The 56284-nt window shown below is 72.2% G+C and carries 56 protein-coding genes (2 of these 56 running past the window's edge); 28 read left to right on the top strand and 28 right to left on the bottom strand.

The features are described 5' to 3' along the window. On the top strand, positions 1-94 hold the 3' end of the coding sequence (locus PJ985_RS20615; protein ID WP_271685356.1) for an RDD family protein. 371 nt of this gene lie to the left of the window's left edge; only the last 94 of its 465 coding nucleotides appear in the window; the start codon falls outside the window, past its left edge; its stop codon occupies positions 92-94. Positions 95-268: 174 nt separating this feature from the next. Here the strand turns inward: PJ985_RS20615 and PJ985_RS20610 are convergent, their stop codons facing one another. The 3 genes from PJ985_RS20610 to lipB form a co-directional block, all read right to left on the bottom strand. Beyond that, positions 269-979 (bottom strand): DUF4191 domain-containing protein, encoded by a 711-nt coding sequence (locus PJ985_RS20610; protein ID WP_271685355.1) that lies wholly within the window; start codon positions 977-979, stop codon positions 269-271. Positions 980-1281: 302 nt separating this feature from the next. After that, positions 1282-2223: a lipoyl synthase gene (lipA, locus tag PJ985_RS20605; RefSeq protein ID WP_271685354.1), complete on the bottom strand. Its 942-nt coding sequence runs from the start codon at positions 2221-2223 to the stop codon at positions 1282-1284. A gap of 62 nt (positions 2224-2285) precedes the next feature. Then, positions 2286-3077: a lipoyl(octanoyl) transferase LipB gene (gene lipB / locus PJ985_RS20600; protein ID WP_271685353.1), complete on the bottom strand. Its 792-nt coding sequence runs from the start codon at positions 3075-3077 to the stop codon at positions 2286-2288. Between the two features lie 246 nt (positions 3078-3323). On the opposite strand from lipB, the gene PJ985_RS20595 reads away from it, so the two are divergent. Beyond that, positions 3324-4871, top strand: coding sequence for a regulator (locus tag PJ985_RS20595; RefSeq protein ID WP_271685352.1), 1548 nt, complete (start codon positions 3324-3326; stop codon positions 4869-4871). Positions 4872-4913: 42 nt separating this feature from the next. Here the strand turns inward: PJ985_RS20595 and PJ985_RS20590 are convergent, their stop codons facing one another. The 3 genes from PJ985_RS20590 to PJ985_RS20580 all read right to left on the bottom strand — a co-directional run bounded on the left by PJ985_RS20590 (position 4914) and on the right by PJ985_RS20580 (position 8030). Next, positions 4914-6227 (bottom strand): FAD-dependent oxidoreductase, encoded by a 1314-nt coding sequence (locus PJ985_RS20590; RefSeq protein ID WP_271685351.1) that lies wholly within the window; start codon positions 6225-6227, stop codon positions 4914-4916. Between the two features lie 285 nt (positions 6228-6512). Beyond that, positions 6513-7439, bottom strand: coding sequence for a TIGR01777 family oxidoreductase (locus PJ985_RS20585; RefSeq protein WP_271685350.1), 927 nt, complete (start codon positions 7437-7439; stop codon positions 6513-6515). 57 nt (positions 7440-7496) lie between these two features. Continuing rightward, positions 7497-8030, bottom strand: a complete 534-nt coding sequence (locus PJ985_RS20580; protein ID WP_271685396.1) for a DUF4240 domain-containing protein — start codon at positions 8028-8030, stop codon at positions 7497-7499. A 149-nt stretch (positions 8031-8179) separates the two neighbouring features. Between PJ985_RS20580 and PJ985_RS20575 the strand changes: the two genes are divergently transcribed. Continuing rightward, positions 8180-9127, top strand: a complete 948-nt coding sequence (locus tag PJ985_RS20575; protein ID WP_271685349.1) for an SDR family oxidoreductase — start codon at positions 8180-8182, stop codon at positions 9125-9127. Between the two features lie 114 nt (positions 9128-9241). On the opposite strand, the gene PJ985_RS20570 is transcribed toward PJ985_RS20575, so the two are convergent. The 9 genes from PJ985_RS20570 to PJ985_RS20530 all read right to left on the bottom strand — a co-directional run bounded on the left by PJ985_RS20570 (position 9242) and on the right by PJ985_RS20530 (position 20355). Beyond that, complete coding sequence (locus PJ985_RS20570) at positions 9242-10360, bottom strand: ABC transporter ATP-binding protein (protein WP_271685348.1); 1119 nt, start codon at positions 10358-10360, stop codon at positions 9242-9244. Next, positions 10357-11034: a molybdate ABC transporter permease subunit gene (gene modB / locus PJ985_RS20565; RefSeq protein ID WP_271685347.1), complete on the bottom strand. Its 678-nt coding sequence runs from the start codon at positions 11032-11034 to the stop codon at positions 10357-10359. The genes PJ985_RS20570 and modB overlap by 4 nt, the downstream gene beginning before the upstream one ends. 20 nt (positions 11035-11054) lie before the next feature. Next, the gene (gene modA / locus PJ985_RS20560; protein ID WP_271685346.1) at positions 11055-11885 is read right to left on the bottom strand and encodes a molybdate ABC transporter substrate-binding protein; all 831 of its coding nucleotides are present in this window, start codon (positions 11883-11885) and stop codon (positions 11055-11057) included. After that, a complete protein-coding gene (locus tag PJ985_RS20555) occupies positions 11882-12913 on the bottom strand; it encodes a helix-turn-helix transcriptional regulator (RefSeq protein ID WP_271685345.1) in 1032 nt (343 codons plus the stop codon). The genes modA and PJ985_RS20555 overlap by 4 nt, the downstream gene beginning before the upstream one ends. Before the next feature lie 146 nt (positions 12914-13059). Continuing rightward, positions 13060-14076 (bottom strand): helix-turn-helix transcriptional regulator, encoded by a 1017-nt coding sequence (locus PJ985_RS20550; protein WP_271685344.1) that lies wholly within the window; start codon positions 14074-14076, stop codon positions 13060-13062. 129 nt (positions 14077-14205) lie between these two features. Then, positions 14206-15966, bottom strand: a complete 1761-nt coding sequence (gene sucB / locus PJ985_RS20545) for a 2-oxoglutarate dehydrogenase, E2 component, dihydrolipoamide succinyltransferase (RefSeq protein WP_271685343.1) — start codon at positions 15964-15966, stop codon at positions 14206-14208. Positions 15967-16024: 58 nt separating this feature from the next. After that, positions 16025-17413, bottom strand: a complete 1389-nt coding sequence (gene lpdA / locus PJ985_RS20540) for a dihydrolipoyl dehydrogenase (protein WP_271685342.1) — start codon at positions 17411-17413, stop codon at positions 16025-16027. Between the two features lie 307 nt (positions 17414-17720). Continuing rightward, on the bottom strand, positions 17721-19292 hold the full coding sequence (locus PJ985_RS20535) for a leucyl aminopeptidase (protein ID WP_271685341.1): 1572 nt from the start codon (positions 19290-19292) through the stop codon (positions 17721-17723). 208 nt (positions 19293-19500) lie between these two features. Continuing rightward, entirely contained in the window at positions 19501-20355 is an 855-nt protein-coding gene (locus PJ985_RS20530) for an adenosylcobinamide-GDP ribazoletransferase (protein ID WP_271685340.1), read from the bottom strand. Positions 20356-20388: 33 nt separating this feature from the next. Here PJ985_RS20530 and PJ985_RS20525 point away from each other — a divergent pair, with 33 nt between their 5' ends. Beyond that, positions 20389-21126, top strand: a complete 738-nt coding sequence (locus PJ985_RS20525; RefSeq protein WP_271685339.1) for a hypothetical protein — start codon at positions 20389-20391, stop codon at positions 21124-21126. 16 nt (positions 21127-21142) lie between these two features. Here PJ985_RS20525 and cobT read toward each other — a convergent pair whose 3' ends face one another. Continuing rightward, positions 21143-22279: a nicotinate-nucleotide--dimethylbenzimidazole phosphoribosyltransferase gene (cobT, locus tag PJ985_RS20520; RefSeq protein WP_271685338.1), complete on the bottom strand. Its 1137-nt coding sequence runs from the start codon at positions 22277-22279 to the stop codon at positions 21143-21145. Between the two features lie 145 nt (positions 22280-22424). Next, on the bottom strand, positions 22425-23627 hold the full coding sequence (locus PJ985_RS20515; RefSeq protein ID WP_271685337.1) for a bifunctional adenosylcobinamide kinase/adenosylcobinamide-phosphate guanylyltransferase: 1203 nt from the start codon (positions 23625-23627) through the stop codon (positions 22425-22427). An 82-nt stretch (positions 23628-23709) separates the two neighbouring features. Here PJ985_RS20515 and PJ985_RS20510 point away from each other — a divergent pair, with 82 nt between their 5' ends. Continuing rightward, complete coding sequence (locus tag PJ985_RS20510; protein WP_271685336.1) at positions 23710-23916, top strand: hypothetical protein; 207 nt, start codon at positions 23710-23712, stop codon at positions 23914-23916. A 26-nt stretch (positions 23917-23942) separates the two neighbouring features. Here the strand turns inward: PJ985_RS20510 and PJ985_RS20505 are convergent, their stop codons facing one another. Both PJ985_RS20505 and PJ985_RS20500 read right to left on the bottom strand, forming a co-directional pair. Further along, on the bottom strand, positions 23943-25019 hold the full coding sequence (locus PJ985_RS20505) for a S1C family serine protease (protein ID WP_271685335.1): 1077 nt from the start codon (positions 25017-25019) through the stop codon (positions 23943-23945). Between the two features lie 93 nt (positions 25020-25112). Then, positions 25113-25700: a DUF3043 domain-containing protein gene (locus PJ985_RS20500; protein ID WP_443033545.1), complete on the bottom strand. Its 588-nt coding sequence runs from the start codon at positions 25698-25700 to the stop codon at positions 25113-25115. 272 nt (positions 25701-25972) lie between these two features. Here PJ985_RS20500 and PJ985_RS20495 point away from each other — a divergent pair, with 272 nt between their 5' ends. The 4 genes from PJ985_RS20495 (at position 25973) to PJ985_RS20480 (ending at position 29396) form a co-directional block, all read left to right on the top strand. Further along, positions 25973-26740, top strand: a complete 768-nt coding sequence (locus PJ985_RS20495; protein WP_271685394.1) for a PspA/IM30 family protein — start codon at positions 25973-25975, stop codon at positions 26738-26740. A gap of 37 nt (positions 26741-26777) precedes the next feature. Beyond that, positions 26778-27068 (top strand): PspA-associated protein PspAA, encoded by a 291-nt coding sequence (gene pspAA / locus PJ985_RS20490; protein WP_271685334.1) that lies wholly within the window; start codon positions 26778-26780, stop codon positions 27066-27068. A gap of 198 nt (positions 27069-27266) precedes the next feature. Further along, the gene (locus PJ985_RS20485) at positions 27267-28553 is read left to right on the top strand and encodes a sensor histidine kinase (protein WP_271685393.1); all 1287 of its coding nucleotides are present in this window, start codon (positions 27267-27269) and stop codon (positions 28551-28553) included. A gap of 90 nt (positions 28554-28643) precedes the next feature. Then, complete coding sequence (locus tag PJ985_RS20480) at positions 28644-29396, top strand: VIT1/CCC1 transporter family protein (RefSeq protein WP_443033544.1); 753 nt, start codon at positions 28644-28646, stop codon at positions 29394-29396. A 31-nt stretch (positions 29397-29427) separates the two neighbouring features. Here PJ985_RS20480 and PJ985_RS20475 read toward each other — a convergent pair whose 3' ends face one another. Together PJ985_RS20475 and PJ985_RS20470 are read right to left on the bottom strand one after the other, a co-directional pair. Next, positions 29428-29595, bottom strand: coding sequence for a DUF397 domain-containing protein (locus PJ985_RS20475; RefSeq protein WP_443033543.1), 168 nt, complete (start codon positions 29593-29595; stop codon positions 29428-29430). Positions 29596-29623: 28 nt separating this feature from the next. Then, on the bottom strand, positions 29624-30490 hold the full coding sequence (locus PJ985_RS20470) for a helix-turn-helix domain-containing protein (protein ID WP_271685332.1): 867 nt from the start codon (positions 30488-30490) through the stop codon (positions 29624-29626). Positions 30491-30880: 390 nt separating this feature from the next. Here PJ985_RS20470 and PJ985_RS20465 point away from each other — a divergent pair, with 390 nt between their 5' ends. From PJ985_RS20465 to PJ985_RS20455, 3 genes are all read left to right on the top strand, one after another. After that, the gene (locus PJ985_RS20465; RefSeq protein WP_271685331.1) at positions 30881-31405 is read left to right on the top strand and encodes an ATP-binding protein; all 525 of its coding nucleotides are present in this window, start codon (positions 30881-30883) and stop codon (positions 31403-31405) included. Next, on the top strand, positions 31399-31788 hold the full coding sequence (locus tag PJ985_RS20460) for a hypothetical protein (protein WP_271685330.1): 390 nt from the start codon (positions 31399-31401) through the stop codon (positions 31786-31788). Before PJ985_RS20465 ends, PJ985_RS20460 begins: the two co-directional genes overlap by 7 nt. A gap of 94 nt (positions 31789-31882) precedes the next feature. Continuing rightward, on the top strand, positions 31883-32590 hold the full coding sequence (locus PJ985_RS20455) for a response regulator (protein WP_271685329.1): 708 nt from the start codon (positions 31883-31885) through the stop codon (positions 32588-32590). A gap of 296 nt (positions 32591-32886) precedes the next feature. On the opposite strand, the gene PJ985_RS20450 is transcribed toward PJ985_RS20455, so the two are convergent. After that, positions 32887-33768, bottom strand: a complete 882-nt coding sequence (locus PJ985_RS20450; RefSeq protein ID WP_271685328.1) for a GNAT family N-acetyltransferase — start codon at positions 33766-33768, stop codon at positions 32887-32889. 91 nt (positions 33769-33859) lie between these two features. Between PJ985_RS20450 and PJ985_RS20445 the strand changes: the two genes are divergently transcribed. Next, entirely contained in the window at positions 33860-34024 is a 165-nt protein-coding gene (locus tag PJ985_RS20445; protein WP_271685327.1) for a hypothetical protein, read from the top strand. A 98-nt stretch (positions 34025-34122) separates the two neighbouring features. On the opposite strand, the gene nadA is transcribed toward PJ985_RS20445, so the two are convergent. Then, positions 34123-35301: a quinolinate synthase NadA gene (nadA, locus tag PJ985_RS20440; RefSeq protein ID WP_271685325.1), complete on the bottom strand. Its 1179-nt coding sequence runs from the start codon at positions 35299-35301 to the stop codon at positions 34123-34125. Between the two features lie 300 nt (positions 35302-35601). Here nadA and PJ985_RS20435 point away from each other — a divergent pair, with 300 nt between their 5' ends. After that, the gene (locus tag PJ985_RS20435; RefSeq protein WP_271685324.1) at positions 35602-35955 is read left to right on the top strand and encodes a HesB/IscA family protein; all 354 of its coding nucleotides are present in this window, start codon (positions 35602-35604) and stop codon (positions 35953-35955) included. Positions 35956-36094: 139 nt separating this feature from the next. Here the strand turns inward: PJ985_RS20435 and PJ985_RS20430 are convergent, their stop codons facing one another. Next, positions 36095-37681 carry a hypothetical protein gene (locus PJ985_RS20430; RefSeq protein ID WP_271685323.1) on the bottom strand — a complete coding sequence of 529 codons (1587 nt, stop codon included), beginning with the start codon at positions 37679-37681 and terminating at the stop codon, positions 36095-36097. A gap of 140 nt (positions 37682-37821) precedes the next feature. On the opposite strand from PJ985_RS20430, the gene PJ985_RS20425 reads away from it, so the two are divergent. Further along, entirely contained in the window at positions 37822-38802 is a 981-nt protein-coding gene (locus tag PJ985_RS20425; RefSeq protein WP_271685322.1) for a carbohydrate kinase family protein, read from the top strand. 27 nt (positions 38803-38829) lie between these two features. Here PJ985_RS20425 and PJ985_RS20420 read toward each other — a convergent pair whose 3' ends face one another. Next, on the bottom strand, positions 38830-40230 hold the full coding sequence (locus PJ985_RS20420; protein WP_271685321.1) for a cysteine desulfurase/sulfurtransferase TusA family protein: 1401 nt from the start codon (positions 40228-40230) through the stop codon (positions 38830-38832). 273 nt (positions 40231-40503) lie between these two features. Between PJ985_RS20420 and ctaC the strand changes: the two genes are divergently transcribed. The 3 genes from ctaC to PJ985_RS20405 are packed head-to-tail and all read left to right on the top strand — an operon-like array spanning position 40504 to position 43591. Next, the gene (gene ctaC / locus PJ985_RS20415) at positions 40504-41463 is read left to right on the top strand and encodes an aa3-type cytochrome oxidase subunit II (RefSeq protein WP_271685320.1); all 960 of its coding nucleotides are present in this window, start codon (positions 40504-40506) and stop codon (positions 41461-41463) included. Then, on the top strand, positions 41460-43196 hold the full coding sequence (ctaD, locus tag PJ985_RS20410; protein WP_443033540.1) for an aa3-type cytochrome oxidase subunit I: 1737 nt from the start codon (positions 41460-41462) through the stop codon (positions 43194-43196). The genes ctaC and ctaD overlap by 4 nt, the downstream gene beginning before the upstream one ends. Then, positions 43193-43591 (top strand): cytochrome c oxidase subunit 4, encoded by a 399-nt coding sequence (locus PJ985_RS20405; protein WP_271685319.1) that lies wholly within the window; start codon positions 43193-43195, stop codon positions 43589-43591. Before ctaD ends, PJ985_RS20405 begins: the two co-directional genes overlap by 4 nt. A gap of 197 nt (positions 43592-43788) precedes the next feature. Here the strand turns inward: PJ985_RS20405 and PJ985_RS20400 are convergent, their stop codons facing one another. Next, entirely contained in the window at positions 43789-44190 is a 402-nt protein-coding gene (locus PJ985_RS20400; protein ID WP_271685318.1) for a hypothetical protein, read from the bottom strand. A gap of 188 nt (positions 44191-44378) precedes the next feature. On the opposite strand from PJ985_RS20400, the gene ctaE reads away from it, so the two are divergent. The 5 genes from ctaE to trpD all read left to right on the top strand — a co-directional run bounded on the left by ctaE (position 44379) and on the right by trpD (position 49819). Next, positions 44379-45002, top strand: coding sequence for an aa3-type cytochrome oxidase subunit III (ctaE, locus tag PJ985_RS20395; protein ID WP_271685317.1), 624 nt, complete (start codon positions 44379-44381; stop codon positions 45000-45002). A 71-nt stretch (positions 45003-45073) separates the two neighbouring features. Then, positions 45074-45883, top strand: coding sequence for a cytochrome bc1 complex diheme cytochrome c subunit (gene qcrC, locus PJ985_RS20390; RefSeq protein ID WP_271685316.1), 810 nt, complete (start codon positions 45074-45076; stop codon positions 45881-45883). Continuing rightward, a complete protein-coding gene (qcrA, locus tag PJ985_RS20385; RefSeq protein WP_271685315.1) occupies positions 45880-46959 on the top strand; it encodes a cytochrome bc1 complex Rieske iron-sulfur subunit in 1080 nt (359 codons plus the stop codon). Before qcrC ends, qcrA begins: the two co-directional genes overlap by 4 nt. Further along, the gene (gene qcrB / locus PJ985_RS20380; RefSeq protein WP_271685314.1) at positions 46956-48602 is read left to right on the top strand and encodes a cytochrome bc1 complex cytochrome b subunit; all 1647 of its coding nucleotides are present in this window, start codon (positions 46956-46958) and stop codon (positions 48600-48602) included. Before qcrA ends, qcrB begins: the two co-directional genes overlap by 4 nt. Positions 48603-48754: 152 nt before the next feature. Next, a complete protein-coding gene (gene trpD, locus PJ985_RS20375) occupies positions 48755-49819 on the top strand; it encodes an anthranilate phosphoribosyltransferase (protein ID WP_271685313.1) in 1065 nt (354 codons plus the stop codon). Between the two features lie 54 nt (positions 49820-49873). Here the strand turns inward: trpD and PJ985_RS20370 are convergent, their stop codons facing one another. Beyond that, positions 49874-50155, bottom strand: a complete 282-nt coding sequence (locus PJ985_RS20370; protein WP_271685312.1) for an Lrp/AsnC ligand binding domain-containing protein — start codon at positions 50153-50155, stop codon at positions 49874-49876. A 304-nt stretch (positions 50156-50459) separates the two neighbouring features. Here PJ985_RS20370 and PJ985_RS20365 point away from each other — a divergent pair, with 304 nt between their 5' ends. The 5 genes from PJ985_RS20365 to PJ985_RS20345 all read left to right on the top strand — a co-directional run bounded on the left by PJ985_RS20365 (position 50460) and on the right by PJ985_RS20345 (position 56139). Further along, complete coding sequence (locus tag PJ985_RS20365) at positions 50460-50699, top strand: hypothetical protein (RefSeq protein WP_271685311.1); 240 nt, start codon at positions 50460-50462, stop codon at positions 50697-50699. A 161-nt stretch (positions 50700-50860) separates the two neighbouring features. Beyond that, on the top strand, positions 50861-52162 hold the full coding sequence (locus PJ985_RS20360; protein WP_271685390.1) for an NYN domain-containing protein: 1302 nt from the start codon (positions 50861-50863) through the stop codon (positions 52160-52162). Positions 52163-52449: 287 nt separating this feature from the next. Further along, positions 52450-53538: a C40 family peptidase gene (locus PJ985_RS20355; RefSeq protein WP_271685310.1), complete on the top strand. Its 1089-nt coding sequence runs from the start codon at positions 52450-52452 to the stop codon at positions 53536-53538. 254 nt (positions 53539-53792) lie between these two features. After that, positions 53793-54875 carry a C40 family peptidase gene (locus PJ985_RS20350; RefSeq protein ID WP_271685309.1) on the top strand — a complete coding sequence of 361 codons (1083 nt, stop codon included), beginning with the start codon at positions 53793-53795 and terminating at the stop codon, positions 54873-54875. Between the two features lie 112 nt (positions 54876-54987). Beyond that, positions 54988-56139, top strand: a complete 1152-nt coding sequence (locus tag PJ985_RS20345) for a glycosyltransferase family 4 protein (protein WP_271685308.1) — start codon at positions 54988-54990, stop codon at positions 56137-56139. A gap of 48 nt (positions 56140-56187) precedes the next feature. Here PJ985_RS20345 and PJ985_RS20340 read toward each other — a convergent pair whose 3' ends face one another. Then, positions 56188-56284: the end of an AMP-dependent synthetase/ligase gene (locus PJ985_RS20340; protein WP_271685307.1), read on the bottom strand. Its footprint extends 1706 nt past the window's final position; the window shows 97 of its 1803 coding nt (coding positions 1707-1803); its start codon lies off the right edge, out of view; the stop codon is at positions 56188-56190.

Genomic DNA, 56284 nt, shown 5'->3' with positions numbered 1-56284 from the left:
GCTGCTGGCGCTGGCGGTCCCGGCGCTGGTCTGGGACCGCGACACCCGGGGGCTGCACGACCGCCTCGCAGGCGCCGTCCAGATCCGCGCCTGAGGCCCGCCGCACCCGCTGAGCCGTCACCGAACTCCGCCGCGCCCCGCTCGGGGGAGGAGCGGGCACCGGCACGGCCTCAGGGTCCGGCGCGGCGTCAGGGAGCCGGAAACGGAACAGGCACCGCCCCCCGGCGGACTGCGGGGGACGGTGCCCGGAACCGGGGCGGCGGTGGCCTCAGCGGCCCCGCTGGCCCTTCGGCATCTGGCTCTTCGGCATTTTCATGCCCTTCGGCATGGGCCCCTTGGGCAGGGGCATGTTCCCCATCAAATCGCCCATGGCGCGCAGTCGGTCGTTGACCTCCGTCACCCGGCCGCCCTGAAGCACCCGGGGCAGCTTCATGACCTTGGAGCGCAGCTTCTTGAGCTCCACCTGGCCCTCGTCCTTACCGACGATGATGTCGTAGACCGGCACATCGGAGACCACCCGGGCCATCCGGCGCTTCTCCGCGCCGAGCAGGGTCCGCAGCCGGTTCGGGTTGCCCTCGCCCACCAGGACGATGCCGCACTTGCCGACGGCCCGGTGCACCACGTCCTGCTGGCGGTTGATGGCCACGGCCGGAGTGAAGACGAAGCCGCGCTTGATGTTCTCCAGAACAGCGGCGGCCGCTCCCGGCTGCCCCTCCATCTGGCTGAACGCGGCCCGCTCGGCCCGGCGGCCGAAGATGATCGCGACGGCGAGCAGCGCGATCATGAACCCCAGGAACCCGACGTAGATCGGATGGCCCAGCAGGAATCCGATGCCGAGCACGGCACCGAAGGTGCCGAGACCGATGCCGGCGAGAACCCACCCGATCCACCGGTCGGCCCGCCTGGTCATCTTGTACGTCAGCGCGATCTGCTTGAGTCGCCCCGGGTTGTCGGAGTCAGCCTTTTTCTTCCTCGCCATGCGGGCAAGTTTACGGGTGAATGACGCCGGGAAGTCCTGCGGGTCGGCGGCCGGTGGGCCCCGGCTGCTGCGGGGCCGGGCCGCAGGGCGGCACGGCGGGTCAGCAGTCGGCCCGGTCCCGCCTCGCCGCAGCCGTAATCCGCCGCATCCCGTCACCGACGGTCGCTTTCCGGACCCGCCCGGGAGACGACCGGGGGTCCGCGGCAGCGGAAATCCGTTCCCCCATCGTTACGCGTACCTCCGGAACCTTCCCGGCCGCACCTGGGCGGCCGGGAAGGTTCCGGAGGTGCACACCCGGACGGTCAGGCGGCCGGTGTGGCCGCGCGCCGCTCGACAGCCTGCTGGTACAGCCGGCCGGCCCGGTAGGAGGACCGCACCAGCGGACCCGACATGACTCCGGCGTAGCCGATCTCCTCGGCCTCCTGCTGGAGCTCCACGAACTCCTCCGGTTTCACCCAGCGCTCGACCGGGTGGTGCCGCGGTGTCGGGCGCAGGTACTGGGTGATGGTGATCAGCTCACATCCCGCGGCGTGCAGGTCCCGCAGCGCCTGGCTGACCTCCTCCCGGGTCTCGCCGAGACCCAGAATCAGGTTGGACTTGGTCACCAGGCCGTCCTCGCGCGCCCGGGTGAGCACCTCCAGCGACCGCTCGTAGCGGAAGGCCGGCCGGATCCGCTTGAAGATCCGCGGCACCGTCTCGACATTGTGCGCGAGCACCTCGGGCCGGGAGGAGAACACCTCGGCCAGCTGCTCCGGCACGGCGTTGAAGTCCGGGATGAGCAGTTCCACACCGGTGTCCGGCATCAGGCCGTGGATCTGCCGGACCGTCTCGGCGTACAGCCACGCTCCGCCGTCGTCCAGGTCGTCCCGGGCCACCCCGGTGATCGTGGCGTACCGCAGCTCCATCTGCTGCACGGACTCCGCGACCCGGCGCGGCTCGTCGCGGTCCAGCTCGGCGGGTTTGCCGGTGTCGATCTGGCAGAAGTCGCAGCGCCGGGTGCACTGCTCACCCCCGATGAGGAAGGTGGCCTCGCGGTCCTCCCAGCATTCGAAGATGTTGGGACAGCCCGCCTCCTGGCAGACGGTGTGCAGACCCTCCCGCTTCACCAGGCTCTGCAGGGCGTTGTACTCCGGGCCCATCTTTGCCCGGGTCTTGATCCACGCGGGCTTACGCTCGATCGGGGTCTGGCTGTTCCTGACCTCGAGGCGGAGCATCTTACGACCGTCGGGTGCGACAGCGGACACTTCCGGGCTCCCTACGACTTCGATTCTTCGGTGTTCACCAGGGTACGCCTGTGCTTGTGGTGTCAGACGGGCCGGGGGACCGGGACCTCGGCGTCCAGCACCGCGTGCAGGTGCCGCTCCAGCACGGGCAGCACCTCGGAGACGGTGACCCGCCGCCCCAGCTCCTGGCTGAGGGAGGTGATGCCGGCGTCCCGGATGCCGCAGGGCACGATCCGGTCGAACGAGGTGTTGTCGGGGTCACAGTTCAGCGCGAAGCCGTGCATGGTCACGCCCCTGGCCACCCGGATGCCGATCGCCGCCAGCTTGCGGTCCTCGCCCCGCTGTCCCGCGTTCGACGGCGCGTACTCCGGGCCGCAGAGCCGGGCGTCGAACTCCTCGTCATTGAGCCGCGGGTCGAAGTCGAGCGCCAGCCCGCCGAGCCCCTCGGCCCCGGGAACACCGGCCACCGCGTCGCCCAGCACCCAGACCCCGCTGCGGCCCTCCACCCGGGTGACCTCCAGCCCGAAGTCCTCGCAGGTACGGATCAGCACGTCCTCCAGCCGCCGCACGTGGGCGACGACGTCCACCGGCGGGGCCAGACGCAGGATCGGGTATCCGACCAGCTGCCCCGGCCCGTGCCAGGTGATTTTCCCGCCCCGGTCGACGTCGATCACCGGAGTGCCGTCCAGCGGACGTTCGCTGTCCAGGGTCCGCCGTCCGGCCGTGTAGACCGGCTGGTGTTCCAGCAGCAGACAGGTGTCCGGGATCTCCTCGGCGAAGCGGGCGGTGTGCACCCGCCGCTGCTCCTGCCAGGCGGCCTGGTAATCGACAGCCTCGGCACCGAAGCCCAGGTGAACAACGCGCAGCTCAGTCACTGCGGCTCCTTCGTTTCATCCGCTCGCCACTGCGCCGGTACATCGCCGTAACTCGCCGCAGGAGGGCATCTCGGGACCCACTGTACGGCCGGGCCCGCTTCGGTTCCCAGGGGCCTCCGACCTCACACGTACGGATGAATCCTGTGCGGACGCGGCAAGTCCCGCGTACCAGGGCCGTTACATTCACGCCGTTCCCGCCGGGAGCCCTGGTGCCGCACAGCCGTATGGCAGGAGACCGCATAGCTGATGTCCACGGAACGACCAGGAGGAGTGCCCTCCCAGCAGTCCGCAGAGCAACGCATCCCGAACCGCCAGCTCGCCGCCCTCATCGCCGAGGCGGGCTTTTCCCATGCCGGCCTCGCGAGGCGGGTCGACCAGCTGGGACAGGAGCACGGTCTCGACCTCCGCTACGACAAGACATCGGTGACCCGCTGGCTGCGCGGTCAGCGGCCGCGCGGCACCACCCCCGCCCTGATCGCCGAGGTCTTCACCCGCAGGCTCGGCCGCAGACTGACCGCCCAGGACCTCGGCCTGGAGGCCTGTGCCCCGGTCTACGCCGGGCTGGAGTTCGCCTCCACGCCGGCCGAGGCGGTGGACATCGTGTCCGGCCTGTGGCGCAAGGACTCCGGCAGCTACGCGGAGCTGCGCCGGATCGCGTTCAGCCCGGCCGGTCTGGTGGTGCCCAGCCGGGACTGGCTCATCGGGCGCCCCGACGAGCGGGTGGCCCGCGGTGAGCCGCCCGCGCCGCCCGGCCCCGGCGGACCCGGCCGGCCCGAGCAGGGAAGCGTCATCCCCGAGCAGAAACGCGTCCCCGGGGCCCTGCCCCGCCCGGCCCCCCGGGCGGCGGCTGCCCCACCGGGCGCCTGCCGGGCGGAGCGGGGGCCGGGCCTGCGGGTCACCTCGGGGGACATCGCGGCGCTGCGCTCGGTGGCCGACCTGTTCCGGGGCCTCGACCAGACCTACGGGGGCGGCCACGCCCGGCAGGCGTTGATCCGCTACCTCGAGCACGAACTGGAGCCCATGCTGCGCGGCTCCTACGGCGAGCAGACCGGGCGCCGGCTGTTCTCCGCCGCCGCGGACCTGACCCGGCTGGCCGGCTGGACGTCCTACGACATCGCCGCCCATGGGCTGGCCCAGCGCTACTTCGTGCAGGCGCTGCGGCTCTCCCAGGCCGCCGGAGACCGCAGCTACGGCAGCTACGTGCTGGTCTCGATGAGCAGGCAGGCCGTCTACCTGGGGCACGGCAGGGAGGCGGTGCAGCTCGCCCGGGTGGCCCAGCAGGGCATGAGCAGCTCGGCGGCGCCCGCGGTGCAGGCCCTGCTGCACGCGGTGGAGGCGCGTGGCCATGGGCTGCTGGGCGAGGTCCGGGCCTGCACGACGGCGCTGGCCCGCGCGGAGCGCGCCCTGGAGTCCGCGCGCCCCGGCGAGGAGGTGCCGCCATGGGCCCGGTTTTTCGACGAGGCCCAGCTGGCGGACGAGTTCGGGCACTGTCACCGGGATCTGCGGCAGTACCGGGCCGCCGCCCGGCACGCGGAGCGTTCCCTGCAGCTGCGCGGCACCGGCCATGCCCGCAGCCGCCTGTTCTGCCGGGTGGTGCTGGCCACCGCCCGGCTCGGCCTGGGGGAGCTCGAGCAGGCCTGCGAGCTGGCAGCCGAGGCGGCCCAGCAGGCGGCAGGCATGCGGTCCGTGCGGGCGCACGAGTATGTGCAGGACTTCGAGCGCCGGCTCGAGCCGCACCAGGAGACCTGTGCCGTCCGGGCATACCAGGAGCGAGTGGCGGCGCTGCGCCGGTGACGACGGCCCCCGTCGGGTGCCCGTCGGCGGGGGCCGTGGAGCTCAGGCAGCCGGGTGCAGTCCGGCGGCTTCCCGGTCGGCGGCGGCCTCCCGCAGCCCGGCGTCGCTGAGCAGGGCGGTGGCGGCCCGCCGCGCGGAGGACAGCTCACCGGCGACCCCCGGCGCGGACCGGTGGTCGCCGCAGACGTAGAGCCCTGCGAGCAGGCGTACCCGCCGCTCGGGGGCGTACGGCGGCGGCACCGCGGGCACCGCCTCGGCGTCGTGGTGTGCGGCGAGCAGCGTCCAGCCGTGGGCGGAAGCCCCGTACAGGGCGCTCAGCTGGGCGCGGCTGGCCGCGTCCAGGACCTCCGGCGCCTGCCCGGCCTCCGTCCCGAGGACGACCGAGGTGATCAGCGTCCTTCCTGCCGGGGCCCGGGAGGGGTCGACCGCCGACGCGGCCAGGGTGTGCGTGACCGGGCCGCGCCGGCCGGTGTCCACGATCAGCGCCGGCTCGGCCGGGAGGGCAGCCGGGGCGCTGTGGTGCAGCACGGTCACCGGGTGGAAGGCGGGCACCCGCAGGCCCGGTATCAGCCGGGCGGCCTCCGGGGCGCCGGTGGCGAGCACCGTGGCCCGGCCGCGGACGACGCCGTGCTCGGCCGTCCGCACGGCGTTCGTGGCCACCGAGACCGCCCGCACTCCGGTGCGCACCGTGCCCTGCGGGAGCGCGGTCGCCAGCAGCTCCGGCAGCGTCGCCGAGCCGCCGGCGGGCAGGCTGAGCCCGGACCGGGCGAAGGCGCGCAGCCGCAGGTCGCTCAGCCGGCAGGAGGCGGTCAGGCCGGGGTCGGCGAGCAGCGCTGTCAGCAGCGGTCGCAGCGCGCCCTCGGCGAGCCGCGCGGGGATGGCCCGGGCGGCGAGGGCGCCGCCCGCGGGCATCTCGGGGCGGGCCCGGAGCCGTTCGTCCGGGAGGCTGCCGAACCGGCGCAGGTCGGCACGCAGCCACGTCTGGTCGAAGGCCCCGGTCAGCGAGCGGCTGCGGCCCGTCCGGCTGCCGTGTCCGGGATGGCCGCAGACCCGGTGGACGCGGTCCGGGCCGTGCAGCAGGACCCCGCCGGTCAGGGAGCACAACGGCAGCGGGGCGGGCAGCCGGGACAACTCCGGGAAGTCCGGGGCGGGCATCCAGCTGCCCCGGTCGAGCCGGTAGCCGGCCTGCCGGTCGGTGGCCATCCGGCCCCCGACCCGGTCGGCGGCTTCCAGAACGGTGACGGTGAGTCCTGCGGCGGTGAGGTGGTGGGCGGCGGCCAGACCGGCCGTCCCGGCTCCGACCACGATGACGTCGCTGTCCGTGTCCGTGCGGTGCGTGCGACTGCTGCTGAGCACGTGCCCTCCCGTGCGATGGTCGGCGCCTCCGGGGGCCGGACCGGGACAGTGACGGCCCGGGCACTCATCAGGTCCGAGCCGGCCCGACGGCGTGCGGCGCCCGGTATCGCGCGGGCGCCTGTCGGCCTGATGCCCACTGGCGGCCCGGACTATCCCCGAGCCGCACATGACCCTAGACGGATGCTCGCCCCGCGCCAGAGCGCACGGAACAGGAGCCGATGCACGCCGGGCGCACGGAGAGGTACCGCTCAACTACCGGGCGCGAGAATTCCGGGTCGTGCCAGGTCAGGCGGAGTCCTCCAGCGCCGCGCGCACCGCGTCCTCGATCCCGGGGTGGGTGAAGGGGAACCCGGCCTCCATCAGGCGCCGCGGCACCACCCGCTGGCTGCTCAGGACATCCTCGGCGAACTGGCCCAGAAAGAGCTGCAGAGCCGGCGCCGGAGCGGGGAAGAGCGTCGGCCGGCGCAGGACCTTTCCCATGACGCGGGTCACCTCCCGGTTGGTGACCGGCTCCGGTGCGGTCAGGTTGACGGGCCCGGACAGCGCGTCCTCCCCGTCCTGCTCCAGCAGGAAGCGCAGCGCGGCGATGTGGTCGGCGAGCGCGATGTGGCTCCAGTACTGCCTGCCGTTGCCGATCCGGCCGCCGAGACCCGCCTTGAACAGCGGGAACAGCCTGCCCCAGGCGCCACCGGAGGCGGCCACCACCAGGCCGGTCCGGGCGAGGACGGTGCGGACCCCCGCCCGGACAGCGGGTGCGGCGGCGTCCTCCCACTCCAGGCAGACCTCGGCGAGGAAGCCCTCCCCGGCGGGGGCGTCCTCGTCCACCGCCCGGTCCCCGGTGTCTCCGTAGAAGCCGATCGCGCTGCCGCACAGGAACGTGGCGGGCGGGGTGTCCTGGTCGGCGATGGCCCGGGCGACAGCGGCGGTGCCCAGCACCCGGCTGTCCCTGATCTCCCGCTTGTAGCTCTCGGTCCAGCGCTTGTCGGCGACTCCCGCGCCGGCCAGGTGGACGACGGCGTCGCAGCCGGCGAGGGCGGCCGCGGTCACGCCGGTGTCCTTCCCGCGCGGATCCCACTGGGCTTCGTCGCTCTCCCGCGCCGGGCGGCGGACCAGCCGCACGACCTCGTGGCCGTCGGCACGCAGAGAGGTCACCAGGGAGGAGCCGATGAGTCCGGTGGATCCGGTGACGGCGATACGTGAGGGGGTGGGCATGAGGCCATCCTGATCGATGATCGCGGGGGAGGCCAGCAACGACCGGGCGGGGAGTGGTTAACGCTGCGCCGGTTCCCGGAAGCGGGCCCAGAGCCGCGGGAAGGCGGTGGCCAGCTCCTTGTCGTCCTCGAAGTCCATCGGGCTGCCCATGGGCTCGGAGGGCGGCTCCGGGAGCTCCAGATCGGGCAGCTCGTTTCCGGTGAGCTGTTCGTAGGCGTCGAAGGCCGCGAAGCCGACCCCTTCCGCCTCACCGTCGGTGTCCGGGTCGAAGCCGTCCGCCAGCAGCTCCGCGAGCGAGTCCGGGTCGTGCAGGGTGCCCTCGAAGACCCGGCGGCCCTGCGAGATCAGCCAGCAGCGGAAATTGTCGAAGCTGTCGTCGCTGGCCCCGTCGAGCAGGACCCAGGCCGCACCCCAGACGTCCCAGCGGTAGGCGCGGACGAACCGCGATTCGAAATGCTGAGCGAAGACCGTGACGGCCTCCGGATCGAGCTCGGCCAGCCGCTCGACCAGCAGATCGGCGTGCGTGTCCGGATCGCCGTCGGCGGACTCACGGGTGCCGTCGACGATCTCCCAGAACTCCGTCTCGTGCATCACGCCTCCAGCATCGGCGCTGCGGCCCGCTCCCGCACGCCGAACCGGCGGTGAACGGTGCCCGAATTTCCGTCCGGTCGGAAAGCCGGACAGAGGATGTCGGGTTTGGCTGCCACTGTCGTGCCGTTGCCGCAGGAGAGGACGCAGACATGGAACAGCGAAACAGCAGTGCCGGACCGCTCGCGGGAAGGACCGCCCTGGTCGCGGGGGCGACCCGGGGCGCCGGACGGGCGATGGCCGTGGAGCTCGGCCGGGCCGGGGCGACGGTGTACGTGACCGGCCGCACCACCCGGGAGCGGGTCAGCGAGGTGGGCCGTGCGACGGAGACGATCGAGGGGACCGCGGAGCTGGTCACCGCGGCCGGGCGGGACGGCGGGGGCGGGCGGGGCATCGCGGTGCCCACCGATCACCTGGTGCCGGAGCAGGTGGCGGAGCTGACCGCACGGATCGACCGGGAGCAGGGACGGCTCGACATCCTGGTCAACGACCTCTGGGGTGGGGACCACCTGGTGCAGTGGGAGAGCAAGGCGTGGGAGCACGACCTGGAGCGCGGACTCCGGGTCCTGCGGCTGGGTGTGGAGACCCACCTCGTCACCAGCCGGTACGCGCTCCCGCTGCTCATCCGCCGCCCCGGCGGCCTGCTGGTGGAGGTGACGGACGGTACGCGGGAGTACAACACCCGTTACCGCCCGCCCCTGTACTACGACCTGGCGAAGAGCGCCCCGATCCGGATGGCCCGCGGACTCGCGGAGGAGCTCCGGGAGTACGGCGCGACGGCGGTCTGCCTCACCCCGGGCTGGCTGCGCTCCGAGGCGATGCTGGACACCCACTTCGAGGTCACCGAGGAGAACTGGCGCGCGGGCACGGAGAAGGACCCGGACTTCGCCATCTCCGAGTCACCGGCCTTCGTCGCCCGAGCGCTCGTAGCCCTGGCCGGCGATCCGGACGTCGCCCGCTGGAACGGGGCCTCCCTGTCCAGCGGCGGCCTCGCCCGCGAGTACGGCTTCACCGACACCGACGGCTCGCAGCCCGATGCCTGGGGCTATCTGGCCGCCCGGGAGGCGGGCGGACCCGCAGAGAGCGCCGGCTTCCGTTAGCCCGGGACCGGGCGGGGGTGAGGGAACCTCCGTGCCCCCCCTGTGCGGCCGCCTTCACCGAGCGCCGGCGCGGGGCGGGGCCCTGCTCCTCCCCGGGTTGTCGGACGCCTGCCCTCAGGCGGGAAGAACGACGGCGCGGGCGGGGTCGAGGCTCAGGGTGGCCGACTGCCCGGGGTGCGGTGGGGTGTGGTCGCGGGCGGGGGTGAGTGCGGTCAGGGTGGTGCCGTCGGGGAGGCGGACACGGGTGCGCGTCAGAGGGCCTTCAGGGACGGTCTCGGTGACCGTGCCGGTCAGCGTGCGGCCGTCGGCGGCGGTGTCCGGCCGGCTTTCGCGCGACTGCAGCAGGAGGTCTTCGGCCCGGGCGGCGACCACCACCCGGCGGGCTTCCCGGACGGCGGGCAGGCGCAGGCGCAGGCCGCAGGTGAGCTCGTACACCCCCGGCACGGTGGGGGTGGCGGGCAGGAGGTTGTCGAAACCGAGGGCGTGGGCTGCCGCCACGCTCGTGGGGTTGTCCATGACCTCGGCGACGGAGCCGCACCGGGTGGTGGCGCCGTCGATGACGAGGGCCATGCGGTCGCCGAGCGCGAACGCCTCGGCGCGTTCGTGGGTGACGATCACCGCGGGGATGCCGACCTCGCGCAGGAGGGCACGCAGGTCGGAGCGGATGGCGGCCCGGGTGGGGGAGTCGAGGGCGGACAGCGGCTCGTCCAGGAGCAGCAGGTGCGGGTCGGTGGCAAGGGCGCGGGCGAGGGCGACCCGTTGGGCCTGGCCACCGGAGACCTGGCCCGCTTTGCGGTCGGCCAGGCCGTGCAGGTCGAGGAGGCCGACCAGTTCGGCGAGTCTCTCCGCGCGGTGGTCGCGGCTGCTCCGGCGCATGCCGTAGGTGATGTTCGCGGCGACGGTCAGGTGAGGGAAGAGGGCGTGGTCCTGGAACAGGTAGCCCGCTTTCCGCCGCTGCACCGGCAGGTCTGTGCGGGTGGTGGCGTCGTACCAGGTGGTCCCCGCGCAGGTGATGCGGCCCGACTCCGGGGTATGGAGGCCGGCCAGTGCGCGCAGGATGGTGGTCTTGCCGCCGCCCGAGGGCCCGAAGAGGATCAGCGTCTCGCGTGCGGCGAGCGTGAGGTCGGCGGTGATGACGGGGCCGCGCCGGTGCCGGGCGGTGAACCGGGCCCGCAGGGCCGGGTGCTGCCCGTCCCGGGTGGTTCCGGTGCGTTCCTTGCGGGTGAGGGTCACGGGGTGGCTCCGGCATGGGTGAAGCGGCGTTGGAGGGTGTAGGTGGCGGCCAGCACGGCGAAGGAGAAGACCAGCAGCAGGAGGCTGGTGCGGCCGGCGGCCTCGTAGTCCATGGACTGCACGGAGTCGTAGATGGAGATGGACACGGTCCGGGTCTCGCCGGGCAGGTTTCCGCCCAGCATCAGGACCACGCCGAACTCGCCGATGGTGTGGGCGAAGGACAGCACCGCGCCGGTGACGATCCCCGGCAGGGCCAGCGGCACGGCGATCCGGGTCAGGGTGCGGGGGCGGGATTCCCCCAGCGACCAGGAGGCTTCCAGCAGCCTGCGGTCGACCCCGGCGAAGCCGGCGGCGATCGGCTGCACCGCGAACGGCAGGCTGAACAGGACCGAGCCGACCAGCAGGCCGGTGAAGGAGAACGGCAGCAGGCTGCCGGTGAGGTCCTCGTACGCGCGGCCGACCGGCGACCGGGGCCCGAGCGCGAGCAGCGCGTAGAACCCCAGCACCGTGGGGGGCAGCACCAGCGGCAGCGCGACGACCGCCTCGATCGCGGTGCGCCACCAGCGCCGGGGACCGTAGGCGAGCCATGCCCCGAGCGGCAGCGCGATGATCAGCAGGATGCCGGTGGTCGCCGCCGCGAGGCGCACGCTCAGCATGATCGCTTGCCAGTCCACGAGTGACGTCCCCTGCCGTGCTACTGGCCGGGGAGGAAGAAGCCGTAGGACTTCAGCACCTCTTGCGCCCCGGGCCCGGTCAGGTAGGTGGCGAGGGCCTTCGCGGCCTCGACGTCGGACGACTTCTTCATGATCACGCCGCCCTGGTTGATGCGGGGGTAGGACTCCAGGTCCACCTCCGCGACATCTCCCCTGTCCTTCATCGGTCCGGCCTCCGCCAGTGACAGGGCGATCACGCCGGCGTCCGCGTTGCCGGAGGTGACGAACTCGGCGGCCTGGGCGATGTTGTCGCCCATCACCAGCTTCCCCTTGACCTCCTCGTACACCCCGGCGCTCTTCAGGGCGGCGACGGCGGCCACGCCGTAGGGGGCGTGATCGGGGTTGGCGATGGCGATCCTGCGGATGTCCGGGCCGGTGAGCCTGTCCAGTCCCTCGGCCTCGATGCCGAACTTCTTGTCCTTGCCGGCCCACACCACCAGACGCCCGACCGCGTAGTCGAACTGCGAGTCCTCGACCGTGAGCCCGGCTTCCCGAAGCATCTCGGGGTAGGCGGTGTCGGCGGACAGGAACACGTCGAACGGGGCTCCGTTGAACAGCTGCGTGCTGAAGTTCCCCGACGAGCCGTAGGAGACCTCGACGGTCGTGCCCGGGTGCTCCTCGTGAAAGTCCTTCAGGAGATCGTCCAAGGCGAACTTCAGGTCGGAGGCCGCGGCGACCCGCACCACCGTCGGCCCGGCCCCCGCGTTCGTGCCGGCGTCCGGCGTGCCGGAAGCGTCCGTGCCTGTACCGCAGCCCGTTACCGCCACGACCGCGGTCAGCAGCCCTGCCGTGAGAGCACCGGTGCGCTTCACCGCTTCACCTCTTGTCCGGCACCGGCCAGCGTGTACCCGCCCAGCCTGCGCAACTGGGAACTCACCCGCGGTGAGCACCACACCTGCAACAACGTCGACATCCCCGGGTGCTCGGCGAACCGCCGGTCCACCCACAGCTGGACCACGTGCTCCTCCCACGCGGTGAAGCGCAGACCCACGGCCGAAGCCGCAGCGGCCGTGGTCACGCCGGCCGCGACCTGCCCCGCCGCCGTCATCCGCGCCGAAGCCAGATGCCCCGCCGCCACCGGCCCCCGCACCCGGTCCGGAGCTCCGGCAGCTGCCAGCGCCCGGTGCAGGGCCTGCTCGGAAGCGGCCAGCGCGTCCCGGTGAGCTACCGGTACCCGGCCGGCGCCCACCGCGCCCAGCGGGGGCATCGCACCGGCGTGGGCCAGGCCGACCGGCCACCGCGCGAGCTCCCACCGCGCCAGGCCCTCCGGAACCGGCGGCAGCCCGCCGGCCGGGCCGTGCACCACCGCCGCGTGCGCTCGGCCCGCGGCAAGGGCGGCAAGCGACCGTCCGGAGGACGCGTGGACGACGACCAGCCGCCCGGCGCCGGTGCCGGGCGCGGCGGCAGCCGCCATCCCCAAGGCGGGCTCACAGCCGGCCACGACGAACCCGTTTCCGGCCGCCCCGTCCAGCATCGTGGGGCCGTCGGCCGACCAGACCGCGTCGGCCAGGCGGAAGCCCGCCTCGTCCGGCTCGTGGAGCGGGGCCCACACCTGCGTCGACGCGACACGGGCCACAGTCAGCGGCGTACCGGGCGACGGCTCCGCGACATCGACCAGCACCGGCAGCACCGATCCGGTCTCGGGCCCGGTCTCGGCGAAGAGCTCCTCGACCGAGCAGCCCAGCGCACCGGCCAGGCCCAGCGCAGCCGTCACCGAGGGCACTTGCCGACCCGCCTCGACCGCCGCAATCGACTGCCGGGACACTCCGGCCGCGGCGGCCAGGTCGGCCTGCGACCAGTTGCGTCCCTGTCGCCGTTGCCGTACCCGCCCACCAGACATGCCAGGAAACTAGCAGATGGCCAGTATCCAGGCACGCGCGGGCCGGTGCCGGGTCCTTCAGGGCCCGGTGCGGCCATCGCGCCGGACGGCCGGTCCTCCCGGCCGGCAGCAGTACGGTGGTGGGCGCGCGTCCTGCCTGCCGCGGGTCACGGGGCCGCTCGATCCGGCGGCTGTGCCCGGTAGCAGGCGTTCAGGCGGGTGGCGGCCTCGGCCATCCGGGTGCGGAGGGCGGGGGGTTCCAGAACCTCGGCCTCCGGACCGAGTGCGAGCAGCTGGCTGTAGGCGACGTCCAGGTTCTCCACCGCCAGGGTCAGCGTGATCCGGCCGTCCGCACCGGGGGGACCGGCCGTGGTGAGGGCTTCCCCGGCAGCGGCGCGGTCGGTGACGTGCGGCAGCAGCCGGGCCCCCTCTGCCGTCAGGCGCAGCCGCACCCTGTCATGCAGGATCGACCGGGCGAAGGCCGCGGAGCGCTCGGTCCAGAACGCCGGGAGGTCGAAGTCCGGGTCCCGGACGAAACGTCCCGTGCCGGGCTCCACGGCGGTGAACCGGTCGGCCCGGTACACCCGGTGGTCGCCGTCGGTGCGGGCCACCAGGTACCAGACGCCGGCCTTCAGCACGAGGCCGTAGGGCTCCAGCGTGCGGCTGACCTCCCGGCCCTTCCCCTCGCCTGCGGCACCGCCACCGCGCCGGTACCGGACCGAGACCGGCCGGTCGTCCCAGAGCGCGTCGGCGAGCCGGGGCAGCAGCGCCGGGGTGCCCGCGGTCTGCCACCAGCCGGGAGCATCGAGGTGGAAACGCCGGGCCGCTGCTGTCCGGGCGTCCCGCATCGCGGGGATCAGTGCCGCGGACACCTTCAGCTGGGCGGCGGAAGCGGCGTCCGCCAGGCCCATGTCCCGCAGCGCGGACGGCACGCCGGACAGGAACAGCGCCTCGGCCTCGCTGCGGCCCAGGCCGGTGAGCCGGGTGCGGTAGCCGCCGATCAGCCGGTAGCCGCCGGACCGCCCGCGGTCCGCGTACACCGGGACGCCGGCCTCCGACAGAGCGGTGGCGTCCCGGGCGACGGTCCGCTCGGACACCTCCAGCTCCGCCGCCAGCTCGGCGGCGGTCATCACCTGCCGGTCCTGCAGCAGCAGCACCATCTGGATGAGCCGGGCAGCACGCACGCGGCCATCCCATCATGCGGGGAGCGGTCACCCGGGAGAGTTGTCCGGGACCGCGGACGACCGCGCCCCGCCCGGGAGACCCGGACGGGGCGCGGCCCTGGTGCCGGTGACGGACACCGGCGCCGGGTGCTACAGGCCGAGTTCACCCTCGAACTCGCCGGCCTCCAGCCGGGCCTTGACGGTGGACAGGAAGCGGGCGGCGTCCGCGCCGTCCACGATCCGGTGGTCGTACGTCAGGGCCAGGTAGACCATGTCGCGGATGGCGATGGTCTCCCCGAGCTCCGGGTGGCTGACCACGACCGGACGCTTGACGGTCGCACCGATCCCCAGCATGCCGACCTGCGGCTGGTTGAGGATGGGGGTGTCGAACAGCGCGCCGCGCGAGCCGGTGTTCGTCACCGTGAAGGTGCCGCCCGACAGCTCGTCCGGCTTCAGGCCGCCGTCGCGGGTGCGCTTCGCCAGGTCCGCGGTCTTCTTGGCGATGCCGGCCAGGTTCAGGTCGCCAGCGTTGTCGATGACCGGGACGAACAGCCCCTTGTCGGTGTCCACCGCGATGCCGATGTTCTCGGTGTCGTGGTAGGTGACCGTGTCGTCGTCGTTGACCTTGGCGTTGACGGACGCGTGGACCTTCAGGGCCTCGGCCGCCGCCTTCATGAAGAACGGCATCGGGGAGAGCTTGACGCCCTCCCGGCGCAGGAACTGCTCCTTTGCCCGCTCGCGCAGTCGCATCACCCGGGTGAGGTCCACCTCGACCACGGTGGTCAGCTGCGCGGACACCTTCAGCGACTCGAGCATGTGCTTGGCGATCGCCTTGCGCACCCGGGTCATCTTCACGGTCTGGCCGCGCAGCGGCGACGGCTCGGCCTCCGGGGCCTTCCGGGCCGGAGCTGCCTGGGCTGCCGCCGGCTCGGCAGCGGCGGCCTTGGCGGCCTCCGCTGCGGCGATGACGTCCTGCTTGCGGATCCGGCCGCCGACGCCGGTGCCCTTGACCGTGGAGAGGTCCACGTCGTTCTCGCCGGCGAGCTTGCGCACCAGCGGGGTGACGTAGGCACCGTCCGTGGTGCCGGCCGGCTGCGGCGGCGCGGGGGCGGGGCGGGCGGGCTCGGGCTTGCGCTCCTGCGGTTCCGGCTTCGGCTCGGGCTTCGGTTCCGGCTTCGGTTCCGGCTCGGGCTTCGGTTCCGGCTTCGGCTCGGGGGCCGGCTCGGGCTCAGGGGCGGGCTCGGGCTTGGCCTCCTCCCGTGCCGGGGCCTGGGCGGGAGCCGAACCCGCGGCACCGATGACGGCCAGCTTGGCACCGACCTCGGCGGTCTCGTCCTCGCCGACCACGATCTCCAGCAGAGTGCCGGAGGCGGGTGCGGGGATCTCGGTGTCGACCTTGTCGGTGGAGACCTCGAGCAGCGGCTCGTCGGCCTCGACCTCCTCGCCGACCTCCTTCAGCCAGCGGGTGACGGTGCCCTCGGTGACCGACTCGCCCAGTGCGGGCAGGGTCACGTCGGTGCCCTCGGCAGCGCCGCCACCGCCTTGCGCGGAGGCGCCGGAGGGCTCCGGCTCCCGCTGCTCCTGCGCGGCGGGCTGCTCCTGCCTGGCCGGCTCGGGTTCGGGCTGCGGCTCGGGCTCCCCTGCGGGGGCGGCGGACTGCCCCGAGTCGCCGGAGCCGTCGTCGATGATGGCCAGCTCGGCGCCGACCTCGACGGTCTCGTCCTCGGCGACCTTGATGGCGGAAAGCACACCGGCGGCCGGTGCGGGGATCTCGGTGTCGACCTTGTCGGTGGAGACCTCGAGCAGCGGCTCGTCGGCCTCAACGCGTTCACCCTCGGCCTTGAGCCAGCGGGTGACGGTGCCCTCGGACACGCTCTCACCGAGCGCCGGAAGGGTTACGGAAACCGCCATGGTTTCTGTTGCTCCTTACGAAAAGTGCGAATGGATGCGCCTCGGACAAGCGGTCCGATCAGTCGTGGGAGTGCAGCGGCTTCCCGGCCAGCGCCAGGTGTGCCTCGCCGAGCGCCTCGTTCTGCGTCGGGTGGGCGTGGATGAGCTGGGCGACCTCGGCGGGCAGGGCTTCCCAGTTGTAGATCAGCTGGGCTTCACCGATCTGCTCCCCCATCCGGTCGCCGACCATGTGCACGCCGACGACAGCGCCGTCGCGCACCTGGACGAGCTTGATCTCGCCGGTGGTCTTGAGGATCTTGCTCTTGCCGTTGCCGGCGAGGTTGTACTTCAGGGTGACGACCTGGTCGGCCCCGTACATCTCCTTGGCCTTCTCCTCGGTGATACCGACGGAGGCGACCTCGGGGTGGCTGTAGGTGACGCGCGGAACGCCGTTGTAGTCGATGGGCACCGGGTTCAGCCCGGCGAGCCGCTCCGCGACGAGGATGCCCTCCGCGAAGCCGACGTGCGCCAGCTGGAGGGTGGGGATGAGGTCGCCGACGGCCGAGATCGTCGGCACGTTGGTCCGGCAGTACTCATCGGCGAGCACGAAGCCGCGGTCCATCTCGACCCCGGCCTCCTCGTAACCCAGGCCCTGGGAGACCGGGCCGCGGCCGATGGCCACGAGCAGCAGCTCGGCCTCGAAGGTCTTGCCGTTGTCCAGGCTGACCTTGACGCCGCTGTCGGTGTACTCGACGCCCTTGAAGAAGGAGCCGAGGGAGAACTTGATGCCGCGCTTGCGGAAGGCCCGCTCCAGCAGTTTGGAGCTGTTCTCGTCCTCGGCCGGGACGAGGTGGGGGAGACCTTCGACGATGGTCACCTCGGTGCCGAAGGACTTCCAGGCTGAGGCGAACTCGCAGCCGATCACCCCGCCGCCCAGTACGACCACGGACTTCGGGACCCGGTCCATGGTCAGCGCGTGGTTGGAGGAGATGACCCGGTCGCCGTCGATCTCCAGACCGGGCAGCGACTTGGGTACCGATCCGGTGGCCAGCAGCACGTGCCGGCCGTTGTAGCGCCGGCCGTTGACGTCCACGGAGGTGGGGGAGGACAGCCGGCCCTCACCCTCCACGTAGGTGATCTTGCGGGAGGCGACCAGGCCCTGGAGACCCTTGTACAGGCCGGAGACGATGCCGTCCTTGTACTTGTTCACCCCCGCCATGTCGATGCCCTCGAAGGTGCTCTTCACACCGAACTCGGCGCCGTTGCGGGCGTTGTCCGCGAGCTCACCGGCGTGCAGCAGGGCCTTGGTGGGGATGCACCCGTAGTGCAGGCAGGTGCCGCCCAGCTTGTCCTTCTCGATCAGGGCAACGTCCAGGCCCAGCTGTGAAGCCCGCAGGGCCGCGGCGTAGCCACCGCTGCCGCCACCGAGGATCACTAGGTCGAAAACGGTGTTGGCGTCGTTCGCCACGTCACGTCCTCCATGCATGGGATTCGCCGGGCCGGATCAGCGCTGACCTCCCGACGGCTTCTGTTGGCCGCTGCTTGCGCGGCTTGTCATGGCTCGCTCTGTGGATGAGCCGGATTGCCTGTCCTGCAGCAAAGCCTCGCCGGAACAACATCCTCGCACTTGTCGGGCGCCGATGGGACGCCGGGCCACCACAGGAGCGCTATCAAAACAGTTGATATCGGACTTTTCGGGCGGAGGGGGGCGGATTACCCGCCGGTACGGCCCCGATCGCTCCTCGCGAACGAGGCCGTCCTCACTCCTGCGGGTACTACCGGCTCAGCTCACCGTCCGCGGCGCGCTCCGCCAGCCGGACCAGCGTGCGCACCGCCGATCCGGTGCCGCCCTTCGGGGTGTAGCCGAACGGCGAGCCGTCGTTGAACGCGGGACCGGCAATGTCCACGTGAGCCCAGGGCGTGCCCTCGGCGACGAACTCCTGCAGGAACAGCCCGGCGCTCAGCCCGCCGCCCATCCGGTCACCCACGTTGGCGAGGTCGGCGATCGGCGACTTGATGCCCTCCAGCAGGTCGGCGGGGAGCGGCAGCTGCCAGGACGCCTCGCCGGCCTGCTCCGCGGTCTCGTGCACCAGCGCGCGGAACGCGTCCTCGTTGGCCATCACCCCGAAGGTGCGCTTACCCAGGGCCACGACCATCGCGCCGGTCAGGGTCGCCACGTCCACCAGCGCGTCCGGGGACTCCTCACAGGCGCGGGTGAGCGCGTCGGCCATGACGAGCCGGCCCTCCGCGTCGGTGTTCAGCACCTCGACGGTCTTGCCGCTGTACATGGTCAGCACGTCACCGGGACGAGCGGCGGAACCCGACGGCATGTTCTCGGCCAGGGCCAGCCAGCCGGTCACATTGACCCGCAGGCCGAGCCGGGCGGCCGCGACCACGGCGGCGAACACCGCGGCAGCCCCGCTCATGTCGCACTTCATCGTCTCGTTGCTGCCGGCCGGCTTCAGCGAGATGCCCCCCGAGTCGTAGGTGATGCCCTTGCCCACCAGGGCCAGCGAGGTCTTCGCCTTCGCGTGCCGGTACGTCAGCCGCACCAGCCGGGGCGGGCTTTCGGAGCCCTGTCCGACGCCGAGGATGCCGCCGTAGCCACCCTTGGCCAGCGCCTGCTCGTCGAGCACCTCGATCTTCAGCCCGTGCTCCTTCGCGGCGCCCTGGGCGGCCGTGGCGAAGGCGGCGGGATTCAGCGCGTTCGGCGGGGTGTTCACCAGGTCACGGGCCCGGGCCACCTCCTCGGCCAGCACCGACGCGCGCTCGGCGGCGGCCTTGTACGCCTTGTTCCCCGCCTCCGGGGTCAGGACCGTGACCTGCGCCAGCGGGGCACTCGGGTCCTTGACGTCCCTGTCGTCCTTCTTCGCCTTCCGGCCCTTGCCCGTCCCGCCGTTGCCGCCGCGGAAGGAGGTGAAGGCGTAGGCACCCAGCAGCGCACCCTCGGCGACCGCGGCCACTCCCGCCTCGTCGTCGGCGGGCAGCGCGAACGCACCGTGCCCGGTGCCGGCCAGCGCCCGGGCAGCCGCACCGGCCGCCCTGCGCAGCGTCTCCGCCTGCCAGCCCGCCCCCTCCGCCGGAGCGGCGCCGAGACCGACGGCGAGAACCAGCGGCGTCTTCAGGCCCTCCGGCGCGGGAAGCTTCGTGACCTCGTCCTCACCGCCCTTCGCACCCAGGATGCCGAGCGTGGCGGCCAGCCTGCCGCCGTAGGCCGAATCAACAGCGGTCGCGGCCTCGGAGCCGGGGGCGAGCAGCGGCCCGGCCTCGCCCTTGGCGATGCCGATGATCACGGCGTCCGCGCGTACCGCTGCGGCGGAGGTGTTGCTCAGGGTCAGTGCAGTCACGGTGATGGAGGTCCTGTTCCGTCGTGGGGTGATTGTCCGCGGCCACGGGATGACCGGGCCGCGCCCGGGATCTTCGACCCTACGCCCGGTCACCCCCGGGAGCGGGAGCAGGTCGTGCTCGGCCCGCGCCCGCGTCGTGCCGCCTCGCAGCGCGATCCGCGCTCGCCCCGGGAGACGCGCAGGGCTCCGCCGTTCCGGTCCGCGGCGCTCAGTGCGCACCCAGCGTCAGCACCAGCAGGGCGACGGTGCCCGCGGTCTCGGCCACCGCACCGAGGACGTCCCCGGTCACGCCGCCGAACCGGCGGCGGCAGTGCCGCAGCAGCAACTCGGCGGCGCCGAGCGCCGCCACTACCGTCACGCCGCCGAGCACCGCGGCGGACGCCGCCCCCGGAAGGGCCGGACCGCCGCCCAGGACGGCCACCCCGGCACCGGCCGTCACCGCGGCGGCCGTCACCGCGACTGCCGCGCCCCCCGGCACGGTCTGTGCCACCACCGCGCCGAGCCCGTCCCGCCGGGCGGCCGGGATCCCCCGCCGGCAGGACCGGGTGAGCGCGGTCCGCGCGGCCAGCCCCGCCACCACGGCGCCGGCCGCACCATGTGCCCAGCCGTGGGTGTACAGCCCGTGCAGGGCCGCCACCTGGGCCAGCAGTACGAACACCAGGGTCAGCACACCGAACGGCCCGATGTCGGACTGCTTCATGATCCGCAGCGCCGCGTCGGCGGGCTTCCCGCTGCCCAGGCCGTCCGCCACGTCCGCCAGGCCGTCCCAGTGCAGCCCACGGGTCAGCGCGGCCGGTACCGCGGCGGTGGCCACGGCCGCCAGCAGCGGGCCCGAGCCCAGTGCCAGGAGCAGGCAGCCGCCCGCCGCCGCACCCAGCCCGACCACCAGCCCGGCCAGCGGCGCACACAGCATTCCGGCCCGCGCCGTCGTCCGGTCCCAGCGGCGGACCCGCACCGGCAGCACGGTGAGCGTGCCGAACGCGAAGCGCAGCCCGTCGGCCACCGCGGCCGTCCGGGTGACAGGAGCGGGGCCGGTGGAGGAAGGCGGCGGCGTGTCGTTCATCGCCGTGCAGGTTAGCGTCCACCCTGGGCGGTCATGGAGCACTGGTGGGATCGCGGCATCGTGGAAGCGGGCAAACTGCCGCTGCTGGTGGCGCTGCTCGCCTTCGTGCTGACCTTCGTGGTCACCCGCGGGATCACCCGGTCGATCCGGGCCGGCCGCGGCCCGTTCCGTGACGTGTCCTCGGGCGGTGTGCACATCCACCACGCCGTCCCCGGGCTGGTGCTCATGGTGGCCGGCGGCTTCGGCGCGGTGGCCACCGGCCGGTCCGGCTGGGCCGCCGGCATGGCGGCCCTGGTCTTCGGGGTGGGGGCCGGCCTGGTTCTGGACGAGTTCGCGCTCATCCTGTATCTCAGCGACGTCTACTGGTCCGACCAGGGCCGCCGGAGCGTCGAGCTGGTGGTGCTGACGGCCGCCCTGGTGGGGATGGTGCTCGCGGGCTTCACCCCGCTGGGCGTCGACACGCTCTCCGAGGAGGAGCGGCAGAACCGTGCGCTGCTGTCGGCCACCGTGGCCTCGCACTTCCTCTTCGCGATCGTCGCACTGGCCAAGGACAAGCCGCGGATGGCGGTGTTCGGCGCGCTCATGCCGTTCGTCGCGCTGACGGCCGCGCTCCGGCTGGCCCGCCCCGGCTCGTGGTGGGACCGGCGTTTCTACCACCGCAGGCCCCGGGCCCGGGCGCGCGCCGAGAAGCGGGCCCGCCGGCACGACATCCGCTGGGGCCCCTGGCAGCGCCGCGTCGAGGACGCGCTCGGCGGCATCAAGGGGCCGTAGACACACCCGTGGGGCGTCAGGTGGCTTCCTGGACGGCCTCGCCGGCGACCGGCCCGGCTGCCGGGTTCTCCTGGGCGGCCTCGCCGGCGGGCTCGGCCGGTCCGGGGAGCTCGGGGAGCTCTGCCGCCAGGGCGGCGGCTGCCCGCACCAGGGGCAGTGCCAGCAGCGCGCCGGCGCCCTCCCCGACCGTCACTCCGTGGTCGAGCAGCGGCTCCAGGGACATCCGGTCCAGTGCCTTGGCCTGGCCGGGCTCACCGCTGGCCTGCCCGGCCAGCCACCAGTCCGGGGCCCGGAAGGCGATCCGCTGCCCGACGAGGGCACAGGCCGCCGACACGACCCCGTCCAGGACCACCGGGGTACGGCGGACCGCGGCCTGCAGCAGGAAGCCCGTCATCGCCGCGAGATCCGCCCCGCCGACCGTGGCGAGCAGTTGCAGCTGGTCGCCGAGCACCGGGCGGGCCCGCCGCAGACCGTCCCGGACAGCCGCGCACTTGCGCATCCAGGTCACGTCGTCGATCCGCAGACCGCCCCGCCCGGTGACGACGGAGGCGTCGGTGCCGCACAGGGCGGCGATCAGCACCCCGGCCGCGGTGGTGCCGCCCACCGACAGGTCGCCCAGCACCAGCAGGTCGGTACCCGAGTCGGCCTCCTCGTCGGCGACCGCCATACCGGTGCGGAAGGCCCGCTCGGCCTCCTCGCGGCTCAGCGCGTCCTCCGCGTCGAGCCGTCCGGAGCCGCGGCGCACCCGGTACCGGGTGACGTCCTCCGGCAGATCCTCCGGGGGACAGTCGAGTGAGATGTCGACGACCCGCACGGGGACGCCGTTGTGCCGCGCCAGCACGGCGGCCGGGCTGCCGCCGTCGAGCACGGCGCGGACCAGCGCGTGCGCGCCCCCCGCCGGGCGGGCCGACACCCCGGCCCCGGCGATCCCGTGATCACCGGCGAACAGCACGGCCCGGGGCTGCCGCACCGGGGTCACCGGCACCTGCCCCTGGGCGGCGGCCAGCCAGCTGCCGAGCTCGTCGAGTCTGCCGAGGGCGAGGTGCGGGAGGCCGGTGCTCGCCCTCCGCTTCTGGACGCTCCGCCGGATCCGGGCGCTGGGACGCTCGATGAGGTCGCCGAAGTCGTCGAGTTTCAGGCTGCCGTCACTCATGCCCAGAGGCTACCGTCGCCGCAGGGGCGCCCTCTGGTCACCCGTCACGGCCGGCCCCGTCCCGGCTGCGGATCGGGCACGGCGGGGCGGCGTCGGCCCGGCGGCGGCCGGACGGTGCCCCCGCCGTGAGCTGCCCGCCACCCGGTCAGCCGCGCAGCGGCAGGACGGTGCCCGCGACGACCAGCAGCACGGTCTCGCACTCCGCGGCCACCGCGGCGTTGAGCCGGCCCAGCTCATCGCGGAAGCGGCGGCCGGAAGCGGTCTCCGGGACGATCCCGGAACCCACCTCGTTGCTGACCGCCACCACCGTGCGCCCGGTCTCCCGCAGCGCCTCGGCCAGGCCGCTGATCCGGTCGGCCAGCGCCCCGTCACCGCCCCCGTACCAGGCTGCGTCGTCCCAGGCGCCGACGGTGTCCATCGCGTCGGTCAGCCACAGCGACAGGCAGTCGATGAGCAGGGGCGGACCGTCGTCCTCGGCGAGCAGCGGCTCCAGGTCGCAGGTCTCGACCGTCCGCCAGCCGGCCGGCCGCCGCTCCCGGTGGATCCCGACCCGGGCCGCCCACTCCGGGTCACCGTCGCGCCGGCCGCCCGTTGCCACGTACAGGACACCGGGAAAGGCCGCCAGCCGGCGTTCGGCCTCCAGCGACTTCCCCGAGCGGGCGCCCCCGAGCACCAGGGTGCGCCGCGGCAGTTCAGGGACGTCCGGCAGAGCGCCGAGCACCAGGGTGACGCCGTCCGGTTCGGCCCGGGCACCGGCCGCCCCCAGCCGCCGGTGCAGCTCCGCGCCCGGCGGCACGTCATGGTCCAGATGGACGGCGACCACATCGGTCGACCACCCCACCGCTCCCGCCGCGCGGAGCCGGGCCAGGGCGTCGGGCCGCCCGATCACGTCGAGCAGGCACAGGTCGTACGCCCGGCCGCTCTCGGGCACCCCGGCCGGGGCCCCGCCGGGCGGCAGATACAGCAGCCGCCCGCCGTCCGGGCCGGTCACGTCGTAGCCCGTACCGGGGGAGTCCAGTGCCACCGCCCGCACCCGGTGCCCGGTGATCAGGGTGATGTCCCGGCCGTCCGGCATCCGGACCGGAGCGGGCAACCCGGCCGGGATCTCCCTCGGCGGTCCGTCGTGCGGATGGGTGAGCAGCACCTGCCGCACCCCCTGGAGGGACTGGCCGGCCCGGGCGGCGGACATCGCTGCGCCCGGGGTGAGGTCGAGGAGCAGAACCCCGTCCAGCAGGACCGCCGTGGCGGTGCGGGCCTGCCCGCCCAGCGCACGGGCGCAGGCCGCACACGGGCAGCCGGGTCTCGGCAGCCCGGTTGGGGCGCCGGTACCGAGCAGGGTGACATCCACCCCCTGATCCTCTCTTCCCCGGGGCAGCCGGCGCGCGGGGGGCTACTCTGCGGGAGTACCGGCGATCTTGTAGGAGGCTGACATGGCATGGGAGTGGCGGTTCGAGAAGGCGGACGGCTCGGTCACCGAGCCGGCCACGCCCCCGGGTGAGTTCGGCACCCAGGGCGACGCCGAGACCTGGGTCGGCGAGGTGTGGAAGGAGCTGGTGGAGGAAGGCATCGACCAGGTCACCCTGGTACAGGACGGCACCGTGATCTACGGCCCGATGAGCCTGCACGAGCAGAGCTGAGGGCCCGGCGGGGCCGGGCCCCGGGGTCAGGCCTCGCCGAGCGTCACCTCGAAACGCTCCTCCTCACCGGCGCGCTCGACGACCACCGGCACCGTGTCCTCCGGCTGCTGCGCGGCCAGCGCCTCCGCCAGCGACACCACGTCGGTGACCTGCTCGGACCCCAGCGCGACGAGCACGTCCCCGGGCCGGATGCCCGCCCTGGCGGCGGGTCCGTCCTCAGCGGTCGCCACGACCGCGGCCCCGGCCGGCTCGAAGCCCTCGCCGAGCACCGTCCGCACCGAGACGCCGAGCTCCGCCCGTCCGGAGTCGCGGACCTCCCCGTACTCGATCATCTGGTCGGTGAGATGGATGACGGTCGTCGAGGGGATGGCGAAGCCGATGCCCGGTGCCGTGCCGCCGCCCAGCTGCGGGTCCCGGGCGGCCAGGGTGGGAATGCCGATGATGCGGCCCGCCAGATCGGCCAGCGCGCCGCCGCTGTTCCCCGGGTTGATGGCCGCCGAGGTCTGCACCAGATCCCCCAGTGTCGTCAGACCCTCGCCTTCGCTCACCGAGCGGCCGACCGCGGAGACGATGCCCTGGGTGACGCTGGAGGACAGCCCCAGCGGGTTGCCCATCGCCAGCACGATCTGTCCGACCTCCACCCGTGAGGTGTCGAAGTTGCCGGGCCGCAGATTGTCCGGGACCTCCCCGAGCCGGATGACGGCCAGGTCCTGTTCCGGGTAGGAGGCCACCGCGGTCGCCGTGAGCGGCCGGCCGCCGGTGGCCAGCGTCACCTCGAACTCCTCCTCCTCGCCGACCACGTGCGCATTGGTCACGACGTGCCCGTCGGCGTCGTAGACGATTCCGGAGCCCAGACCCTCGGGCCCGGTGATCTCCACGACGGAGGGAAGCACCTCCTGCACCGCACGCTGGTAGCTGCGCTGCAGCTCGATGGCCTCGCCGGCGTCCCGGGCACCGGTGGCATCCGTGGCGTCGTCGGTGGGCAGGAAATCCGTGGGGCGGGAGTAGGCCGGCGAGCTGCCGGCGCCCGCAGGGGTGCGTTCCTGCCCGGCGCACCCGCTCAACAGCAGTGCTGCCGCGCACAGGGGCGCGGCAGCACTCATGACGGTCGGCAGAGGGCGCGGTCGGGGCATACCGGATTGTCGCCCGGCAGGGGCCCGCGGCCCGGGAGCGGCGTTACCGCGAACCGGGTGACGTCAGCGAGGCGTCTCGCCGCGCTTGATCTGCGGCTTGGGCAGCCGCATCCGCCGCATCTGCAGGGTGCGCATCAGGGCGTAGGCCGTGGCGCCCTTGTGGTTCTCGTCCGGGTGCCGTTCGCGCAGGGCCCGCTTCAGCCGGCGCGAGGAGATCACCGAGTCGAAGATGATCATCAGGATGACGCCCATCCACAGCATCAGGGCGATGTTCTTCGCCTGCAGCGACGGCATCATGCTCAGGATCAGGATCGCGACGGCGATCGGCAGGAAGTACTCTGCCACATGCCAGCGGCTGTCCACGAAGTCCCGGGCGAACCGCCGCACCGGGCCGCGGTCCCGCACCGGGAGATAGCGCTCGTCGCCGGAGACCAGCGCCTCACGCTGCTTGGCCAGCGCGGCACGCCGCGCCTCCTTGGCGCGCTTGGCGGCATCCTTCCGGCTCACCGGAGGCTTGGCGACAGCACGCCGTTGCGCCTGGGCCTCACTGCGCTTGGGCGTCGGGCGTCCCTTGGGGGCCTGGGGATCACGGACGTCGGTCACGGCTGCGGGCTCGGTGGCCTGCTCTTCTTTCGAACGGCTTCGGAACACACCCCCAGGGTAAGGGCTGGACCGGGCTGCTCGGTGCTCCGGGTCGGGCACGATCCCGCAACACGTCCCGCGACCCCCGGCCCGTCGCCCTGCCTGCTGGTACCTGAGCGGGAGACCCGGCCTGCGGCATCGTCCTGAAGGAGGAGCGCAATCAGGGCTGGACGGTGCGCTAATGGAGGCGGGCCCCGTAAGGTGGGGTCCAGCAGGGTAATGATGGTGGCGAAGGCTCGAAGTCCGTCTGAAGGGGGCGCGCGAGGCCCATGAGCGGTGTCATGAAGCGGATGGGGATGATCTTCCGCGCGAAAGCGAACAAGGCTATGGACCGGGCCGAGGACCCGCGCGAAACTCTCGACTACTCGTACCAGAAGCAGCTGGAGCTGCTGCAGAAGGTGCGACGCGGAGTCGCGGACGTAGCCACGTCGCGGAAGCGGCTGGAGCTTCAGCTGAATCAGCTGCAGGGCCAGTCCAGCAAGCTCGAAGATCAGGGCAAGAAGGCCCTGGCGCTCGGCAGGGAGGATCTCGCCCGAGAGGCGCTCTCCCGGCGGGCGGCGCTGCAGCAGCAGGTCAGCGACCTGGAGACGCAGCACCAGACCCTCCAGGCCGAGGAGGACAAGCTCACCATGGCCGCCCAGCGGCTCCAGGCCAAGGTGGACGCCTTCCGTACCCGTAAGGAGACCATCAAGGCCACCTACACGGCTGCGCAGGCACAGACGCGCATCGGTGAGGCGTTCTCCGGTATCTCGGAGGAGATGGGCGACGTGGGCATGGCGATCCAGCGTGCGGAGGACCGCACGCAGGAGCTCCAGGCCCGGTCCGGTGCCATCGACGAGCTGCTCGCCTCCGGTGCGCTGGACGACCCGACCGGTACCACCAAGGACGACCTCACCTCCGAGCTGGACCGGATCTCCGGCGGCGCGGACGTGGAGTTCGAGCTGGAGCGGATGAAGGCCGAACTGGCGGGCGGCAGCAGCGAGCAGCAGGCTTTGGAAAGCGGCTCAGGAGAGGGTCAGCAGGACCCGTCCAAGTTCGACAAGCAGTGACGGGACCACTTCGAAGCCCTGGGAGAAGGAGAGCAGAGTGATCGTACGGATCATGGGGGAGGGGCAGGTCAAGCTGGACGACAGCCACTTCCCCAAGCTCAACGAGCTTGACGACGAGCTGATGACCGAGGTCGAGCAGGGCGACAGGGAAGGGTTCCAGCGCACACTGTCCGCACTGCTGCACGCCGTGCGCACCATGGGTACCCCCCTGCCCGACGACTCGCTGGAGCCGTCGGAGCTGATCCTGCCCTCACCGGAGTCCTCGATCGATGACGTGCGGGCCATGCTCTCGGAGGACGGCCTGATCCCCCTCGAGCCGCCGAGCTGAGTTGGCACCGTCACGGCTGAGCACGCCACGCACCCCGGTTCCGGCGACGGAGCCGGGGTGCGACGCGCTCCCCACGCGCGGGACACGGCCACGGTGACCTCACCGCCGGCCGCCCCCACCGCTGCCCCCTCGGCCGGAGCCGGCGACCGCGGCGGGGCCACTCAGGCGGCCTGCCCGTCCCCTGACTCCGTGCCCTCGATGCCGGTCAGGGTCCGGCACCGCCTGAGCGCTCATCCGCTGCTGTGCGACGCCCTGATCGCGATCCTGGCCTGCGTGGTGATCCTCGTCGGCGCCGTCACGGTGGCTCACCATCCGAACGGTGGCCCCGGATTCGGCCACCGGGCGCTCTCCCCGCACACCGCGGTGCTCACCGCACTGGCCTGCGCGGCCCTGGTGCTGCGCCGGCGCTTCCCGATGGCGGTGCTCGCCGCGACCGTCGTCCTTGCCGTGGGCGAGCAGGCCATCGGCGCCACGGTGCTCTCCCTGCCCTCGCCCGACCGGCACAACGCGGTCGCCGCCGCCGCCGTCATCGCCCTGTACACCGTCGCGGGCCGCACCGACCGTCCCACCACCTGGCGGGTGGGCGGCCTCACCGTCGCGGTGCTCACCTCGTCCGCGATGCTCTTCGGCCCGCAGCCCTGGTACGTCGCGGACAACCTCGGCGTTTTCGCCTGGTCGGCGCTCGCCGCCGCGGTGGGCGAAGCGGTGCGCAGCCGCCGTGCGGCGGTCGACGCCATAAGGGAACGCGCCGAGCGGGCGGAACGCACCCGGGAGGAGGAAGCGCGCCGCCGGGTTGCGGAGGAGCGGATGCGGATCGCCCGCGAGCTGCACGACGTCGTCGCGCATCACATCGCCCTGGTCAACGTCCAGGCCGGGGTCGCCGCGCACGTCATGGACAGCAGACCCGACCAGGCACAGGAGGCCCTCGCGCACGTGCGGGAGGCCAGCCGGCACGCGCTGAGCGAGCTGCAGACCACCGTCGGGCTGCTGCGCGGCGCCGACGAACCGGTGGCGCCCACGGAGCCCGCCCGTGGTCTCGGGGTCCTCGACGAGCTGGTGGAGAGCTTCACCCGGGCAGGGATGACCGTCACCGTTGATGCCCCCGGCGCGGGCGGCCCGCTGCCCTCGACGGTGGACCTCGCCGCCTACCGGGTCATCCAGGAGGGCCTGACGAACGTGCACAAGCACGCCGGACCGCAGGCCCGCGCGGAGGTCAGCATCGCCCGCTCCGGCGGTCCCTCCGACCGCGCCGTGGAGATCACCGTGCGCGATGACGGCACAGCCCCGGAGCCTCCCGGCGAACTGCCCGGCGGGCACGGTCTGCTGGGAATGCGGGAGCGGGCAGAAGCCCTCGGCGGCACGTGCGAGGCCGGTCCTGCGCCCGACGGAGGGTTCCGCGTCCGGGTCCGCCTGCCGCTCCGCCCGCCGAGGATCCCCGGCCGGGACGACCCGGCTCCCTCCGGCCGGCGCGGTCTCTGCTGCTGAACTCCGGGTCGGTGGAGCGCTGGACCGGTGGACCGGCCCGGCACGGCGCGCCGACTTTTCCGGCACCCCGTTCGGCGTACTGTGGGCGGCGTGGGCGAATCACCGGACCGTAAGAGGCGCGCCGTTGCCAAGGGAAACGCGCACCCCGAGATCCACCCCCGCTCCAGCCTGTGGTCCCGGCTGAACTGGCTGCGCGCCGCGGTGCTCGGCGCGAACGACGGACACGTCTCCACCGCCGCGCTGGTGGTCGGCGTGGCCGGCGCCACCGATTCCCGCTCGGTACTGCTCACGGTCGGACTGGCCGGTCTGCTGTCCGGAGCGTTGTCGATGGCGGTCGGCGAGTACGTCTCGGTCAGCATCCAGCGGGACTCCCAGCGCGCCGCGCTGGCCAACGAGCGCCGCGAGATCGACGAGACCCCCGACGAGGAGCTCGACGAGCTCACCCGGATGTACGAGGCGAAAGGGCTGACTCCCGAAGTGGCCCGGGAAGTCGCCGAGCAGCTCACCCGCCGGGACGCGCTCGCCGCTCATGCGGAGACCGAGCTGGGCATCGACCCGAAAGCGCTCACCAACCCCTGGCACGCCGCGCTCGCCAGCTTTCCCTCCTTCACCCTGGGCGCCCTGCTGCCGGTGATCGCCATCGTGCTGCCCCCACCGGAGATGCGGCTGTACGTCACGGTGGCGCTGGTCCTCGTCACCCTGGCCGCCTTCGGCTGGACCGCCGCCCGCCTGGGCGGGGCCCGTCCGCGCCGCGCGGTGATCCGCAACGTCTGCGGCGGCACCCTGGCCATGGCCGTCACCTACGGCATCGGCTCCTGGCTCGGGGCCGCCACCGGCTTCTGACCGGCCGTCCGGCCATCGAGGGTTTGCGGGGTCAGTGGTGCGTGGTGAAGTGGAGGAAGGTGGCCCAGGTGTGGGGGGTGAAGGTGAGGGTGGTGCGTTGGGTCTTGGAGTCGCGGATGTGCACGGTGTCCGGTGCGGCTGCTATCTCGACGCAGTTGGCGCCTTCGCTGTCGCTGTAGCTGCTCTTGAACCAGGCCAAGGACGCTGATCCACTTGCACTCTGCGTGTTATCCATACTCTCCTGCCAGCTTCTCGAGGAAGCGCGCGGACTCTTCCGTATGCAGCGCCTGCGCGCGGATGATGCCGTGCCGCTGGGCGTACACGCGGACGCGTGCGTGATCGGTGATCACTCCGCTGACCCCCTGCGACTCGGTATAGGCGACGGTACGCCCATTCCGTCTCTCCAGCAGGGTGATGGCACCCAGAACTCCGTCGTGCTCCCACCGGGCGGTGGGCATGACCTGGAGGGAGACGTTCCGCCGCCCGGCCATCCGCGCCAGCTTCTCCAACTGCTCCTTCATGACGGCCGGACCGCCCACCGGCCGCCGCAGCACGGCCTCCTCGATGACGAATCCGGTGACCACTCCCTTGCGGCTCTCAAAGATCGCCTGCCGGTCCATCCGCGCGGCGACCCGGTCCTCCACCTTGTCGTCGTCCAGCGGCGGACAGTGTCCGCTGATCAGCGCCCGGGCGTAGGCCATGCTCTGCAGCAAACCGGGGACGATCAAGGGCTCGTATGAGTGCAGGCTCACCGCGTCCTTCTCCCAGATGGCGAAGTCGCGGAAACGGGCCGGGAATCGCGCCGTGTCCACGTCTTCCTTCACCACCTTCAGCACGCCCCGCGCACCGAGGACGCGTTCCGCGGCATCGATGAACTGCGGCTTGGGGGCCCGGCGCCCGCGTTCGACGGAGGAGACCTGGTCCACCCCGTAACCAATTCTTCTGCCGAACTCCAGCTGGGTGAGACCGGTCTGCTCCCGCAAGACCTTGATCTGCTTCCCTACCGCCCGCAGCACGGGCTCGGCGCCCTCGCTGTCCTCCGGCGCCTGCTCGGCAGGCGCGCTCGCCGGTTTCCCGTTGTCCTCGACCGTCATGGTGCGACCTCCACAGCGCAGTTCTGTCCCCCCTTTCCAACTGCTGGCGGCACAGCCACGTCACTGTCCCGGGCCCGTACAGCACCGCCGGGATCCGTACGGGCCGTCTCCGTCCGGATGCCCGCGCCGCCTTTCACAGCCTCTGCCATTGCCCGCATGCCGCGGCGCGTGCTGGGATGTGAGGAGGGGTATCGGTACCGTTCGTGGTTCCCCGTGGCTGCCAGTTGTGCGGTGGCGCAGCTCAGGAACTTCCTGCCGGAGTCAGGGCCAGGTGCCGGACGCACGGGCGGACGGCCCCTCCGTACACGCCGATTTCCACTTCTGGACAGGAGCCGTGCGTACCGTCGTCACTGCTGTTCAGTGGCGCGCGAGCGGTCCAGGATCGACGCCATGACGTCGAGAACTCCCTCCGCCCCGGACCTCGCGGGGCGCCACGACTTCGCGCAGCTGTTCAGCTCCACCCGGCGGGGCGCGAGGCTGGCCAGGCTGATGGCAGCCCAGCAGCTGGACAGCTGGGGACACCCCTACGACTCGACCGTGTCGCGGACAGCGGCGCTTCTGGTCGGTGAACTGGCGTCGAACGCGGTCCTGCACGGGCGGCTGCCCGGCCGGGACTTCCGGCTCCGGCTCCGGGAGGAGCGCGGTGTCCGGCTGCTGATCGAGGTCACGGACGCGGTCGCGAGCCGATGGCCGGACACCACGGCACCTCCGCGCCCGCCCGCCGGGGACTGTGAGGGGGGCCGCGGGCTGCTGCTGGTCGAGGCCCATGCCACCCGGTGGGGTGTGCGGAACCTGACGCCACTGGGCAAGACCGTGTGGGCCGAGATCGACCTGCTCAGCACCACCCCGCCTGCCGATCAGCCCTCTGCCCTGCCCAGGGCCGGCCGGGGGAGGACGGCGGGCGGACCGTGCTGACCGTCCAGACGCGCTTTCCCTCACCGGTTCCGCTGCCGGTGCCGGACGCCGTGCGCTGTGTGTGCTTGGCCTACGTCACCGAGGACGGCCGGTCGTTCCGGCTCGGCAGGCATCCGTCCACGTCGGCGTGGGGGGCGATGCTGTGGCTGAGCTGGCGTGCCGCGCACATAGCCGACCAGCTGGACCCTCCGGCCGCGCGCCGGGTGCGGGCCGGACTGGCGGACGAGGGAACGACCCGGCGCGCCCTGGAACAACTGGGCCGGGGCGAGCCGTACCTATTGGCGATCCATGACGGCCCGGTCCACTACCTGCTGTCCGCCACTCCGGTCGGGGCGGTCCCCGGAGCGGTCCCGGCAGTGGGAGCAGGCAGCGCCGTGAGCTGAGACCGGGCGCCCGGTCACGCCCGGTTCGCCCGCGCCCCGGCCCCGTGGTGGTGCGCGGGCTCGGCTGTCCGCCCTGTGGGCCTACGCTGGCTCCATGGTGCCGGAGCAGTCAGGGGACGTGGACGCAGGACACACAAGGGTCCTCCTCGTGGACGATCAGGCTCTGCTGCGCAGCGCGTTCCGGGTGCTGGTGGACTCCGAGCCGGACATGGCCGTGGTGGGGGAGGCGTCCGACGGCGCCCAGGCGCTGGAGCTGTTGCGCGTGCACGGCGCGGACGTGGTCCTGATGGACATCCGGATGCCCGGCATGGACGGGCTGGCCGCGACCCGGGCGATCGCCTCGGACCCGAACCTGAGGGACGTCAAGGTGATCATCCTGACGACCTTCGAGGAGGACGACTACGTGGTGCAGGCGCTCCGCGCGGGGGCCTCCGGCTTTCTGGGCAAGGGGGTGGAGCCGGCGGAGTTGCTGTCCGCCGTGCGCCGCGCGAGGGCGGGGGAGGCCCTGCTGTCGCCGACCGCCACCCGTGGTCTGATCACCCGCTTCCTGGCCCAGAGCCACCCCGGGGACGATCCGCCCCTGTCATCCTCGGTGCTGGAGGTGCTGACCGCCCGGGAGCGCGAGGTGCTGATCCAGGTCGCGGGCGGTCTCGCCAACGACGAGATCGCCGAACGCCTGTCGGTGAGCCCGCTGACCGTGAAGACCCACATCAACCGCCTGCTGTCCAAACTGGGTGCCCGCCACCGGGCTCAGCTCGTCATGACCGCCTACGAGACCGGCCTGGTCCGTCCCCGCCACTAGCCGGCTTTCGCCCGCTGTCCGGACGGCCATCGAGTCAGCCGCCACGCCGGGATTCCTGCCTGTCACCTCCCGCCCTGGGAGCGGGGGCGAACGACTCGGCGGCCTTTTCGGGCTGCTGCGGGGCCTGTTGACGGAAGCGGCCCTGTGTCACGGCCAGCAGGGCACCGGCGAGCATGACAACGGCGCCCGAAGAGGCCCGGGCAGCTACGCCCGCAGCGGGCCCGGCCCGGGAACAGCCGGCTCGGCCAGGCAAACACGCCCCGCTGCGTGACGGAGTCGGCAGGTTCGCAGGCAGGTCACAGGAAAGTACCGGAGGGGATGTAGGGGGTGGGCGGGCGCATACCGCGCAGACAGAGGTAGCCGGCCGTGGTCAGCTCCAGACCGGCCGCCAGGCCGACGTCCACCGCCCACTCCTGCTCGGCGGTGAGCTGGGCGAGCCGCGCGGTGGCGCCGGCGGGGAGGCTCAGCAGGGCCGCGGTGAGGAGCCGGGTGGCGATGCGGCGGGAGGTGGCGGCCAGGAGCTCCACCCGGCCGTCGTCGCTGACGTAGGCGTAGCCGCCGCCCGCCAGGTCGTCGGCGACGACCACGCGGTGGTGCCGCAGCAGCTCCAGGTGGTCGGGGCCGTGGGCGCCGCCGCGGATCCTGCGGTCCACGGAGTCCATCAGGTCCCGGTGCGCGGCGCTGCCTTCGAGGGCAGGACCGTCGGGGGCGGGGAGACGGGTGGCGTCCACCGTGCCCCGCATGCGCATCGCGGGGTGCAGGGTGAAGCCGGCCCGCCGGTAGGTGCGGGCGGCCACCGGGTGCCGGGAGCCGCAGATGATGCCGCGCAGCGTGCCGCGGCCGTACTCCAGCGCGCGGTCCAGCAGTGCGGTGCCGACGCCGTTGCCCTGCGCCTCGGGGAGCACCGCGAGCAGGGACAGTCCCCAGGTGCCTTCCCGGAGCGAGGCCCGCACGGCGCCCACCGGGCGGCCCGCGGCGTCCTCCGCCAGCCAGCAGCCGCCCGGATCGGTGCGGGCCAGGTGCCGGGTGGTCCGTTCGTGCCCGGCGATGGCCTCCGGGGACCACCACTCCTCCGGTGCATCGCCCTTGGCGGCGTGGGAGGCGGCGAACGCGGCGGCGGCCACGGTCCGTACGGCGGAGGCGTCGTCCCGGGTGTCACGGACCTGGCGCAGCAGCATGCCGTCCATCCTCGCCGTGGGCGCGGTCACCGGTCCAGCCCGGTGAAGTCGAGGGGCGGTGCGGGCGGGGGAGCGGTGGGATGATCCGAGAATGAGTGTGCGTTCGTGGGTGACGGTCGCGGCGCTGGTCGGCGTGCTGCTGGGCCTGCTGGTGGTGGCGGACGGCTGCGTGCGGGACCCGGACCCGCCCGGAGGGGACGGCGAGATCTTCGACGCGCTTCCGTTCGCCGGACACGGCCCTTCCTCCCGGCCGTAGTGCCCGTGACGGGCGGCGGTGGGGCCGGACAACCTGTCCGGCCCCACCGCCGTCGCCGGGATGGAGCGGGTGCGGCCGGCAGCAGCCGCGGTGCCCGGCTACGGGAGGCTGAGCATGCGCTCCAGGGCGAGCTTGGCGTACTTCTCGGTCTCCGGGTCCACCTGGATGCGGTTGACGACCTTGCCGTCCACCAGGGACTCCAGCGCCCACACCAGGTGCGGCAGGTCGATGCGGTTCATGGTCGAGCAGAAGCAGACCGTCCGGTCGAGGAAGACGACCTCCTTGCCCTCCCCGGCGTAGCGGTTCGCCAGCCGCCGCACCAGGTTCAGCTCGGTGCCGATCGCCCACTTCGAGCCGGCCGGGGCGGCGTCCAGGGTCTTGATGATGTACTCCGTGGAGCCCACCTGATCGGCGGCGGCGACGACCTCGTTCTTGCACTCGGGGTGCACCAGGACGTTGACGCCGGGCACCCGCTCGCGTACATCGCGCACCGAGTCCACGGAGAAGCGGCCGTGCACCGAGCAGTGCCCGCGCCACAGGATCATCTTCGCGTCCCGGAGCTGCTCGGGGGTGAGGCCGCCGTTCGGCCGGTGCGGGTTGTAGACCACGCAGTCGTTCAGGGACAGCCCCAGGTCACGGACCGCGGTGTTGCGGCCGAGGTGCTGGTCGGGGAGGAAGAGGACCTTCTCGCCCTGCTCGAAGGCCCAGTCCAGGGCACGCTTGGCGTTGGAGGACGTGCATATGGTGCCGCCGTGCCGGCCGGTGAAGGCCTTGATGTCGGCGGAGGAGTTCATGTACGAGACGGGCACGGTGGTGCCGGCGACGCCGGCCTCGGTCAGGACGTCCCAGCACTCGGCGACCTGCTCGGCGTTGGCCATGTCGGCCATGGAGCAGCCGGCGGCCAGGTCGGGGAGAACGACCTGCTGGGCGTCGGAGGTCAGGATGTCGGCCGATTCGGCCATGAAGTGCACGCCGCAGAAGACGATGTACTCGGCCTCGGGCCGGGCCGCCGCCTCGCGGGCCAGCTTGAACGAGTCGCCGGTCACGTCGGCGAACTCGATGACCTCGTCGCGCTGGTAGTGGTGGCCCAGGACGAAGACCCGGGTGCCGAGCGCGGCCTTGGCCGCACGCGCCCGTTCGACCAGGTCCGGGTCCGAGGCGGCCGGGAGGTCACCGGGACAGTCCACGCCGCGCTCACTGGCCGGGTCGGCTTCGCGGCCGAGCAGGAGCAGGGCCAGCGGGGTGGGCTGGACGTCCAAGGGCTGGGCGGTGTTCACGGCACACCTTTTCCGTTGCGTCGGATGCCTCGAAGCAGCAGTAGACCGCTTCACCTGGCTTTTCGTCGATCTGACGTTATCTATGATAACCGCTTCGCGTCAGTTCGACGATGCAGCTCGTGTCAATGTGACGCATCCCGCTGCGCGCCGGCCGGTCCGGTGCCGCGAGCCGTGACCCGAGGCGCGACGGTGTGCGAGCATGGCGGGGAGGAAAGAGACATGCCGACACCGGAATGCCTCGGCGGTGCCGGGCGTTCCAGCAATAGGCAGAGCAGTCCGTACTACCCGGGAGAGAAGCAGATGTCCGTTGAGGACCAGACCGTTGTGAGTGACGGCATCATCCTGTCCGACGCTGCCGCGGGGAAGGTCAGGACCCTGCTCGAGCAGGAGGGTCGCGATGATCTCGCCCTCCGCGTCGCAGTTCAGCCGGGTGGATGTTCCGGGCTGCGCTATCAGCTCTTCTTCGATGAGCGTTCGCTCGACGGAGATGTCGTCAAGGACTTCGACGGCGTCAAGGTGGTCACCGACCGGATGAGCGCCCCTTACCTGGGCGGCGCCTCCATCGACTTCGTCGACACCATCGAGAAGCAGGGCTTCACCATCGACAACCCGAACGCCACGGGTTCCTGCGCCTGCGGCGACTCGTTCAGCTGAGCCGTCCCCGGCGGGGCCGGGCGTGGTGTTCCGCGCCTCCGACAGACAGCTGAAGGGGGCGGCCCCGTCCGGGCCGCCCCCTTCCGTGCGCTCCGGGGCAGGAGCGCGTGGCGGGCGTGTCAGCGCCTGCCCCTGCCGCTCAGCGCACCGGGATCTCCTCGCCGCGCTCGTCCACCAGTGTCCGGTCCCCGACCGGCGCGTCCAGCTTCACCCGGACCGAGGTCCGCTCCGCGATCATGATGCAGACATCGTCGGTACCGCCGACCGTCTCGGTGCGCAGCCGGACGGTGTCCCCGGACTCCTCCGCGGCTCCGGCGTACTCGTCGCAGACTCCGCCCCAGAAGTGCAGGGTGAGGACACGGTCCCCGGGACCGTAGGCGTCCACCGACATGCCCGCGTCCGTCAGGTCCGGCACGTCACCGGGCCCGCCGGGGGCGTCCGGAGGCAGCGGCTCCAGCGGCGGGGCGGGCTCCACCTGGCCCGGGCTGCCGGGCTCCGCCGCTCCTGCCCCGGGGTGCCCGCCGTCCCCGGCCTCGCCGTCGCGCAGGCCCAGCGTCCCGGGGTCGACGGCAGGCTGCGTCACCGCGTAGCGCGCGTCGCGCTCGCCCGCCTCGAAGACCCAGACCGGCACCAGCAGCGGCTCGGCCCCGGCGTGCTCCAGGCTCAGCGCCAGGTGCGCGCCCGTCACCGGGACCTCGGTGCTTCCCTCCGGAGGCGCGACTTCGGCCCCGTCCTCCCGCGCGTCCGCGGAACCCTGCGCCGCGGACTCACCGTTCAGCGTGTCCAGGGCCTCCTGCGCGCTCAACAGCGGATGCTCCCCGTCCGCCGTGGGGGTCAGCAGCCTGCCGTAGCCGCTCCGCAGCTCACCACCGGGGCCGACCTCGAGCACGGTGTCCGCGCCGTGCACCGGAAGACCGGACACCTGGTCAGCGACCCGCACCGTCCGGCTGTCGCCCCACTGCTCCTCGGTCTCCAGCTGCGCGTCCTGCAGACCGAGCGTCTCCAGCAGGGGCCGGGCGGCGGCCAGCGCGGTCTTCTCCGGCACCGGGTCGACCGGGGCGCCGGGCATCACCGGCTCCGCGTCCGCCCGGCCGTCCGTGCCCTCCGAGGGATCGACGCCCTGGCCCTCGCCTCCCTTCCCGGCCCCGGGGAGGTCCTCGGTGCCGGTGCCCGGGGCCGGGACCGGCTGCCCGGGATCCCCGTAGGAGTGGAAGGACCACTCGCCGGGGGCTTCCGCGGAGACCGTGAGCACCGGCTGCGCGGCGCCGGGCGCGTCGGGTGCCGGGCCGGAGGAGCGGGGGGAGTCGGGGGAGCCTGCCGGGGCGCCGACCCGCCAGGTCCCGTCGCGCAACTCCGGCGTGCCCGACAGCCCCAGGGCTCTGGCCAGTTCCGTCACCTCCGCCGCACCGACACTGCCGGAAAAGCGGTGCACCGCGGCCCGTTCGGGTCCGTCCGGGAGATCCTCGGTCGCCACGAGCACGACGCGGGCCGCGTCCGAGGACGCCAGGGAGTCGGCTTCCAGGTTGCCGGTGGCGTCCGGCGCAGCGGCCTCCGGGCCCGCGGCCTCGTCACCGGCCGTGCCGAACAGCGTCTGCCCGCCGTAGATCCCGCCCGCGAGCAGCGCCACGGAGGCCGCCACCGCGGCCGCGGCCGGCCAGTGGCGGCGGCGGGCCGGGAGGGGAAGGGCGTCCGCAGGGGGGTGGTCCACGGTGTCCTGGTCAGCCACGGCAACGCTCCTCGGGTGCGGATGGATGATGCGTCTCTTGGACGGGCCGCACCCGTTGCCGGTTCCCGGGTCTGTGGTCCCTTGCCGTCCGGCGGTAGCCTGAGGAGTCCGCCCGCCCCCTTTCCAGGAGCAGACCTGCCGTGCGCATCGCCGTCTCCGGCTCCATCGCCACCGACCATCTGATGACCTTTCCCGGCCGGTTCGCCGACCAGCTCGTCGGGGACCAACTGCACACCGTCTCCCTGTCGTTCCTCGTCGACCAGCTCGATGTGCGCAGGGGCGGGGTCGCCGCCAACATCTGCTTCGGCATGGGGCAGCTGGGTGCCGCCCCGATCCTGGTCGGCGCCGCGGGCGCGGACTTCGACGAGTACCGCGCCTGGCTGGACCGGCACGGTGTGGACACCGAGTCCGTCCGGATCTCGGAGGTGCTGCACACCGCGCGCTTCGTGTGCACCACCGACGCCGACCACAACCAGCTCGGTTCCTTCTACACGGGTGCGATGAGCGAGGCCCGGCTCATCGAGCTGAAGACGGTCGCGGACCGGGTCGGCGGACTGGATCTGGTGCACATCGGTGCCGACGACCCCGAGGCGATGCGGCGGCACACCGAGGAGTGCCGCAGCCGCGGCATCCCGTTCGCCGCCGACTACTCGCAGCAGCTCGCCCGGATGGACGGGGAGGAGATCCGCGCCCTGACGGAAGACGCCGCGTACCTCTTCAGCAACGAGTACGAGGGCTCGCTCATCGAGTCGAAGACCGGTTGGACCGGCGAGGAGATCCTGGCGAAGGTCGGCACCCGGGTCACCACGCTCGGTGCCCGGGGGGTGCTGATCGAGCGGGCCGGTGAGCCGGATCTGCGGGTGGGCTGCCCGCAGGAGGAGACCAAGGCGGATCCGACCGGCGTCGGTGACGCGTTGCGGGCCGGCTTCCTGGCCGGCCTGGCCTGGGGCACCACGCTGGAGCGTTCCGCTCAGCTGGGCTGCATGCTGGCCACCCTGGTCATCGAGACGGTGGGCACCCAGGAGTACGAGCTGCGCCGGGGCTCCTTCATGGAGCGTTTCGCGAAGGCATACGGCCACGACGCCGCGGACGAGGTCCGCGCCCACGTGCAGGGCGGCTGAGCCCCGGGGGAGCCGACCCGCGAAGGGTCACGCGGCACGGCGCACCCGGTACGCCGTGCCGCGATCCGGGTCCGCGCTGTCCAGGTCCCGCTCGTCGAGGAACTCCTGCCCGCGCAGATGACACCAGGCCCGGATGTCCAGCCCGGCAGCGCCGTCGTCGGACAGCACCGTGACGATGCCACCGACCGGCACCCCCTCGATCGCCCGGGCCAGTTCGATGACGGGCACCGGGCAGAGCTTCCCCAGCGAATCGACCGTGACGGACTCGGGCCGCGGGCCCGGTCCGGGTCCGGCCGGCGCCGGACCCGCCAGCTGCTCCCGCACCGATTCCACGGCACCGGGCAGCACGGCGAGGAACCGCTCGACGTCCTCCTCGCGGGTGCCCGGTGGCAGGGAGACCCGGACGTTGCCCTCGGAGAGCACTCCCATGGCGCGCAGCACATGGCTGGGGGTGAGGGTGCTGGAGGTGCACGAGGAACCGGAGGAGACGGCGAAGCCCTCCCGGTCCAGGGCGTGCAGCAGGGCCTCGCCGTCGGCGTAGAGACAGGAGAAGGTGACCAGGTGCGGCAGCCGCCGCAGCGGGTCCCCGACCACCTCGGTGTCCGGAACGAGCCGTGGTACCCGGTCGCGGATCCGGTCGACGAGCTTCCGCAGCCGCGCCGCCTCCTTCACCGCCTCCTGCCGGACGGCGCGCAGCGAGGCCGCCGCGGCCACCACGTCGGGCAGGCTGCCGAAGCCGGGGGCGCGGCCGGACTCCCGCTCGTCCGCCGGCTGCGGAGCGGCGAAGCGCACTCCCTTGCGCACCACGAGGAGTCCTACCCCGCCCGGCCCGCCCCACTTGTGGGCGCTCGCGGTGAGCAGGGACCACTCGCCGGGCACCGGCCCCCAGGGCAGTGACTGGGCGGCGTCCACCAGCAGGGGGACGCCGGCCGCCCCGCAGGCGGCGGCCACTTCGGCCACCGGCTGCTCGGTGCCGACCTCGTGGTTGGCGGACTGCAGGCAGGCCAGGGCGGTGTCCCTGCGGAGCCGGCCGGCCCAGTCACCGGGATCGACGCGGCCGCCGCGGTCCGGGGCCACTTCGGTGACCGTGCCGCCGTCCCGCTCGTGGACGCCGGCGGCGTGCAGCACGGCCGAGTGCTCGACCGCGGAGACCAGCAGGTGGCGCCCGACACGCCGACGGGCGGAGAGGCTTCCGGCGATCCCGGTGTGCAGTGCCCGGGTGCCGGAGGAGGTGAAGACCAGCTCGTCGGGGCGGCAGCCCACCTGCTCCGCGGCGCTTTCCCTGGCGGCGTCCAGCAGCATGCGGGCCCGTCGCCCCTGGCGGTGCAGCCGGGTGGGATCGGCCCAGCCGTCCTCCAGGGCTGCGGCGAGAGCCTCCCGTGCCACGGGGTGCCAGGGGAGAGAGGAGGCGGCATCGAAGTAGGACACGCGGAAACGCTATCGTCGCGGGGGGGCACTCCGGGCCGCGGGCCGCCGGGAGCGGGCACGTTGCGGGGCGTCACCCGGGGCTCCGCAGGGCCAGTTCCGCCCCCTGGGAAGGGGGCACGCCGCGTTGGGCACCCTCCTCGCGCGACCGCACAGGGCGTCCAGTAGGGTTTGGTCCGCATAAACATCCAAACCCCTGCCCGTGCCAGGGCCGGTGCCCCGCTCCGTGCGAAGGCTGCGGCCGGCCTACGGGCGAGACTCTCGGGAAGGCGCTACGTGAGTCCCAACGGCTCCGACCGCTCGTCGCGGCGCCCGATGCGGCGGATTCTGCCGCAGGCGCTGATCGCGGGCCTGGTCCTGGCAACCGCGACAGGTTGCACATCAGAGGACTTTCCCCGCCTTGGCATGCCCACTCCGGTGACGGAGGAGGCGCCGCGGATCCTGTCCCTGTGGCAGGGCTCGTGGGCTGCTGCCCTTATTACGGGTGTGCTGGTCTGGGGCCTCATCCTGTGGAGTGTCTACTTCCACCGGCGGTCCAGAACAAAGGTCGAGGTACCTCCGCAGACGCGGTACAACCTGCCCATCGAGGCCTTGTACACGCTAGTTCCACTGATCATCGTATCGGTGCTTTTCTACTTCACCGCGCGTGACCAGACCGAGCTCACCAGGGTGTCCGACGACGCGGATCACGTCATCAACGTGGTCGGCTTCCAGTGGAGCTGGGGCTTCAACTACCTGGAGCCGGTCGGTGCCTCCGACGGCGACGCCCGCACCGCTCCGGAGCTCGGGGGCATCCCGGACCGCATGATGGAGGCGGTGCCGGAGAACGCCGACGGCGTGTGGGACATCGGCACGCCCGACGACCGTGACCCGGACACCAACGACCCGGGGCCGACCCTGGTGCTCCCCGAGGGCGAGTCGGTGCAGTTCATCCTGACTTCCCGGGACGTCATCCACTCCTTCTGGGTGGTGCCGTTCCTGATGAAGGTGGACGTCATTCCCGGGCACACGAACCGCTTCGAGGTGACCCCGAACAAGCAGGGCACCTTCATGGGCAAGTGCGCCGAGTTCTGTGGCGTTGACCACGCCCGCATGCTCTTCAACGTCAAGGTGGTGTCTCCCGAGGAATACCAGGAGCACCTGCAGGATCTGGCCGACAGGGGCCAGACCGGCTACATCCCGGCGGGCATCGAGCAGACGGACGCCGCCAGAAACGCGGAGACGAACAACCCGTGAGCATCCTCGACAACTCCCAGGAGCCGGCCATCTCGGGTCCGCCGACGGCGACGCCGCCCGTGTACCGGAAAGAGCCCGGCAACATCGTGGTCCGGTGGGCGACCACCACGGATCACAAGACCATCGGCACGCTCTATCTGATCACCTCGTTCCTGTTCTTCATCGTGGGCGGCGTGATGGCGCTGGTCATGCGCGCCGAGCTGGCCCGCCCCGGTAACCAGGTCGTGACCAACGAGCAGTTCAACCAGCTGTTCACCATGCACGGCACGATCATGCTGCTGCTGTTCGCGACCCCGCTCTTCGCCGGGTTCGCGAACTGGATCATGCCGCTGCAGATCGGCGCGCCCGACGTGGCGTTCCCGCGGCTGAACATGCTGGCCTACTGGCTGTACCTGTTCGGCGGCCTCATCGTCGTGGCCGGCTTCTTCACCCCGCAGGGTGCGGCCAACTTCGGCTGGTTCGCCTACTCACCACTGTCCGACGCGGTCCGCTCGCCGGGTGTCGGCGCGGACATGTGGGTCATGGGCCTGATCCTCGGTGGATTCGGCACCATCCTCGGCGCGGTCAACTTCATCACCACGATCATCTGCATGCGCGCTCCGGGCATGACGATGTTCCGGATGCCGATCTTCACCTGGAACGTCCTGCTGACCGGTGTGCTGGTCCTGCTGGCCTTCCCGGTGCTGGCCGCCGCGCTGTTCGGACTGGCGTCCGACCGGTTGTTCGGCTCGCACATCTTCGATGCCGCCAACGGCGGTCCCATCCTCTGGCAGCACCTCTTCTGGTTCTTCGGCCATCCAGAGGTGTACATCATCGCGCTGCCGTTCTTCGGCATCGTCTCGGAGGTCATCCCGGTCTTCAGCCGTAAGCCGATCTTCGGCTACATCGGTCTGATCGGTGCGACGATCGCGATCGCCGGCCTCTCGGTGACCGTGTGGGCACACCACATGTACGTCACGGGAGCGGTGCTGTTGCCGTTCTTCTCGTTCATGACGTTCCTCATCGCGGTGCCGACCGGCGTCAAGTTCTTCAACTGGATCGGCACGATGTGGAAGGGGTCGCTCAGTTTCGAGACCCCGATGCTGTGGACGATCGGCTTCCTGGTCACCTTCCTCTTCGGTGGTCTGACCGGCGTCATCCTGGCTTCGCCGCCCCTGGACTTCCACGTCTCGGACACCTACTTCGTGGTGGCGCACTTCCACTACGTCGTCTTCGGCACGGTGGTCTTCGCGATGTTCGCGGGCTTCCACTTCTGGTGGCCCAAGTTCACCGGCAAGATGCTCGACGAGCGGCTCGGCAAGATCACCTTCTGGACGCTGTTCGTGGGCTTCCACGGCACCTTCCTGGTGCAGCACTGGCTGGGCGCCGAGGGCATGCCGCGCCGCTACGCCGACTACCTGGCAGCGGACGGGTTCACCACGCTGAACATGATCTCGACGATCAGCTCGTTCCTGCTCGGCCTCTCGATGCTTCCGTTCTTCTACAACGTCTGGAAGACCTGGAAGTACGGGGAGAAGGTCGAGACGGACGACCCGTGGGGTTACGGCCGTTCCCTGGAGTGGGCGACGTCCTGCCCGCCCCCCCGGCACAACTTCGTCACCCTGCCCCGGATCCGTTCCGAGTCGCCGGCGTTCGACCTGCACCACCCCGAGGTGTCGTCGCTCGATCAGCTGGAGAACCGGGACCCGGACGTTATCTCGCCCGATGACCGTGGAGAGGGTGCCAAGAAGTGAAGATCCAGGGGCACATGTTCAACTGGCTGGCGGCCTTCTTCCTCGTCGTCGCCGCCGTATACGGCTTCTGGTCGAGGGAGCCGGTGGGCACCACCGCGCTCTTCCTGGCCTTCGGCCTTTCCATCATGGTCGGGTTCTACCTGGTCTTCACCGCCCGCCGGGTGGATGCCGGGGCGCAGGACAACAAGGATGCCGATGTCGCGGACGACGCGGGGGAGCTGGGCCATTTCAGCCCGCACAGCTGGGCGCCGCTGGCGCTCGGCGCGGGGGCGATGTTCGCCTTCCTCGGCCCGGTCTTCGGCTGGTGGTTCCTCTGGTTCACCGCCCCGCTGCTGGTGATCGGCCTGTGGCTGTGGGTGTTCGAGTACTACCGGGGAGAGAACCAGACCCAGTAGCACCGGCCCGACCTGCGCAAGCAGGAACAGCGAGACAAGAGGGCGGCCCCCGGACACCTGTCCAGGGGCCGCCCTTCCTCATGCTCCGACCCGGCCCCTGGACAGTCACCGACAGGCCAGGAGGGCCGCAGAAAGCGCACCGCGCGGCCGCAGGGGTCTGCGGGCCGCGCGGTGCGCTGCGAAAGCTCAGAGGCTGGTCAGGCCACGTGCGGCAGCCGGCGGCGCAGCAGAGCGGCGAGGGAGGCGGCGAGCTCGCCCGCCTCCAGCGGATGGGCCACCGCGGACTCGGCGCGGCTCCAGGTGGCCAGCCAGGCGTCCTGGGGGCGGCCGATGAGGAGCAGGACCGGCGGACAGTTGTAGATCTCGTCCTTGATCTGCCGGCAGACCCCCATGCCGCCCGCGGGGGTCGACTCGCCGTCCAGCACGCAGACGTCGATGCCGCCCTCCTCCAGGGTGCTGAGCACCGCCGGCAGGGTGGCGCATTCCACATACTCGATCTGTGGGGCATCAGCCGCGGGGCGCCGCCCGGCGGCGAGCCGCACCTGCTCACGAGTGTTGGCGTCATCGCTGTAGACCAGCACCGTCGCCGTGCGCTGCATCCGTCCTCCTCCGTCGGGCCCGTTCCGCGGATGCTACTCGGTCGGGCCGTATACGACGGCACAGGGGCGTCCCGCAGGCGGCGCGGCCGGGTCCGCACCGGCCGGGGGCGAGCCGTTCCCGCAGTACACGCGGCTTTGACACACCGAACGGCACCCCCGGGGTGAGCGCGGGATAAGCGACCGACATAATGTCGGGCGTGGCGACAGCAACTGCACTAGACACCGGGCACGCGCAGCACCCTGCGGTCAACCGACCGAACATGACCAGCGTGGGGACAGTCATCTGGCTGTCCTCGGAGCTCATGTTCTTCGCGGCCCTCTTCGCGATGTACTTCACCCTGCGGTCGGTGATGGGAGCCGAGTACTGGGAGGCGCAGGCGGATCTGCTGAACCTGCCTTTCGCGGCGGTCAACACCACGATCCTGGTGCTTTCCTCGCTGACCTGTCAGCTCGGCGTGTTCGCCGCCGAGCGCGGGGACGTGAAGAGGCTCAGACTGTGGTTCTCGATCACCTTCGTCATGGGTTCCGTCTTCATCGGTGGCCAGGTCACCGAGTACGTGGAGCTGGTCGCGCACGAGGGCATCACGCTCTCGGGCGACCCCTACGGCTCGGCGTTCTACCTCACCACCGGGTTCCACGGCCTGCACGTGCTGGGAGGTCTCTTCGCCTTCCTGTTCGTCCTGGCCCGGACCTACGCCGCCCGGCGTTTCACCCATGAACAGGCCACGTCAGCCATCGTCGTGTCCTACTACTGGCACTTCGTGGACGTGGTCTGGATCGGCCTCTTTGCCACGATCTACCTGATCCGGTAGCCGCACCCGCACCCGCACCGCACGCACATTCCATGCACCGACGCAGAAAATCCTGACCACCGGGGTAATCCGTGAAAAAGCTCTCCGCACGACGGCGCCATCCGCTGGCGGCGCTCGTCGTCCTCATCTTCGCGCTGGCGGCCACAGGGGGGCTGTACGCCGCGTTCTCTCCCGCGGGTGAAGCCCAGGCCGACACCGCGGAGCATTCCATCGCTGTCGAGGAGGGAATGAAGCTCTACGCGGTGGGCTGCTCCAGTTGCCACGGCACCGGCGGGCAGGGCACCGAAGCGGGTCCCTCCCTCGTGGGTGTGGGCGCCGCGGCCGTCGACTTCCAGGTCGCCACCGGCCGCATGCCGATGCAGAACCCGGGCCCGCAGGCCCCGAACAAGCCGGCCGTCTACAACGACGCCGAGACCGCCCAGCTGGCCGCCTACATCGCCTCGCTGGGCCCGGGGCCCTCCGTCCCCGAGCCCGGCCAGTACGACCCGGCGGAGGGCAACTCCGCCCGCGGCGGCGAACTGTTCCGCACCAACTGTGCGCAGTGCCACAACTTCACCGGCCAGGGCGGTCCCCTGACGCACGGGAAGTACGCCCCGAACCTGCACGATGTCGAACCGAAGCAGATCTACCAGGCGATGCTCACCGGCCCGCAGAACATGCCGGAGTACCCCGACGGGATCATGCCCGAGCAGGAGAAGCGGGACATCATCGCCTGGCTGGCCGCGGTCAACAGTTCCGAGGCCCCCAACCACGGCGGGTTCTCCCTCGGTGGTTACGGGCCGGTCAGCGAAGGTCTCTTCGCGTGGACCTTCGGCATCGGTGTGCTCATCGTCGCGTCCGTGTGGGTCGGTGCTCACACCGCTAAGGCCAGGAAGTCATGAGTAGCCAGACTGGATCCAAGAACGACGAGTCACTGGACCCGTCGGAAGAGTTTCTGCCCGACGAGCGTCAGCGCGGCGAGGCAGCCCTGGTGGACGACCCGTTCGCCGACCCGGGACTGCCCGGGCACGAGTACCGCCGGCAGGACGTGGACGAGCGGGCCGCCAAGCGGTCCGAACGCATCGTGGCACTGCTGTTCATCGCTTCGATGCTGGCCACGGTCGGCTTCATCCTGTCGTACGCGCTCATCCCGATCGATCAGATCACGACGATCTGGCCGCTCGGCAACATCAGCATGCTCAACTTCGCCCTCGGCGGCACGCTCGGGCTGGCGCTGGTGTTCATCGGTGCGGGTGCCGTCCACTGGGCCCGCACCCTGATGAACGACGTGGAGACCTCCGAGGACCGCCACCAGGTCGAGGCAACGCCCGAGACCAAGGCCTACGTCCTCGAGCAGTTCCGCCGCGGGACCGAGGAGTCCGGCATCGGCTTCGGCCGCCGGAAGCTGATGCGCAACAGCATGTTCGGTGCGCTGGCCCTGGTGCCGCTCTCCGGTGTGGTCCTGCTGCGCGACCTCGGTCCGGCGCCCGGTGACAAGCTGTTCCACACCGCCTGGCAGCCCGGCAGCCTGATCATCAACGAGAACACGATGCAGCCGCTGCGCCCCGAGGACATCACCACCGGCTCGCTCGTCCAGGCGATGCCGGAGGGTCTGGACATCCACGACCACGACTTCCTCCAGGAGATCGCCAAGGCCGCGGTGATGCTGGTGCGGATCGAGCCGGAGGACATCAGGGACCAGCAGTCGGCCGACTGGGGCTACGACGGCATCCTTTGCTACTCGAAGATCTGTACCCACATCGGCTGTCCGGCGACTCTCTACGAACAGCAGACACACCACGCGCTGTGCCCGTGTCACCAGTCGACCTTCGACCTCGCCGACGGTGCCAGGGTGCTTTTCGGGCCGGCGGGCCACCCCCTGCCGCAGCTGCGTATCACAGTGAACGATGACGGCTACCTCGAGGCGCTCGGCGACTTCGACGAGCCGGTCGGCCCGAGCTTCTGGGAGCGCGGATGAGTACGGCAACGGACACGTCGACGAGCAAGGACCGCCGGGGCAAAGCCCCCGCCGGTGAGCGGGTCGCCGACTGGGCCGACGGCAGGCTGGGCGTCTACAGCCTCGCCAAGTCCAACATGCGCAAGATCTTCCCGGATCACTGGTCCTTCCTGCTCGGGGAAGTCGTTCTCTACAGCTTCATCATCCTGATCCTCACGGGCATCTACCTCACGCTCTTCTTCGTGCCGAGCATGGCCGAGGTCGAGTACAGCGGTTCCTACGTCCCGATGCAGGGCGTACTGATGTCGGAGGCCTACGCCTCGACGCTGGACATCAGCTTCGACGTCCGCGGTGGCCTGCTGATGCGGGAGATTCACCACTGGGCCGCACTGATCTTCGTGGTCGGTCTCTTCTTCCACATGATGCGGGTGTTCTTCAACGGGGCGTTCCGCAAGCCGCGCGAGATCAACTGGCTCTTCGGCTTCACGCTGCTGCTGCTGGCCATGTTCACCGGCCTCACCGGCTACTCGCTGCCGGACGACCTGCTCTCCGGTACCGGCGTGCGGTTCATGGAGGGTGCGATCCTCGCGGTGCCGGTGGTCGGCACCTGGCTGCAGATGCTGCTGTTCGGCGGGGAGTTCCCCGGCCACGACATCATCCCGCGGTTCTTCGTGGTCCATGTGCTGCTGCTGCCCGGCCTGATGCTCGGGCTGATCGCCGCGCACCTGATCCTGGTCGTCTACCACAAGCACACCCACTACGCCGGTCCCGGGCGGAGCAACGGCAACGTCGTCGGCATGCCGCTGTTCCCGGTCTACATGGCCAAGGCGGGCGGGTTCTTCTTCCTGGTCTTCGGTGCCATGTCGCTGATCGCCGCGACAACCAGCATCAACCCGGTATGGGTGCTCGGCCCCTACCGGCCGGACCAGGTGTCGACCAACGCCCAGCCCGACTGGTACATGGGCTTCTCCGAGGGCCTGGTGCGGCTCATGCCGGCCTGGGAGATGGTGTTGTTCAACAACTACACCCTCAACCTCGGGCTGCTCGTTCCGCTCATGGTGTTCCCGCTCATGCTGGCGGTCATCGCGCTGTACCCGTTCTTCGAGAGCTGGGTCACCAAGGACAAGCGCGAGCACCACATCGCGGAGCGCCCCCGCAACGCCCCCACCCGGACCGCGTTCGGTGTGGCGTGGCTCAGCTGGTACTTCGTCGCCCTCGTCGCGGGCGGCAACGACCTGTGGGCCCTGCACTTCAACCTGTCGCTCAACGCACTCACCTGGGCGTGCCGGATCGGCTTCTTCGTCCTCCCGGTGGTGACCTTCATCGTGGTGCGCCGCATCTGCCTCGGTCTGCAGCGCCGGGACCGGGAGAAGGTGCTGCACGGCCGGGAGACCGGGATCATCAAGCGGCTGCCGCACGGTGAGTTCACCGAGGTGCACGAGCCGCTGCCGCGCGCGGAGCTGTACCGCCTCACGGCGCACGACCAGTACCACGCGCACGATCTCGGCGAGCTCACCGATGAGAACGGTGTGCCGCGCAAGGTCGGCCGGCTGGAGAAGCTGCGGGTCCGGATCAGCCGTGGCTACTTCGGGGAGAGCGGTCAGGTCACGAAGCCGACCGCCGAGGAGTACCGCCAGATCACCAGCGGCGAGGGTCACCACTGACCTCTGCTGTCCGCCCGAGCGGCCCCGTCCATTGTGCGGACGGGGCCGCTCGGGCGTTCCGCCGCCACTAGGATCAAGAGCCCCGGCGTGATGCTTGTGGCGACACCGCCGGCCCGTGTGCCCCCGTCCGCCGCCGAATCCCGGAGCCCACCATGAGCAGCGTGACCCCCGCAGGAGGCGACACCGCGGCGGCGCACACCTGGCCGGACGTGCTGAGCTCGCTCCTCGCAGGCCAGGACCTGACCGGTGGTTCCACTGCCTGGGCGATGGACCGGATCATGTCCGGTGAGGCGACCGACGCCCAGATCGCCGGGTTCGCCGTGGCGCTGCGTGCCAAGGGCGAGACCGTCGAGGAAGTGACCGGTCTCGTCGAGACCATGTACCGGCATGCCCGGACCATCGAGGTGCCCGGCGCCACCGTGGACATCGTCGGCACCGGCGGCGACCGGGCCAGGACGGTGAACATCTCGACGATGTCCGCCATCGTGGTGGCCGGCACCGGGGCGAAGGTCGTCAAGCACGGCAACCGGGCGGCCTCCAGCGCCAGCGGGGCCTCCGACGTGCTGGAGAAGCTCGGCGTCAATCTGGAGCTGACCCCCGAGCGGGTCGCGGAGGTCGCCGTCGAGGCGGGAATCAGCTTCTGCTTCGCGGTGAAGTTCCACCCCGCGCTGCGGCACGTCGCCGCGGCGCGCAAGGAGCTGGGCATCGCGACGACCTTCAACTTTCTCGGCCCGCTGACCAATCCGGCCCGGGTCCGGGCCCAGGCGACGGGTGTGGCGGACCCCCGGATGGCCCCGGTCGTCGCCGGCGTGCTGGCGGAGCGCGGCAGCTCCGCGTTGGTCTTCCGCGGGGACGACGGCCTGGACGAGCTCACCACGACGGCCACCTCGACGGTCTGGGTGGTGCGCGGGGGAGCGGTCCGCCGGGAGGCGTTCGATCCGCGCAGCGTGGGTCTGGAGCTGGTGCCGGTGGAGGCGCTCCGCGGTGCGGACGCCGCCTACAACGCCGACGTGGCCCGGCGGTTGCTGGAAGGGGAGCGCGGCCCCGTGCGGGACGCGGTGCTCCTCAACTCGGCTGCCGCGTTGGTGGCGCTGGAGCAGGCCGACGGCCCGCTGCCCGAGCAGCTCGCCGCGGGCATGGTGAAGGCGGCCGAGTCGATCGACTCCGGCGCCGCCAGGGCCACGCTGGAGCGCTGGGTGGCCGCGAGCCACCGCTGACCGGCCCCGCCCGGCGGGGTCCGGCCGTCGCGGGCGGCCCGGCGCGGTACCGGGTCAGGAGTCGAGGCCGATCGCGAAGGCCGCCTCCAGGTCGTGCTGCGAGTAGGTGCGGAAGGCGATGTGCGTCTCGGTGGACTCGACTCCCGGCACCTTGCTGATGCGGCCCGGGATGACCTCCGCAAGATCGTCGTGCCGGGCCACCCGGACCAGGGCGATCAGATCGTGCGCACCGGTCACGGAGTAGACCTCGCTGACTCCCTCCAGCGCCGCGATCTGCTCCGCGATCTCCGGGATCTGATCCACGCTGGTCTTGATGAGCACAATCGACGTGATCATGACGGGGCTGCTCCCTGGGGTGATGTATGGAGATCGCCGTTCACACTCTAGACGAGCGTCTCCGCACACGGTCACTGGTCACGGGCGGTGAGTGCCGGAGTGCGGCGGGTCGGGGAAGCGGTCACGTTTCCCCGTGGAAGCGGGGCGTTCGGACGGGGAAGCGTGCCGTGCGGGCGTCGCGCCCGCAGCACCGGATGATCATGGGCACCCTCGCCGGTGACCTGCGCCGCCGTACAGGCCGTAGGGTGACAAGGGACACTCGTCAGCCCTCCGCAGTGCCGAGCCGAGAAAGTAGGACGAGACCATGGCGCTCTCTCAGCCCACGGCAGGGACCCGCTGGCGGTGCTCCCTGTGCGGCAATCTCACCCGCTTCGATGTGACCCGCTCCAGCAGAGTGGTCGAGTTCCTGCATCTCGACCTCTCGGGAGAACCGGAGGTCGAGGAGCGGGAGGTGCTCAGCGACCGCGTCGAATCCGTCCGCTGCCGTTGGTGCGGCGCGGTCGACCAGGTGGAGCTGGTCGAGCGGCCCGGCACCCAGGCCTGACGGCGGTGGGCGCGGTGCCGGACCCCAGGGACCAGGACGCGGCGGGCTCCGCGGACCCGGAGGCGGCGGCTGGATCCGCGGTGCGTCCCGGGGACGGGGACGGCCGAACGGAGCAGGCCGAGGAGCTTGCCCCGCAGTCCGGCACACCGCAGCCCGAGGAGCTGGACGGCCCCCTGCCCGAGAAGGTCCGGCACCGGGTCATCGCGGTGGCGGGGGAGGCGTTCGCGGGTCTGACGATGGCCGAACTCCCCGCTGCACTGAGGCAGTTCGCGCGGTTCACCCCTTCCCGCCGGGTCAGGTTCGGCGGCAGCGCGATGGCCGCGGCACTGGAGAACGACACCGGTTTCCGGCTGCGGGTCGCCGCCCGGCTGCGTGCCGATCAGCCGGAGCTGGCCACGGCGCTGGAGAACGACGTGGTGCCGGCCGCGGCCGATCCGGTGGACGTCGCCATGGCGGCCTACGTACTGCGCCCGCCCGGCTGGACGAAGCTGGTGTCGGCGGCCGGGGAGGAAGCGCACCGCCTGCAGGCCGAGCGGGCCGGCGAGGAGCGCGAGCGGGAGCTGGTCAGGCTCCGGGAGGAGCTGGCGCAGGTGCGGACCGCGGCGCGCCGGGACACCGACCGGATGCGCGCCGAGCTGGAAGCCGCGCGCAAGGAGGGGGAGTCGGCACACCGCAGACTGCGCAGTGCCCAGAGCGACGTACGGCGCGGGGAGGCCGCGCTCCGGAAACTGCGCGCCGAGTTCGACGTGGCGCGGGCGGAGGCGGCGACGGCGCGGGCCGCCGCGGACAGTGAGGCACGCCGCCTGAGGGCACGGCTCGGTGAGGCGGAGACGGCGCTGGAGGCCGGCCGCAAGGCTGCCCGGGAGGGCCGCAGCATCGAGGACATGCGGCTGCGGCTGCTGCTCGACACGGTGCTGGAGGCCGCGCAGGGGCTGCGCCGGGAGCTGGCTCTGCCGCCCGTGCAACTGCGCCCGGCGGAGACCGTGGAGGCGGTCGTTCCCGGCGGCATGACCCCGGGAGACGTCGCGCAGCGGGCCCTCGCGGAGGATGATCCGGCCCTGCTGGACCAGCTGCTGGCGCTGCCTCAGGCACACGTGGTGGTGGACGGCTACAACGTGACCAAGAGCGGGTATCCCACCATGCCCCTGGAGAAGCAGCGCACCCGGCTGCTGGGCGGGCTCGCCGTGCTGGCGGCGCAGAGCGGGGCCGAGATGACGTGCGTTTTCGACGGTGCCGAGCTGGCCGCGCCGGTGCTGTTGACCCCGCCGCGCGGGGTACGGGTGCTCTTCAGCAAGCCGGGGCGGACCGCTGATGACCTCATCCGGCAGCTCGTGCGGGCCGAACCGCCGGGCCGGCCGGTCATGGTGGTGTCCGCGGACCGGGAGGTGGCGGACGGGGTGGCCAGGTTCGGTGCCCGGCCCATCGCGCCCGCGCTGCTCTTGCGGCGGCTTGCCCGGACCTGAGCTGTTTGGCCCCTTGGTCCGGAAAGTTGCCTGTTGTGACCGGTGTTGTCGATTTTTGTCAACGGAGAGTCGAAAGCTGGTCGCCGCCGGTGTGAGCAAAGTAAAAAAACACCCGGAAGATTTGATTGGGCTATGGGCCCTCGCTAGTGTCAGGGCTCGAACCTTCACGCGGTAGATCATCCAATGGGGATGACCGTGAAGACACCGCCGAATCCGTAGCAAGACCGCGGAGCCGGGGCCACGCCCAACGGCCCGGCAGGCGGCTGAGGAAGAAGGAGCTCGCCTTAGTGGCGTCCCACCGTCGTCCCAAGCAGCCGAGCCGCGCCCGTGTGACCATATTCGGAGCCACCGCGGCCGCCACCGTCGCCCTCACCTCGCAGGCAGCGCACGCAGACCCCACTCCGACCAAGGACGAGGTCAAGGAGCGCGTCGACGCCCTCTACGAGGAAGCCGCCGATATCACCGACGAGTACAACGGTGCCACCGAGGAGGCCGAGAACCTCCAGGAGCAGGCCGAGGAGCTCCAGGGCTCGGTGGCCCGTGGCCAGGAGGAGCTCAACAAGCTGCGCAACAGCGTGGGTTCCGTGGCCACCGCCGAGTACCGCAACGGCGGGGTCGACCCGTCCGTGCAGCTCTTCCTCTCCGCCGACCCCGACGGCTACCTCGACCGCGCCTCCACTCTCGACCAGGTGTCGGGGAAGCAGGCCGAGGCCCTCCGCAAGATCCAGACCAAGCAGCGCACGCTCGCTCAGCAGCGCGAAGAGGCCTCGGAGAAGCTGGAGAAGCTGGAGGAGACCCGCGGGGAGATCAAGGAGAAGAAGGAGAAGATCCAGGGCAAGCTGAGCGAAGCCCGGGCCCTCCTCAACCGTCTCACCGAAGAGGAGCGGTCGGCGCTCGCCGCAGAGGAGGCCGCCGCGCAGCAGCGGGCGTCGGAGCAGGCCGAGCGAGCCACCCGTGACGCGGGCAGCCGCGACACGCTGGAGAGCGCCACCAGCACCCCCAGCACGCCTTCCGCGCCGGCCGGCTCCTCCCGGGCAGCCTCGGCGCTCAGCGCCGCGCAGAGCAAGGTCGGCTCCCCCTACGTGTACGGCTCCACCGGGCCCAACACCTTCGACTGCTCCGGGCTCACCGGCTGGGCCTACAGCCAGGCCGGGGTCTCCCTGCCGCGCACCTCCCAGCAGCAGGCCAACGCCGGCACCCGGGTGACCCAGAGTCAGCTCCAGCCGGGCGACCTGGTCTTCTACTACAGCGGTCTGAGCCACGTCGGCATGTATGTCGGCAACGGGCAGATCGTCCACGCTCCGAACTCGAACAGCACGGTGAAGTACGACGGCGTGAACGTCATGCCCTTCCAGTTCGGTGTCCGCGTGGGCTGACCCGCCCCGCTCGCGGCCCGGCCGGCACACCCTCCGGACGGGCCGTCGGCACCGCCCGCGGAACGGCCCGGCGCCCCGTGCGCCTCCTCCGTCCGGGTGGTTCCCGAAAAGTTCATCACCCCGCCGCGTCCCCGGCGTGACCTGCGGCTGTGCCGCCCGGTCCGGCTTCCCGGGGGCGCGGCGGCGTCGTGATCCCCGCTTCCGCGCCGCTACATTCTGCTCTCCGATCTCGATCGAAGGGAGCGCGGTCAGCAGTGGGTGCACACCGACGTCCTCCGCACACCGCTCCGGGGCGGGCCGCCCGGGCCGGCGTACTGTCCGCCGCCGCCGGTGCGGTGGCGGTTCTCACCGTTGTCCCGGTGGCCGCAGAGCCGGGCGGCTCCTCCTCGAGCACCGCGGCCACCGAGCGGGTGGATGAGCTTTTCGCCGATGCCGAGCGCGCGGTGGAGGCGTACAACGGCACTTCGGAGCGAGTCGAGGAGCTGCGGGCCGAAGTCGAGCAGCGGCAGGACCAGCTGGCCCGGGGCCAGGCGGAGGTCAACAGCAAGCGGCACTCCCTGGGCTCCCTCGCCGCCGCGCAGTACCGCTCGGGCGGGGTCGATCCGGAGGTGGCGCTCATGCTCTCCGAGGACCCCGAGCAGTACCTCGGACGGGTCTCCACCCTGGACCGGATCACCACCCGGCAGGCGGGGGAGCTCCGCGAGCTGCGCACCGCGCAGCGCCTGATGGAACAGCGGCGTGCAGAGGCCGAAGGGACGCTGGGTGAGCTGGAGCGGGAGAAATCCCGGCTGGCCCGCCAGAAACAGGAGGTGCAGGAGAAGCTGGCAGCCGCCCGGAGGCAGCTGGAGCGCCTGTCCACCGAGGAACGCCGGGAGCGTGAGCGAGCCGCCCGCTCCGCGGACCGCGAGGCCCGCGAGGCCCGCGAGGACCGGGCGTCCGGGGCCGCCGCGGCGTCCGGGGAGACGGCCCCGGTCTCTGCCGTCCCGGCCTCCGGGAGGGCCGGCGCGGCGGTTTCTGCCGTCCGTCAGGCACTCGGCAAGCCGTATGTCTGGGGGCAGACCGGGCCGAACGGCTTCGACTGCTCCGGGCTGATGCAGTGGGCGTACGCGCGGGCCGGGGTCTCCCTGCCGCGCACCTCCCAGGCCCAGGCCGGTGCCGGGCGGCGGGTGCCGCTGAGCCAGGTCCAGCCCGGTGACCTGGTGGTCTACCGCAGCGACGCCAGCCACATCGGCATGTACGTGGGAGGCGGCCAGGTGGTGCACGCTCCCTACCCCGGAACCCAGGTCCGTTACGACCCCGTCGGCATGATGCCGGTGTCCGGGGTGGTCCGGCCCTGAGCGGGCCCGGCTCCCGGTCCGCCCGCCTGCTCCCGCCGCATCTCCGCTCCCGTCCGCCGTCGGGCTCCCGGCCGCTGTCCGGCCGGGAGCCCGGGGGGATAGGGTCGTGGCGATGCGCAAGACCCTCATCGTGACCAACGACTTCCCGCCCCGCCCGGGCGGTATCCAGGCCTTCCTGCACAGCATGGCGCTGCGCCTCGATCCGCAGCGGGTGGTCGTCTACGCCTCCACCTGGAAGCGGGACCGGGAGAGCGCCGAGGCCACCGCGGCCTTCGACGCCGAGCAGCCGTTCCCGGTGGTCCGGGACCGGGCCACGATGCTGCTGCCCACCCCCCGGGTCACCCGGCGGGCGAGTGCACTGCTGCGGGAGCACGGCTGTTCCGCGGTCTGGTTCGGGGCAGCAGCCCCCCTCGGGCTGATGGGTCCGGCCCTGCGCCGGGCCGGTGCCGAGCGGCTGGTGGCCACCACCCACGGGCACGAGGCGGGCTGGGCCCAGCTGCCGGGCGCCCGTCGGCTGCTGCGCCGGATAGGAGACGGCACGGACACCCTGACCTACCTCGGGGAGTACACCCGGCTCCGGATCGCCGCGGCGCTCACGGCGGAGGCCGCCGCCCGCATGGTGCAGCTGACTCCGGGCGTCGATGAGAAGACGTTCCACCCCGACTCGGGCGGCGCGGCGGTGCGGGCCGGCCTCGGCCTGACGGATCGCCCGGTCGTCGTCTGCGTCTCCCGGCTGGTGCCGCGCAAGGGACAGGACACGCTGATCCGGGCGATGCCCCGGATCCTGGCCGCGGAACCGGAGACGGTCCTGCTGATCGTGGGCGACGGTCCGTACCGCCGGGACCTGGAGCGGTTGGCGGCCGGCACCGGGGTGGCCGGCTCGGTCCGCTTCACCGGCGCGGTGCCCTGGCGGGATCTGCCCGCGCACTACGGTGCGGGCGACGTCTTCGCCATGCCCTGCCGCACCCGGCGAGGCGGTCTGGACGTGGAAGGGCTCGGCATCGTCTACCTGGAGGCTTCCGCCACCGGCCTGCCGGTGGTGTCCGGGGACTCCGGCGGAGCCCCGGACGCGGTGCTCGACGGAGAGACCGGCTGGATCGTGCGGGGTGCCGCCGGCACCGCGCCGGCCGAGACCGCCGAGCGCGTGGTGGCGCTCCTCGGGGACTCCGCGCTGCGCCGCCGGATGGGGGAACGCGGCCGGGCCTGGGTGGAGGAGCGCTGGCGCCGGGACCTCCTGGCAGCCAGGCTCGAGGACCTGCTCTGAGCCGGCCCCGTCCTGCCGAGCCCTCCGGAACCTCCGAGCGGGTCCGGGTCACTTCCGGTAGAGCGCCTCGATCTCCTCGCTGTAGTCCTTGGCGACCGCGTGCCGCTTCAGCTTCATCGACGGCGTGAGGTGACCGGACTCCTCG

The sequence above is a fragment of the Streptomyces sp. ACA25 genome, assembly GCF_028200735.1.
Taxonomy (GTDB): Bacteria; Actinomycetota; Actinomycetes; order Streptomycetales; family Streptomycetaceae; genus Streptomyces.
The sequence above is the reverse complement of the archived record's forward strand: the minus strand, read 5'-3'. Positions and strand labels throughout refer to the sequence as shown.

Bases quoted from the DNA above. Each gene is read 5' to 3' on its own strand.
- PJ985_RS20610 (WP_271685355.1), bottom strand. From the start codon at position 979: ATGGCGAGGAAGAAAAAGGCTGACTCCGACAACCCGGGGCGACTCAAG.
- PJ985_RS20595 (WP_271685352.1), top strand. From the start codon at position 3,324: ATGTCCACGGAACGACCAGGAGGAGTGCCCTCCCAGCAGTCCGCAGAG.
- PJ985_RS20585 (WP_271685350.1), bottom strand. From the start codon at position 7,439: ATGCCCACCCCCTCACGTATCGCCGTCACCGGATCCACCGGACTCATC.
- PJ985_RS20580 (WP_271685396.1), bottom strand. From the start codon at position 8,030: ATGCACGAGACGGAGTTCTGGGAGATCGTCGACGGCACCCGTGAGTCC.
- PJ985_RS20575 (WP_271685349.1), top strand. From the start codon at position 8,180: ATGGAACAGCGAAACAGCAGTGCCGGACCGCTCGCGGGAAGGACCGCC.
- PJ985_RS20555 (WP_271685345.1), bottom strand. From the start codon at position 12,913: ATGTCTGGTGGGCGGGTACGGCAACGGCGACAGGGACGCAACTGGTCG.
- sucB (WP_271685343.1), bottom strand. From the start codon at position 15,966: ATGGCGGTTTCCGTAACCCTTCCGGCGCTCGGTGAGAGCGTGTCCGAG.
- PJ985_RS20530 (WP_271685340.1), bottom strand. From the start codon at position 20,355: ATGAACGACACGCCGCCGCCTTCCTCCACCGGCCCCGCTCCTGTCACC.
- PJ985_RS20525 (WP_271685339.1), top strand. From the start codon at position 20,389: ATGGAGCACTGGTGGGATCGCGGCATCGTGGAAGCGGGCAAACTGCCG.
- cobT (WP_271685338.1), bottom strand. From the start codon at position 22,279: ATGAGTGACGGCAGCCTGAAACTCGACGACTTCGGCGACCTCATCGAG.
- PJ985_RS20510 (WP_271685336.1), top strand. From the start codon at position 23,710: ATGGCATGGGAGTGGCGGTTCGAGAAGGCGGACGGCTCGGTCACCGAG.
- PJ985_RS20505 (WP_271685335.1), bottom strand. From the start codon at position 25,019: ATGAGTGCTGCCGCGCCCCTGTGCGCGGCAGCACTGCTGTTGAGCGGG.
- PJ985_RS20495 (WP_271685394.1), top strand. From the start codon at position 25,973: ATGAAGCGGATGGGGATGATCTTCCGCGCGAAAGCGAACAAGGCTATG.
- PJ985_RS20485 (WP_271685393.1), top strand. From the start codon at position 27,267: ATGCCGGTCAGGGTCCGGCACCGCCTGAGCGCTCATCCGCTGCTGTGC.
- PJ985_RS20470 (WP_271685332.1), bottom strand. From the start codon at position 30,490: ATGACGGTCGAGGACAACGGGAAACCGGCGAGCGCGCCTGCCGAGCAG.
- PJ985_RS20465 (WP_271685331.1), top strand. From the start codon at position 30,881: ATGACGTCGAGAACTCCCTCCGCCCCGGACCTCGCGGGGCGCCACGAC.
- PJ985_RS20455 (WP_271685329.1), top strand. From the start codon at position 31,883: ATGGTGCCGGAGCAGTCAGGGGACGTGGACGCAGGACACACAAGGGTC.
- PJ985_RS20450 (WP_271685328.1), bottom strand. From the start codon at position 33,768: ATGCTGCTGCGCCAGGTCCGTGACACCCGGGACGACGCCTCCGCCGTA.
- PJ985_RS20445 (WP_271685327.1), top strand. From the start codon at position 33,860: ATGAGTGTGCGTTCGTGGGTGACGGTCGCGGCGCTGGTCGGCGTGCTG.
- PJ985_RS20435 (WP_271685324.1), top strand. From the start codon at position 35,602: ATGTCCGTTGAGGACCAGACCGTTGTGAGTGACGGCATCATCCTGTCC.
- PJ985_RS20400 (WP_271685318.1), bottom strand. From the start codon at position 44,190: ATGCAGCGCACGGCGACGGTGCTGGTCTACAGCGATGACGCCAACACT.
- ctaE (WP_271685317.1), top strand. From the start codon at position 44,379: ATGTCGGGCGTGGCGACAGCAACTGCACTAGACACCGGGCACGCGCAG.
- qcrA (WP_271685315.1), top strand. From the start codon at position 45,880: ATGAGTAGCCAGACTGGATCCAAGAACGACGAGTCACTGGACCCGTCG.
- qcrB (WP_271685314.1), top strand. From the start codon at position 46,956: ATGAGTACGGCAACGGACACGTCGACGAGCAAGGACCGCCGGGGCAAA.
- trpD (WP_271685313.1), top strand. From the start codon at position 48,755: ATGAGCAGCGTGACCCCCGCAGGAGGCGACACCGCGGCGGCGCACACC.
- PJ985_RS20370 (WP_271685312.1), bottom strand. From the start codon at position 50,155: ATGATCACGTCGATTGTGCTCATCAAGACCAGCGTGGATCAGATCCCG.
- PJ985_RS20365 (WP_271685311.1), top strand. From the start codon at position 50,460: ATGGCGCTCTCTCAGCCCACGGCAGGGACCCGCTGGCGGTGCTCCCTG.
- PJ985_RS20345 (WP_271685308.1), top strand. From the start codon at position 54,988: ATGCGCAAGACCCTCATCGTGACCAACGACTTCCCGCCCCGCCCGGGC.